Origin of the sequence: Mucilaginibacter rubeus (genome assembly GCF_003286415.2) — a bacterium.
Lineage (GTDB): Bacteria > Bacteroidota > Bacteroidia > Sphingobacteriales > Sphingobacteriaceae > Mucilaginibacter > Mucilaginibacter rubeus_A.
The window spans coordinates 7321803-7379473 of record NZ_CP043450.1 but is presented as its reverse complement, the minus strand read 5'-3'; the positions used below and the strand labels follow the sequence as shown (position 1 = coordinate 7379473).

Sequence of the window (57671 nt, the reverse complement as noted above, 5' to 3'; positions counted from 1 at the left end):
TAAGCATTGCGCTGATCGTTAATTCATGCAAGAAAGATAACTTAAGCCACATACCAGGGCTGATGGCCGGAAAGTGGCAACTCGCCTCAATAACCGTTACCAATTATGTTGGCGACTCACAAGTTTCATTAGATACGTTAAATCAAACCTGTAGCATTATTCAGTATTTCACCTTCAAGGCTGATAATTCTTGCAATTACACTAATTTTCAATGTAATGCCGATTCGGCGGTAGGCCGTTGGTCGCTAACGGCAAATAAATTATTTTTAGCTTCGGATATGGTTTGCAAGGATAGCACCAAATCATCGGGCGGTACTTCAAAGCCGTTTGCAAACGCTAAAATAGTCACGTTAGGTAACTATTCGCTGGTATTGGAAACTGGGGATGTTGAACCAAACTATTCGGCAACTAAAAAAAGACGAATTATGCGATATGGCTTTATCAGACAAAGGACAACTGCAAGCCAGTAAAAAATTTAGTTTTAAATTATAAAATGGTTTTAGTATAATAGTTTCAATACCAGTTAAACATTCAGCCCGATGAAACTATTACAGTTTCATCTTCGTTGAAAAACATATTATCGATGAAAAAAAGAATTGCCATTTTCGCTTCAGGTTCCGGTTCAAACGCTCAGAAATTAATGGAGCATTTTAAACGCAATGCCGATGCTGAAGTTGTGCTGATACTCACCAACAACCCTCAAGCATACGTTTTACAGCGCGCCGATAACTTTGAAGTACCATCGCATATTTTCAGCCGCCACGAGTTTTATGAAACAGATGGTGTTATCCGCCTGCTAAAAAACCTTCAGGTAGACCTGATTGTACTGGCCGGCTTTTTATGGCTTGTACCACAATCATTACTAAAAGCATTCCCAAATAAAATCATCAACCTGCACCCTGCCCTACTCCCCAAATACGGCGGCAAAGGCATGTATGGCGATAATGTTCACCGCAAAGTTTTGGAAGATAAAGAAGAAGAAAGTGGCATCACCATCCACTTCGTAAATGAAAACTTTGACGAAGGTGAGATCATCCATCAGTCAAAATTTAAGATAGAACCCGGCGATACACTTGAAATAGTAAAATTTAAAGGCCAGCAACTGGAGCATAACCATTTCCCCAAAGTTGTAGAAGCGCTATTGAAAAAAATGAAGAGCTGATTGTTTAGTGATTAGAGATTTGAGGTCAGAGATTAGGTTTTTATTCAGTTGATTACAAGTCTTCTTTTATACATTTAACACATAGATGGGAGCTTTTACTGATTTAGAGGTTTGGAAAAAGGCCCGTTTGCTACGAAATAATATTACAGAATTAGTTAAAGCGTTCCCTGCCGAGGAAAAATATCGTTTAACTGATCAAATTATCCGCTCATCTCGTTCTATTGGTAACAACATAGCCGAAGGCCATGGCAGATTTCATTATTTAGATGCCTCAAAATTTTTGGTAAATGCCCGTGGCTCTGCCGCCGAAACCATCGATCATTTAATCATCGCCTTTGATAATAACCTGATAGATCAGCAAACAATGGATAATCTCAGGCAAGATTGCGAGGAATGTATGCGAATGATCAATGGCTATATTTCTTATCTAAAGAAGCAAGTAGAGAATTAAGACTACTTAAATTCGCACTTTTTAAGTAGTGTATTTCCAAAACTCTAACCTCCAATAGCTTCCAAAAACATTGATTAAAAAAAACTAATCTCTAACCTCAAATCTCTAATCACTAATCACTACCTTTGCGGCTCAAAAAACAGCGTGTACATGAGCCAGTCAGTTCAAATAAAAAATGCTTTAATTTCTGTTTATTACAAAGACAATTTAGAGCCCATCATTCATGAATTAAACCGCCTTGGTGTAAATATCTATTCAACCGGTGGTACCGAAACTTTTATCCGCAATTTAGGTGTAAACGTGATCCCGGTTGAGGACCTTACTTCATATCCTTCAATCCTGGGTGGTCGTGTTAAAACCCTGCATCCTAAGGTTTTCGGTGGTATTTTAACCCGCAGAGATTTTGATGGCGATAAACAGCAAATAGCACAATACGAAATTCCTGAAATTGATTTGGTGATTGTTGATCTGTACCCGTTTGAAGAAACCGTAGCATCAGGTGCCAGCGCCGAAGATATTATCGAAAAGATCGATATCGGTGGTATTTCTTTGATCCGCGCAGCTGCAAAAAACTTTAAAGATGTAGTGATCGTAGCGTCAAAAGATGACTACGCCGGTCTGGAAAATATCCTGAAAACGCAGGATGGCGCTACCACAATTGATCAGCGCCGTTCATTTGCTCAGAAAGCATTCAACATATCGTCAAACTACGATACACATATTTTCAACTATTTTAACGAGGCTGAGCCACTTCCGGTATTTAAACAAAGTATCCAAACCAGCCAGGTTTTACGTTACGGTGAAAACCCACACCAAAAAGGCACTTTTTACGGTAACCTTGATGCCATGTTCAACAAATTGAACGGCAAGGAACTTTCATACAATAACCTTGTTGACGTTGATGCTGCCGTTGCTATCATTGACGAGTTTACCGAGCCTACTGTAGCCATCCTTAAACATACTAACGCCTGCGGCGTAGCTTCACGTTCATCTATCAAACAAGCATGGATAGATGCTTTGGCTTGCGATCCGGTATCTGCTTTTGGTGGTGTAATTATTGCCAATGCCGAGATCGACGTGGAAACCGCCACTGAGATCGACAAATTATTTTATGAGGTCCTGATCGCACCGGCTTTCTCTGACGAAGCTGTAAAGATCCTTTCAGGTAAAAAGAACCGTATCCTGTTGGTTCGCCAGCCGGTTGAGCTTCCCGTTAAACACTTCAAAACTTTATTGAATGGTGTAATTGAGCAAGATAAAGACGCGGTTATTGAAGGTCCGGCCCAAATGACAACTGTTACTGAAAAAGCCCCTACCGAAGCTGAGTTGAAAGACTTATACTTCGCTAACAAAATTGTAAAACATACCAAATCAAACACCATTGTGTTTGCTAAAAATAACCAGCTAATGGCAAGTGGCGTGGGCCAGACCTCAAGGGTTGACGCGCTTAAACAAGCCGTGATCAAAGCACAAAGCTTTGGCTTCGACCTGAACGGCGCGGTAATGGCATCTGATGCTTTCTTCCCGTTCCCGGATTGTGCCGAATTAGCTGCCGAAGCAGGTATCACTGCCATTTTACAACCAGGCGGATCAATTAATGACAAGCTTTCGGTTGCGATGTGCAATGAAAAAGGGCTGGCTATGGTTACTACCGGTGTTCGTCACTTTAAACACTAAAATTAATGGTTGATTGGGTTGATTAGGTGAGTAGTTTATTAGGTTAAAAACGTTTGATTTAAGAGTAGGGATTGATTTGGTGAAAAGGAAAAATGTTTTTAACCTGTTTTAACTTAATTTACCTGTAAATCCAGTCAACCATTTAATAAATAAGCTCTATCAACCCAACCCCAACACAATAAATGTGATTTTTTAACGCTTAAGTTTGCAAAATGCTAAACTATTTAAGCGTATTTTTATAAACTTTGCATAACATACTGAAAGAAATACCAGATGGGTTTATTTAACTTTTTTACACAAGAAATTGCTATCGATTTAGGTACAGCAAATACCCTCATTATACATAACGATAAAGTTGTTGTTGACGAACCCTCAATCGTGGCGTTCGACAGAACAACCAACAAAGTGATTGCCATAGGCAGGCAGGCCATGCAGATGGAAGGTAAAACGCACGATAATATTCGTACCGTGCGCCCACTAAAAGACGGTGTAATTGCCGACTTTAACGCTGCCGAGCACATGATACGCGGGATGATCAAAATGATTAACCAGGGCAAGGGATGGTTTTTCCCATCACTGCGTATGGTGATCTGTATCCCCTCAGGTATTACCGAGGTAGAGAAACGTGCCGTGCGCGACTCGGCCGAGATTGCCGGCGCTAAAGAGGTTTACCTTATCCACGAACCAATGGCTGCGGCTGTAGGTATTGGTATCGACGTAGAAGAGCCTATGGGTAACATGATTATTGATATTGGTGGTGGTACTACCGAGATTGCCGTTATCGCGTTATCGGGTATCGTGTGCGACCAGTCGATCCGTGTTGCAGGTGATAATTTTGATTCGGACATTGTTCAATATATCCGTCGTCAGCACAACATCATGATTGGTGACCGTACTGCCGAAAAAATTAAAATTGAGGTTGGCGCCGCCCTTCCTGAATTGAGCGAGCCGCCGGGCGACTTTGCCGTTCAGGGCCGCGACCTGATGACCGGTGTACCAAAACAAATCATGGTATCATACACCGAGATTGCACATTGTTTAGATAAATCAATCTCAAAGATTGAGGAAGCGATATTAAAAGCATTGGAGATCACTCCACCCGAGCTTTCGGCCGATATTTACCAAACCGGGATTTACTTAACCGGTGGTGGCGCGTTATTGCGTGGCCTGGATAAACGTGTGGCTGCCAAAACCAAACTTCCGGTTCACGTTGCCGAAGATCCTCTTCGCGCCGTAGTACGCGGAACCGGCACTGCCCTTAAAAACATTGGCAATTTTAAATTTTTAATGCAGTAACTGAGTTAGTGATTAGAGGTTAGGGATTAGAGATTAGTTTTTATTACAATACTTATCTCCGATTCCTAATTTCTAATTTTGCTATAGACAACTAATCTCTGATCTCCAATTAACTAATCTCCAACAATGCGTAACCTTTGGATATTTATAACTAAGTATAACGCGTTTTTTTTATTCCTGATTTTTGAGATTAGCTCGCTGCTTATTTATATCAAATACAACTCGTTTCAGAAAGCATCTTTTATTAATTCAACCAGCCAGGTAACCGGTACGCTGTACGGCCAGGTTGATGCATTAAAAGGATACCTGTCGTTAAAAGAAACCAATGATAGCCTTGCCCGCGAAAACGCAAAACTTCGCGGCCAGCTTAAAGCTTCCTTTTATGTTGATAGTGTTGATAAGCGTAAGGTTAATGACACCGTTTACAAGCAACAGTATAGCTATATTGTAGCCAAGGTTATCAACAACTCGTTCAACAAGCGGAGCAACTACATTACTATCGACAGGGGCAGTAGGGATGGGATACAAAAAGATATGGGTGTAATAACCGGCGCGGGCGTAGTGGGCCAGGTTATCCAGGTAACCGATCATTTGGCTATCGTTCAATCGGTGTTACACAAAAACACCCGGTTTAGCGCTATGCTTGCCGGCACTAAAGATATTGGCTCATTTGTTTGGGGTAACGACCTTGACCCGCACAAAGGGTTACTAATTGATATTCAAAATAACGCGCAACCTAAAGTAGGCGACTCGGTGGTTACATCAGGTTATTCGCTTTTCCCTACAGGTATACCGTTTGGTAAAATAACTAACCTGCATGCAAAAGGCGGTGGTTTACTTATTAACGTTGAGGTAGCCTTAGCTGTCGATTTTACAAAGCTTCAATACGTTTACGTGGTAAATAACAAGTTTGCCGGTGAACAAACGGGACTGGAGGCCGTACAAAACAAAAATGAGTAGGACTATCCTTATTAACCTCCTTAGGTTTATCGTATTGGTTTTTATACAGGTTTTCCTGTTAAAAAACATTACGTTCTATAATCTCGCGACTCCGTATTTCTATATACTATTCATTTTGTTGCTTCCCTTTGAAGTACCTAATGTATTGCTGTTTGTACTATCATTTGTTTTAGGCCTCACTATTGATGCCTTTTACGATACGCCGGGGCTGCACGCTTCGGCCTGTGTAGTGCTCGCTTTAGTGCGCGTGCTGTTCATCAGCATAACAGTGCAAAAGGATGGCTTTGATAACGAACCTGAACCTACATTGAGTATCATGGGCTTCAGGTGGTTCTTTACCTACGCTTTGATACTCACTTTATTCCACCACTTTTTCCTGCTTAATTTAGAGGTTTTTAGTTTTTCTGAAATACAATACACACTAAGCCGTGTTGTTTTAAGTTCATTGTTTACAGTATTTTTAATACTAATTTCGGGCCTGCTATTTTTCAGAAGGAAAGAACGTAAATGAATAAGTTTTTTGAACGCCGCTACGTTGTTACCGGTATCTTTATAGCTATTATTTTAGCCCTTTTAGGGAGACTCTATTATATCCAGATAGTTGACGACCGCTATACCATATACGCAAACAGCAATGTAAGGCGCACCACTATCCTTTATCCGGCACGCGGCCCCATACTTGACCGTAACGGCAAGATCCTGGTACAAAACGAACCTATTTACGATGTGATGGTTAACCCCAAAGAGGTTAAACCATTTGATACCCTCCTGCTTTGCAAAATGATCGGTATAGATAAGGAGGGTTTTGATAAGCGCTTTACAAAAGCGCAAAGGCAATCGCCAACCAAAGCATCGATATTCGAAAAACAATTATCTGTAGAATTATATGCAGCCCTGCAGGAAAAGCTATTTGAGTTTCCGGGCTTTTCTATTGTGCCCCGTACTATACGTACTTATCCAGATTCTGTAGCTGCCCAGTTTTTGGGCTTTATCGGCGAGGTTACCGACAGGGACATCAAACGCTCTAATGGGTACTATCGCCTCGGTGATTATATCGGAGTTACCGGTGTTGAAAAAGCTTATGAAAACGTACTTCGCGGTCAGCGTGGCGTGCAGATCCAAATGGTTGATTCGCATGGTGTATTTAAGGGTTCATTTGCCAATGGCGCACTTGATACCGTGCCCCGTTCGGGCGAGCGCCTTACCTCGTCTCTGGATATCGACCTGCAACGCCTTGGCGAAAAGCTGATGCAGAATAAGCTGGGCAGTATTGTAGCTATTGAACCTTCATCGGGCGAGATATTATGCTATGTAAGTAGCCCTACTTATGATCCCAACCTGATGGTAGGCCGTGAGCGTGGTAATAACCTTGCAAAAATGTATAACGACCCGTATAAGCCGTTTTTCATCAGGCCTATACAGGCGCAATATCCTCCTGGTTCGTCATTTAAACCATTAAGCGCACTTATCGCTTTACAGGAAGGCATCATCAGTCCGAGCGAAACTTTTTACTGTACCGGTAATTACAGGGTGGGAAACCGTATTGTACACTGTAACCACGGCGAAGCACACGGAACGGTAAATATGGCTAAAGCGGTAGCCGAGTCATGTAACGGCTATTTCACGATGGTATTTCAGCGCATTGTTGACCGGTACGGCGTAAAAAACACAACGGCCAATTTTACAGCATGGCGAAATAATGTAATGAAATTTGGCCTGGGCGCAAGGCTTGATCTGGATATGCCGGCAGAAAGCCGTGGCAACGTACCAACGCCGTTGCACTATGATAACACTTACCATAAAGGCGCCTGGCGTTCAAGCACCATTGCCGCTTTAGCTATAGGCCAGGGCGAGTTATTAGCTACCCCCTTACAGTTAGCTAACCTGGAGTGTACCATCGCTAACCGTGGTTTCTTTTATAAACCGCACCTCGTTAAGGCTATCGGCACCCAAAACGTGATCAAGAAAGAGTACATACAAAAAAACTACGTAGGCATTGATTCGGGATATTTTGAACCGGTAATTAATGGGATGGAGGCCGTAGTTGAAAGTGGTACAGCCCGCAGGTCAAAAATTCCGGATGTTATCATGTGCGGTAAAACCGGTACTGCACAAAACCCCCATGGCGAAGATCACTCGGTATTTGTTGCCTTTGCTCCGCGCGATAATCCTAAAATAGCGATAGCCGTTGTAGTCGAGAACTCGGGCGAAGGAGCGCATTGGGCTGCCCCTATTGCCAGCTTTATAGTTGAAAAATATTTAAAAGGCAAAATTACCCCACGCGAATCTGGGTTTACAGTTGACTACTTTGCTAATGCCAACCGCCTGCCCGATCTTAGTCTTTATGCGCAAGATCTGCAAAAAGAGCGCAGGCGTGACAGTATCAGGGCAGCCAGGATCGATTCGATAAAAAGGTTTAAAGCTGACTCCATTAAAAAATTTAAAGCCGATTCGATAAAAAAGGAACGACAAGAAGCAGCTTATAACAATAAGCCAACAAACTGGATTAAATCATTAACAGGTGGAAGGAGCAAGTCATGAGTACTCAGCAACGTAGTTTCTTCTTTAACGTAGATTGGCTTACAGTTTTCCTGTACCTGATATTGTGTACAATTGGCTGGTTTAATATCCACGCTGCGGTTTATGATCCCAATCACCAAAGTATTGTTGACGTTTCAACTAATTACGGGAAGCAATTCATCTTTATTTGTGTATCTGCAGTTGTAGGTATCGTTATCCTGTTGCTCGAAAGCCGGTTTATCGCGGCGCTTGCCCCCGCGTTTTACGTGGTCATAGTCTTACTGCTGATCCTTGTGCTCATTATAGGGCGAAACGTAGGTGGTAACCAGGCCTGGATAAACCTGGGCGGCGGTTTCAGGTTGCAACCCTCGGAGTTTGCCAAGTTTGCCACTTGTTTGCTGCTGGCGCGATATTTAAGCGGCACAAACATCCGCGTTACCGAACCCAAATCGTTTTTAATGGCCGCTGCCATTATCGGGTTCCCGATGTTGCTGATCATGTTACAGCCAGATACCGGCTCAACACTGGTATTTTGCTCATTGATATTCGTGTTATATCGGGAAGGGTTATCGCCTTATTTCCTGATCATAGCAGGTTTATTTATTACCCTGTTTGTTACATCCCTGTTGTACAATCCGCTTTATATTATCCTGATACTGGTTGCAATAACCGCGTTCATCATCTTTTTATTTAAACGGAACAGGCAACTGATTAAAACTATGCTTATTGGCCTGGCCATTTGCATAGCGTTTATTTTCAGCGTGAAATTTATTTATACCCACGTTTTAAAGAAACACCAAACCGAGCGTATCAACATTTTGCTGGGTATCACTACCGATTTAAGAGGCAAAGGTTACAACGTAAATCAATCGAAAATTGCAATTGGATCTGGTAAACTTTGGGGTAAAGGTTATTTGCACGGCACCCAAACGCAGTATTCATTTGTACCCGAACAAAGCACCGACTTTATATTTTGTACCGTTGGTGAAGAGTGGGGATTTGCAGGTTCGTTGACGGTGATAAGCCTGTTCATGTTCCTGATACTGCGCGTTATTCTGATAGCCGAGCGGCAACGATCACCCTTTACGCGTGTTTACGGTTACGGTGTAGCTTCAGTATTGTTTTTCCACGTAGTGATCAATATCGGTATGACTATCGGTGTAGTGCCGGTAATTGGCATTCCGCTGCCATTTATCAGCTACGGAGGTTCGTCACTAATAAGCTTTACCATGCTCCTGTTCACGCTCATTAAGCTCGACTCAAACAGGAAATCGAACGTTTAGCTTTTTGTCCGCAAGTCGGGAAAATCCGTAAGTCAGAAAGAGAGAATCCCTGCAACCAAACAATTGTGGCTATGAACTATCAACTATGTACTCAATGGCTAGGCAGTTGGGTACCTTCTTCTCAGCAAGGCATAAAACTTATCGGCTGTTGAAGCTTTACTTTCCCAGTTGTTCTTAACCACGTAGTTGGTTTTCAGGAAGCGTTCGGCCTCTTCAAAAGTGTTGAAGCGGTTTACAATCTCGATAGCTTCACTGTATGCCAGGCTGTAACCGTTAAACAAATCTTTTATATAAAGCAGCTTATCATTCAGGTTAATGGCCGATTTCAGATCTGTAACCGGTAACTCAGTTGTGGTACTTGTCGCCGCGGCGTTGGCTTTCTCGGCTTTTTGGGCCATGATCCTTTGATTAAAGGTTAACACCTGCTGACTGTTATCGGGTGCCGTAGCAGTAACAGGTTCGGCAACGGGCGTCACAGGCTCAACTACGGGCAAAGGTTTTGGTTGTTCGGCTATAGGTGCAATTTCAACAGGCTTTTCGGGAAGCTGACTGATCAACTCTTCCTGTTCAAAGCGGTCGGCTTCATCATCCCAGGTATCAGCCTCGTTTAAATTAAGTTCAAAGCTGTTTCCTTCCGGGATCTCCTGCTGAAACGAGTAACTATCGGTATTTTTTTCCGCGGTTAGATCTATCTGTGGTTCGGGAGCTTCCGTTATTTCCGGTTCCGGTGTAATCACTTCTATTTTTACCGGGTTGTTAAACGGCGCCGGGGCAACCGGTTCAACATTACTGGTAAGTTCAATTTTATCTACCGGAACAGGGATATGCTGCTGAACAACCGGCTCAAAAAAGCGCTGCTCATACAGTGCATCCTGTTTTGCAGGTGGTGTTAAAGGGGCTGGGGCCGGAGGAGCTACCGGGGTTATGGGTTTAGACTGCTCTGCTACCGGCTGAGATTTTTCTGCTGATGGTACAGGAGCTGCCGCGCGCTCGTTAATACGGCGCAAAATTTCGGCATGGTCTTTTAAAAAATGGGCGTTGGCTACAAAAAGCTCTAATTCAAGTTCGTTTAGTTCGCTGGGATCAGCAGAAAGGTAGTCGTATTGATCATTAAGCTCTTTTAAAATCCCACCTATCTTTTTAAATACATCCATTTGCTTCATGGCCTCAATGTTAGGAAAATGCTTATCAAAAGTAGGATTAAATTCTGATATTTGCCGACTATTAAAGTCATAAATGGTATATCACGAAGAGGTTTTCAGGCGTAAAAGCGAGTTAGGCGGCAGTATTGAGGTTATCTGCGGATCAATGTTTTCGGGCAAAACCGAAGAGCTGATCAGGAGGCTAAACCGTGCCCGCATAGCCAAGCTTAAGGTCGAGATCTTTAGCCCTAAAGCCGATACCCGTTACGACGAAGAGGCCATTGTTTCGCACAATGCCAGCAAAATTACCTCTACCCCGGTTGATAGCGCATCTGCTATTTTACTGCTGGCCAGCGATGCCCACGTGATAGGCGTTGATGAAGCGCAGTTTTTTGACGATGAACTTCCCGAAGTATGTACCATACTGGCCAATCGTGGTGTACGTGTGATTGTGGCCGGTCTTGATATGGATTTTAAAGGGCGCCCGTTTGGCTCAATGCCAACCATCATGGCCATTGCCGAATCGGTAACCAAGCTGCAGGCCGTTTGCGTAAGATGCGGTAATCCTGCGCAATACTCGTACCGTTTGGTGCACGATAATTCAAAAATATTATTGGGCGAAAAAGAAAGCTACGAACCGCGTTGCCGCGCTTGTTATAATACAGTTGCCGGTTAACATTTCATTAAATAATATATTTTTTATTTAATACTACAACTAAAACAAATTCAGGGTATTTGTTTGTTATATAGTTAAACAAGACTGGTTCAAACACCGGTATTTTAATTAAATAGCAATCAAAACTTATGGCCAAAAAGGTTTTAGTTATAGAGGACGATAAAGATATCCGCGATACCGTAGTATATGTATTGGAGGAAGAAGGCTACGAAGTAATACACTCTGATAATGCCCGTATCCTGCGGACCCTCGCCTCTATCAACCCCGACCTGATACTGCTTGATAACTGGCTCACCGACTGGACAAGTGATGCCAATGGCCAACAACTAAGCAAAGGAATTAAAGATGATCCTGCTACCAGCCATATTCCTGTAGTGATTATTTCGGCGGTTAGTAATATTAAGGAAATTGCCAAAGCCGGGAATGCCGATGGCTACCTTGCCAAACCCTTCGACCTTACAGCACTTTCAGAGATCGTAAAAAAACACATCACAAAGTAAGCAATCCTTATCAGTATAAATAAAACGGCCATCCATGAATTTGAAGGGCCGTTTTGTTAAGACCTCACCTAAATCCTCTCCAAAGGAGAGGACTTGAATAACTATACTAAGCCCCTCTTCTTTGGAGAGGATTTAGGTGAGGTCAAATCTTCACACCAAAACCAATATTAAATGTCCGTCCATCGGCAGGTAAAATGCCAGGGCCGGGGTACATGTTAATACGGCGGGTAAAGTACTTAGCGTTAAAAATATTGTTCACGTTAGCTGTAAGGTGATAGTTTTTCAGGAAGCTATAATTGAAAGCCCAGTCAAACAAATGGTACGACGGCACAATACCGGTAGCACCGGTAGCATTGAATGTAGTGTTATTGGCATCGCTAAAACTTTTGCCTACATAGCTGTATTGCAGGGTACTGCTTACATGGCCGCTTAAAAAGGTTAATCCGGCACGGTCATTCCAATCAGGAGTACCTTCCAGGTGATTTCCAACCAAACTTACGTTTTTACCATTTTGGTTGATAGAGCCACTGGTGTAACGACCATGGGTATACGATAGCGAGTTAAACAAACGCAGATCACTTCCTGCCGATTGATCAAACGAGCGGATCAATGAAACCTCGGTAAATGCCTCGATACCTTTGGCTACGCCGTTACCAATATTGGTCATGTAAAGATGGGTTACATTATTGGCATCGGTTTGCGTTAAGGTACCTGCCCTTTTGCCATAGTAAACATAAAACGCGTCTACGTCAAAACTAAATACAGTGCTGATATGGCCGCGATAACCCAGATCGGCATCGTAACCCTTGCTGTCCTTAATATTAGGATCGATAATGGTCAGCTGATCTGCCGGGGTAACGGCTGCATAAATATACGGGCGGTAAGCCTGCGAAATGTTACCATAAAACTGGCTTCCGTTATTCAACTGGTATTGTAGCCCCGTTCCAAACAGCGGGAAGTTACGTTTATCCTTATAGCTAACCGGTACGGTGCGGTTTACAATAACCCCTGTGTTTGTGGTATTGATCTGCTCAAACCTAACGCCCGGTGTAACTGTAAATGCTTTGGTAACCTGGAACATGTTTTCGGCAAAAGCGGCATAGTTTAACGTGTGCAGCCTTAAGTCGATACCGTAGTCCTTAACCAGGCTCAGATCAAAATCAGAACCTACCGTACCCGTTCCTTTTTGTTTACGCTTGGTGGTTTCCTCAAAATACCTCACCCCTGCAGTAAATGAACTTTTAAGATCGCCCAGTTTGTAGTTATGCAGTAAACGGGCCTCTGTAGTAAAACCCGCGTAATAGTCACGATCTACCTGGCGCGGGTTAAATGTTTTTAAGCTTGTATTAACTGTGTCCGGGATGTTGGCCGTATTAATAAACTGCACGCTGTTACGCTGCCCAAACAATACATGCGTGGTAACTTCCAGCCGGGTATCTTTATCAAACTGGTAGTTGAACAGCAATGCCGGGATATTAATTTCCGGGTTAAAAAAGTTACGGGCACGGGTTGACTGGCGATTATTGGCATCAAATTGTGCATCGGTTAAACCGCCTGCTATCTGCTGCCTGTAATCCGACCGTGAAAACTGGAAAGCGATGCTTCCTTTATCGTTAAACTGGTATTTGATGTTGGCATAGTAAGCGCGCGAATTAAAAGCGGCATCTGGCCTCCAGCCATCGCCGGTACGGGCGCTGTAAAAAGCATAATAGCTCACTTTGCCCACCTTGCCGCCAATGGCATTGTAGGAGTTGAAAAACCTATTTGAACCGGCCGATTGCTCACTTTCAAAACCAAACACTTTGGTGCTGTCGCCTTCCTTAAGTTTAAAGTTAACCATGCCGCCAAACTGACTGCCAAATTGTAAAGCGGCCGAACCACGGACGATCTGAATTTCACTCACAGCCTGAAACGGCACATTGTAATGATTTTCGGGATAGCCAAACATATCCGAGTTGGTGTTATAGCCATTTTGCCTGATATTGGTTTCTATCGACCTGTGGGTGTCAGTACCACGGGTACCTATATTGAGCTGTAAGCCTGCACCATCCATTTCCCAAACGTTAACACCCGGCACTTTCGCAAAAGTCATTCGGGCATTGTTATTGGCTAAATTGGCTTTTCCGGCATCAAGGAAAATATCGAAAGTTCTTTTTCCGGCAAAAATATTGGTGCCGGATACATTAGGTAAGTGTTTGGGCCTGCTTTCTTTAATGATAACACTATCCAGTTGCAAGGTATCTTTAACACTTTTGTTTTGTGCATGGGCAAAGCCGGCGCAACCTAAAAATAGCGCGGCTAATGAAGTTTTATAAAGAATATTCATTTATTCAAATTGAAAAATATTAGGGGTATACTGTTCAGCTGCAGCAATGATAGCCAGGCATGGGCATAGTAAATTGCATAGCATATTATGCCATTCATCATGGGTGAGCAGAACAGATTAATTATCAGCTATAAATTGAGGCAAGTGCCATTTCCGGAGGCTGACCACCAACGGATACAAAGGCATCGGGAATGCTGATATAAACAAATGTGCCGGGGGCCTGAACAGGTTCGGCAGGTTTTATAAAAGAATACGAAATTTCGGGACAATTATATTTTGCATCACTGCCAAGTTTCTTTTCTGACGATTCGTGATTGCGCTTGCTGATAGGTGTAGAATTAAGCTTTTTAGCACAGATCACGTTCTCGTTCAGCAATTTTGTTGTTTCATAGTTGGGGATGCATTGCACATAAACTGTATCACGGGTAACCCTAAGTTTTACGTAATTGTATGCAACACCATCTAACTGGAGCTGGCCGGCAATGTTTACATAATCTTCCCAATCATGTATAAAAGGCAAATTCTGTTTGATCTTAATTTCGATCAGATCGCGTTTATTGTATTTGCCTTTAGCGATTTGCCTGGCTATTATGCCGTTTGATTTATTGGCAAAATATTGATTGAGTGCCATATACCCAACTAAGTTGAGCATATGAGTAATTAGCATTACTATGGCGAAGGTCTTTTTCAATCAATAATCGTTCTAAACAATAGCAATGCTACACAAAATTTTATCGATAAAATAATTTATATGTTAAAAATATTAAACCCGGATAATTAATTTTGGATAAATTCTGGATAAACACATTATTGAGGAAACTAAACTGTGCCAATATAACATTCTCGCTCATTTTCAACACACTTTGTACACAATCGTGTATACAAACATATGTTGATGAGACATGTATGCTATAGTTTTATAACTGTCACGAAAATGACTTTCAAAAACGCATAAAAATTTACAAAAGAAGGTAACTTATATATTACAATTACAATTTTTACGTAGATGTAACAAAATCGGTACGCGTTTTGAATTGCGTATTGTAGATTTATTTAATAATGCCCTGATGATAAAATGAGATAAACAAATGGTTATTTCAGGAGTCACATTATAGAATGAATATTGTATAAACTTGTTATTTAACCATAACAAGAAATAACTTTAGCACAATTAGCATTTGCTCAAATTACCCTAAAAGCCGGATAACCGGTCAGTTATTTCCTATCAATATCCATTCCTCTGTTTTATCGGTCATACAACCCTATAAACAAAACCTGCAACGCGGCAGTGGCATTATTATTTAACTATGACTGATAGACAATTAATGAATAAAAAAACACCCCGTATGGTACCCCCTTACCCAGCACAATGGGCGTCTGATAAATTAACAGTTTTTTTTACAGAACACCTGAACAGGATTTATTGTGCCAAAGCACACCTGGCCGAACGACTTTTGGAAATTGCAGATACCGATAGCTTTAAGGATCTTGATACTCCGATAAAAGAAACCCTCGGCGAAACCGAAAAACAAATTGCGCGTATAGATGGCGTTTACGCGCAGCTTCAAAAACGTTATTCATTTGAAAATTGCAGCGGTCTCATCTCTTTGCTCGAAGATGAATTTACAGCTATACACCAGCATAACGACGATGAAGTGTTGCGCGACATGTGCATTCTTTCGTACCTGGAATATGTTTCAGGTGTCGAAAAAAACTCAATGCAGGTATTGCAATTAACAGCTATTGAAAAAAACAACGAGCCAATGATCCGGTTTTTGGATGAGCATTTAAACAACTCGAAAACCAGGCACAAGCTTTATGATTTTTTATTGGCAAAATATGATAATAACCGGCAGGCGGCAATCAGCTTGTAAAACTGTTTTGCTTTAACAATATATCGGCACGTAAACCGCTTTCGCTCATCGTTTTTAAAAACATGTAGTTAATATGTTTATAAACCCGTTCGGGCGGATGTTTGATAAGGTGTTGGTTTCTTAATAAAAAAGCAAACATATATACCCTTGACAGCTTATACTCCATTTCATTAATAATGAGGTTTGCCCATTCTTCCAGTGTATCATCGGTTAATGAAAGTTGCTTGTAATTAAAATCAACGATGATCTTAATACAATTGAATGATGTGATCATAAGCGGGGTAAAAGCCCCATCGGCATGTCTGTAAGCGTCATCCAATTCAAAATAAAGCTCCATGGCCCTGTTTGTCTGCCCAAGGGCAAGATATTCTTCAGTTTTTATTCGTTTTAAAAAAAAGCAGTATACACAAACGCTGTTGCTGACAGGACGGTAGTATTTTTCAAGCATTGCAATAAAACGTAGCGTTTTTAACGGCTTATTGCAAATTCTCAAAGTATGTGCTGCTAACAAAAGTACCAGGTCATTTGAGCCTGACTGTTCCAGGTGCAGCGGGGGTTGAAAATAAAACCTCGTGAGTTCTTTAAAAAATTCCTTATTAACAATACCATACTTAAGAAACTGATATATGGTATTGATACATTTTAAAGGATTAACCGAAAACTCATAATAACTCACAGCGCCAAAGCCGCTCATTATTTTAAGATACTCTTCCAGTTTGTTCATTTCAAGCCCTATTACACTTATTGCAGCAAGGCCGGTATACACCAGGATCTTCTTTTTGTCCGAAAGCTCAAACTTGAGCAGCGTGTGCAGCGTTTTGGCATAATCGTTATGAATAAACTCCAGGCCAAATAAATAATCAAACAGTTCATCGCTGCAATCCTGCTTAAAATATTGTACAAGCGTTTCGGTATCTTTTAAGGTACTTAATTCTTTTTCCAATAAATCTCCCAGGAAAATGATCAGATCTGATTTTTCGCTTGTGGTAAGGCGGGTTTGTGATAAAAGCTGAAAGCTTTCCTGCTGCCCGCTTTTAATAGCATAAATGATGCTCCATTTTAATATGGATAACTTACGTTCGCCCGTGAAATATTTATTAATAATATTTATCAGGTCGATATTAAAAAGGTTATCATTATTATGAAGGAGATACCTGCTTATCGAAAACTCAAAAAAATGATCGTTGCTAAACTCTATAGAAGCACGGTACTCAAAATCGCTGCTGGTATTTAGCTCACGGATAAAACCAATGCTTAACAATTCAAGATAGGCATGGTTGTATTGCTTTATAACATTGATAAGCCCAAGTTTACTGGCCTCAAATACACCATTTTCAAAATCCATCTGCTCAACTATAGCCTGGATCAGGTAAATTTTATCGGCCGAATACTGGCCCATGTAAACTTTGTTTAAAACAAAGTTTGAGATAAGTTCATAAACACTCACGTGATCAACGTCATTGAGCGAAAAGTTTTTCTTATGCTGCTTATAGTAGAACTGAAAATATAACGGGTGATTAAAATTCTCGACTACATTTATCGCTATGAAGCTTTTTATGGCCGGATTAATTTTAATACAAAGCTCTTTTATTTCCTGGATGCTAAACAGCGGTACATTTGACGGTTGATTGTGCGAACTGAAAAAACCTTCAAACCATGGGCTCTGCCCCATCTCAATCAAATGCTTATAGTTCATCCATGTTGATGAACGCATGGTTAAAACCAGCTTAAACCATTCATGCGACTGATAAAAGGAAAAAATATCAACCAACTGGTTTATAACCAATTGAAACTGATCGTTCTTAAACATGTGCTCGTCAACGCCATCAACGATCAGGAAAAACCGCCCTTCCTTACGTTGCTTTACATCAAGCAGGGCCACAATATCCTCTTCGGTTGAATAGCCAAGCAGGCCCAGCATCCAATCGTTTAAATCGCGGCCACTTAAAAAAACGTTCATTAAAGCACTGCTGCTAAAAAACAATACAATGTCGTTACCTATTTGGTGAATTTTTTCATCAACCCAATGGCAAAGCGCAACTGTTTTACCATACCCGGCAGGAGCCGCAATCACGGTTGCAGTATAATTTCCCTGCAAAAAGGCGGCAAAATGATCATCAATAAACTGGCGCCTGATAGTTTGCGGATAAGGTATCCCCGTTTTATTTTTAATTGCCTGCAGTGTAAAGGAAGTTATTTTACCCGCGTTGGCTTTTAACAGGTCCCAATCAACAGTAGTACCGCTTTGTTTTATGGATTCGGCCTCCTGTTTTCTGCAAAAATCATCCCAACCCTCATAGTCGCAGTAGCGCGATAAGGTATTGAGGGTAAACATGGAAGGATTGAATTTACTATACGCAAAACCATAGATCCGCTTCAGCGTTGTTTCGCTAACCCGTTGTTTGGTTTTTTCGAGAATTAAAGCTTCCAGCATCTTACAATCGGCCGGAGCTATATTTGATAACCCCGCAATAGCAAGAACAGAATTTTTTAAGTTCTCTGAATAATGTTTTGAAAAACTCGTCATAATTGGCGTTTCAACTCAGCAAAACTTATTATCGTTAAGGGGGTACACCAATAATACGCTGAATAATATTTATTGTTTTATATACTTTACCTATACAGGCTTGCTTATAATTAACAAAATAATTATGCTTAAATATAGTTATTGGCAGGCCAAACTACCAAGATGAATGAAATGAATAAAATATTAAGGGTTGATGTAGAATAGAAAACCCTTGCAAACGCCTGCCTTACAATTGTTTTAAATATGTTGGCATTAGGGTATGTAGTTTATAGTAAGTATGCTCATGGCAAATTGTTTTAATTAATTTGATTGAATAAGCAAGATGCTTTTTTTATTTTTATTTGGATTTATTCTAAATAAGACATTCCTTTGTTGCTGCTAATACATCACAGCAATCTGCTCATTCATGAAAAAAGCCCTTTACCTGTTAATGTTGCTAAGTACGGTTCAGATAAGCGTTAAAGCACAAGCACAATCAAAATTAGACCAGGACCGTGCTGCCATCCGCGCGCTTGGTGGCTTTTATAAAGTTACGTTTGATTATGCCGAGACCTTTTCTCCGGATACCGCATATCGCAATCATCCGCAATACCACTCATGGGGCTACGAATGGGCCGCTGTTGAAGAAGATTCTCCCAAAAAAATAGTTATACAGCATTTATTGGTGGTTGGTGATTCTACAGTAATAAAACACTGGCGTGAAGACTGGGTGTACGAGGAGCCCACCCTGCTTAACTTCGATCAAAGCAGCACCTGGAAAAAAGGCACAATAAAGCCTGCCGAAGCAAAAGGCCGCTGGGTGCAAAAGGTTTTCCAGGTTGATGATAGTCCGCGTTACGAAAGTATTGGCACCTGGGTACATGCTGATGGAAAACACTTTTGGCAAAGCGAATGCGATTCGCCTCTGCCCCGCCGCGAGTTTACCAAGCGCAGCGATTACAATGTATTGCGACGCGGTAACCGCATCTGCCTAACTCCAAACGGATGGATGTTTGAGCAGGACAATCAAAAGATAATCCGATCGGCAGGTAACGATAAACTTCTTGTGCGCGAAAAAGGCTATGAAGAATTTACCAAAACTGATGAAGCCAAATTTGCCTTTGCAAAGGGCTGGTGGCAAAAACAACAGCCTTACTGGACGGCAGTACGCCAGGTATGGGACGAGGTTTATGCACAAAACACCACTGTTAAACTAAAAGGAAAAGTAGACGGCAAACTGCTTTACGAACGCCTCTTTGACCTTGCTGATCAATCGGCAAAAGAAAAATGGGATGTGCAAAAAAGTAAAACAGAAGCCCGCAAGCTTATCAACAATTATTTGATTACGAATGCTTAAAATATAAAGTCCTGTTCTGCACTTAAGTAGTTTTCATCAAACACTTAACCGGCAGAGCAGGCACCAATTCAAATTAAATTACCGGAATTTATGTGCGATGCTAAAATACTCAGCCAAAAGGGAACATCGGTAGTAAGCCGCTGCTCCGAATGCCAATGCATATTTATATGGCACCATAACCTGATCCTTAGCTTTACACCGGAGCAATTCATCCAGTTTAAAAATTTCACTATCGATCTTGAATTCAGCGACCATTCCTTTCCTTTTCCTGATGGACAGGAGCGCGTAGTAATGCGTACGCCGGTTAATGATATACAGCTTACTTTTACCGTTGATGAATGGGAAGATTTTCATGCCTCGATGGATGAAGCCATTTATATGCAGGAAATTTACGCGATGGTAGAAGGCGGCAAGTAAGCGCTGGAATTACAGCAATCTTAAATTAAGATCATTAGCCATAACATAAATGTATCCTCTGGCTAAAGATTACGTTAACATACTTAATACAACAGCTACCCGGCAAAATGAAAGATATACCTGTACACCAGTTACATGAACGAACAAACTCGGGATTTGAGATCAAGCACTTTGAAAGTGGTGAAGAAGATTTGAAAAAGCCACCTATGGGCGCACATCGCGATGATCATTACCTGTTTTTCCTGGTTGAAAACGGCGCAGCGTCATTAATGATTGATTTTAACGAGATCCATTTTTGCGAAAACACCCTTTACTATATTTTGCCGGGGCAAGTACATCACAGGATAAATAACGAAATTGCCAGCGGCTGGTATGTAGCTATCGACACACAACACATTCCGTCCGACTTCCGTAATATTTTTGAGAACCAGCTTTTTTTGCAACAGCCTTATCAACTTAACGATAATGAATTGAAGCAATACCAGCAGATCCTTTGTCTGTTGCGCGAAAAAAATGCCGAGGATAGCGACAACGCTTTCTTTTTGCCGGTTTTACAATCGCTCATACAATCCTTTACCGGTATGGCGGCGGCTACTTTTAGCAATGTATATACGCCCGAAAAGCAACTCTCCCGTCCCGCGCAAATTTCGCATCAGTTTAAAAAGCTTTTGCTTAGAAACGTTCGTACTGTTAAAGGCCCATCGGCATATGCAGGCATGCTCAACGTGTCGGAATCATACCTTAACGAAGTATTAAAGAAAACAACCGGTTTCCCGGTAAGTTACTGGATAACCCAGGAAGTAATGCTGGAAGCAAAAAGGCTATTGTATTACAGCGGGCTCAACGTAAAGGAAATTGCGCATACGCTGGGTTATGATGATCATACTTATTTTTCGAGACTGTTTAAAAAATCGGCATGCATTACTCCGCTTGAATTTAGAGACAAACACCGCAAATAATCCAACCTTTACCCCGAAATTACTATTTCATCAGGCTAAATTTCCATGTTTCTTTGTATTATCAAAATACAACACACATGGAAACATCCACTCTACATAAATTAAAAAGAAGGGCAAGCAGCTTGTTTGAAAACCAGCTTTTACAAAGTGGTCGGGTGCTTGAAGTAAGGCACTGGGAACCATCAACCATGATTGAGATCGACCTGCATTTGCCCCTGGCCGATATGCAAAACTGGCACGAGGTTCCTTATATAAAAGTAAAAGTTGCCGACCTCACCTACCGTGATTATACCCCAGCCGGCTGGGATGCCGAAACCAATACCTGCACCCTTTATATTGATGCGGCGCACAACGGCCCGGGTAGTAAATGGGCTAAGCAATTACAAACCGGCGATACCATTCACTATTTCAAAATCCGTTCAACCAGGCATGCCCCCGCAAGTACCCCGGCCATTATTGGGCTTGGTGATGAAAGCAGCATGGGTCACCTGCTGGCCTTACAGCAAATGGTATTACCCGCAACCCGTTTTTCGGGGGCAATAGTTATGGCCGATGAAAATCACCGGGGTTTATTTGGCGAATATTTTAAATCGCCGTTAAAACCTATTGAACGCAATGATGTGTACGGGCATCACAGCCTTATTCAATGGGTAATTGAACAGCAATACAATCTTGAACATTCGGTATTTTATCTTGCCGGTAACCATACCATGGTGGGTGAACTGCGCAAGCTACTGAAACTGCAGGGCTATCCCTCAAGCCAGATCAGGGCGCAAGGATTTTGGTCATAAAAGCTTCTTTTATAGCCGCTATCCCATATTGATCATGCGTTCACCGACATTTTGTGCCGTTTCACCTAAAATATCTGTTTAATAAAAAGCCGGGGGCACATATTTGCGGCAAATAACATTATCATGAAAACATTTTACAATCCACTTATAGCTGTTATAGTCATCTTGCAGGAGCACAGCATCATGGTTATCCAGGCATTAACTAACCTGGTTAATTGATATATCAGCTACCTATGAAAACACAAAAGCCGCTTTATTAATTGTAAAGCGGCTTTTGTGTTTGGTAAACATTACCTTACGGCTGCAGCCAAACCAATTTAACTCCTTTATTTCCGTGTTGGTTCTCAAGCTTTAGTGTTACATAAACATTGTTTTTCCGATCATAGTCGGATACGGAGAATAACGCGAGATCATGATCACGCTTACCTGCGGGATTGCCAAACACGTAATCACGTTTTAAAATAGGATCGGCGCCTTTAAGCGGATAGTAAAAACCGTCGCAATTGCTAACCCCTTTAACAGTCACCAGGCTACCTTTTTCCAGGGCATCGTTATTTCTTTCGGTATCATTAAACAAAACAAAACTTTTAGGCCCTGCACTCAAAAATGCAAATGGTTTAAATTGATTTCCATCTCCCAATACCTGCAATGTCCCCTCACGCTCCCATTGATAAAAAGGATTTAGATACCAATTTGGCAACTCTTGATCCTTGCGTATAAGGTAGTCATTGATAAACTCACCCGTTTTGCTGTAATTTACTATGGCCAAATCGCCCAAAGTTGTTTTAGCATACCTGCCTTGTAACAGCGTCTTCATTTCTTCAGATACCATACTAAATGTGCCGTCATCATTTAAATACAGGTTTTGCGGCAAGCCACTGAATCCTTTTTTTGAATACTGATTGAGCCGGTCGGAAGGCGAAACGACATTAACCCTGTTTATTTTTTTTGCATAAGGGTCAACAAAAGCCATAATGGGGATATAACCGTTGTCTCTGCTTTTCTCTTTTACCAGTGTTAACAAGATTAATGATTTCATGACCGGGTTATAGCGAACAATTCCCTGGTAAACTATAAGATCTTTTGAAAAATCGAGCTCAGTAAAGCTTACAGATTTTTCTCCCTTATCTAAATTTGCCAAAATAAGCGACCTATCTTTAGCTGTAGCCCCCCGGGTATTGTAACCATAAATCAACAGGCTCACTTTCTCGGTGCCAATAACAGCCATGTCCACACAGCGCAGGTATTTATATTTTTCTTCCGGAGATGAATAAAAAGCCCGGTTAATCTCTTTGTTATCACTGCCGTAAGCAATAATCTCAATCCGTTTACTTTGTTCGGATTCAAACCGGTTAAATATTACAACAGCATAATTGTCGCTGTTGGGGTCTTTCTGTACATAAAAGTCAGGAGCCGTCAAACCACCATATATAACATCAGATTCGCCGAAAAAAACACCTCTTTTACTTACCTCTGCTATTTTTTTGTCGTCCTTTACATTGCCGGTTTTACCATCAATTACAATACGGTACAACATAGGTGTACGGGAATCAATTACATTGATCATCATAACAACATCACCGGCCAGTTCAAAAACCGCAATAACGCCTGCATTAATACTGCCGAATGATGCATCAACATGAGTTATGGCCGTTTCCTGATGTGCTGCATTATATATCCGGATGTTCATTCCTTTTTTATGATCAATAAGAATAAACATGGTATAGCCATTTTTGAGCTGAAGTATTTTGGCTCTCCCGGCCTCTGGCTCTTCGAAGGCCGGGCTTTCGGCAAGAAATTTAAATTGTGCTTTTACAATGATGCCGCACAATAGCATTAACACGACCAACAAGGCAGTCTTTTTCATTTAGTGATAATTAATTAGGTGATAATTGTGTACTTATTTAGAATAAAAGTAACAAAATCATTGATCTATAAAAATGGGCATCAGGCAAAATATTTCAACCCAATTGCCAACATTGCCCTTTTTCATTCCGGGAAGTTTTACCGACAGCAGCAATTTTTTACCGGCATTTCTCCGATGTTTTACCCCTGTTTACCGATAAGCGCGCTTGCTTCGCCTAATAAACCTAACGGCAGGGTGCCTTTTATGCGCAATTTTGGGTCACTAAACAACAACAAATAAATGCCATGAAAACTCTACTTGCAATTCAATTGATCCATTTAGTTATGAAAGCCGCGGAACATGCCGTAGCTATCGCCCACTCAATCGGTCATTTAATAAAATAATGTCCCGGCACCCCGAGGGATGGTTATTTCATCTTTGTTAAATCAATAACAAACCCTATACGTTAATCAGAAAAGGTAAAGTGTATGAAAAAGGGAGATGAAGTAACCTGGAAATGGGGAAAATCAGAGGCTGAAGGCCATATCGTCAAGAAGCACGACAAGCCGGTAAGCAAAAATATAAAAGGCGCGAAAGTTAAACGCAACGCCAGCAAAGAGGAGCCCGCTTATGAAATTGAACAGAAAAACGGCAGCAGAGTGCTGAAATCTGAAAGTGAATTAAAGGCCCCCTAATTCCCCAAAGGGGAATATTTACGGAGAGTATTTTTTAGCCTGGATGATGAGCATCCGGGCTTTTTCATTTTCTTTACCAAGGGTGCGGTCTGAATAATTAAAAATAAGTATCTCCCTATCGTCATTGCGAGGTACGAAGCAATCCCAAACTATACAGGATGAACTTAAATAGCCTCTCTGCAAGCCGAGGATTGCTTCGTTCCTCGCAATGACGTGTTGTAGAGCGTACAATTGGCTTACAGCAATGACGCCCCTTTTAAAACTCCGCCTTTCACCGTAAAAATTATGTAGTTCACCGAAAAACTCATGGTTATTTCATGAATCTGATGCATTTTTACCCTATGACAAAACAACCTATCATCACTGTAAACAACCTGGTAAAAAACTATGGCGATTTTGCAGCCGTTAAAGGCATTAGTTTTGAAGTTTATGAAGGCGAGATCTTCGGCCTGCTTGGTCCCAACGGCGCAGGTAAAACCACTACACTCGAAATTATTGAAACCCTTCGTGATAAAACATCTGGCAGTATAGTAGTTGATGGTTTCGACATCGAAACCGATGCCGATAGTATCAAAAAGCGTATAGGCGTACAGTTACAAGCCGCCGGTTATTATCCCAATCTTAATCTTTCGGAACTCATCGTACTATTTTCGGGCTTATATGGCATCGATAAAACCCCGATGGAGATGCTGGAAAAAGTAGCGCTTACCGATAAAGCCAAAGCTAAATATAAAGACCTCTCGGGCGGGCAAAAACAGCGTTTTTCTATCGCCACTACGCTGATCAATAACCCGAGGATCATATTTTTAGATGAGCCCACAACCGGCCTCGACCCGCAGGCCCGCCGCAACCTTTGGGATTTGATCCGCGAGATCCGCGACCAGGGCACAACCGTGGTGATCACCACCCACTATATGGACGAAGCCGAAGTACTGTGCGACCGTGTTGCCTTTGTTGACGGTGGTCACATCATCGGTATTGACACCCCCGACCATTTTATCGACGAGCTTGTAGCCTCCGGCTTCGAGCGCAAAAAGCAGGTAAAGCTCGCCAACCTCGAGGACGTATTTATTAACCTCACCGGGAAGGAATGGCGGGAAGGGTAATTCCAGTTGGCAGTTCTGAGTTTGCAGTTAGCAGGCCAAAATGCTCAATGACCTAATGACGCCCCAGGCAAAATGATATAGTGACGCCGACAGGCAAAAATGACTAAATGACCTAATGACGCCGGCAGGCAAAATGATATAAATTAATGAACAAACAGTACAGCAATACAAAAGCAACCCTGGCTATTGCCCGGGCAAGTTTCCGGTCGATATTACGCAGCCCTTCGGCGGTGGTGTTTACACTGGCTTTCCCGTTAATATTTATCATTGTTTTTGCCAATATTGGCGGCGGTGGCATGTCGATAGACGTAGGCTTAGCTAAAAGCAGCGATACCTCGGCCAATAACCCGGTTTATATGGCGCTGAAAAAAAATAAGATCATGCACCTCATCACCGATCAGTCGGCCGATGAGATGAGCAAAAACCTGGCAAAGGGTAATATCGATGCCATTCTTGACCTGAAACCCTTTGCCCCACCTGCAGCTATGACCGTTCATGTGCAATACAGCCAGGCATCGGGCGATAAAGGCAGTGTGTTGAAATCGGCGCTGAATAACATTTTTTACCGTATTCAATCAGAAGAATTGAAGCGGATTCAATCATACACAACAGTTAAAGTTCCCAACCTCATCGATTTAAAAGAAGAAACTATCAGCGGTCGCCCGTATAAATATATCGACTTTATTTTACCGGGGCAGTTGGGCTTTTCATTATTAAGCAGCGGCGTTTTTGGTACGGCTTTCGTGTTTTTGAGCTTACGTTTAACACTGGTTATCAAGCGTTTTTTTGCTACTCCTGTTAAGCGCTACAGCATTGTTTTGGGCGAGGCTATTGCAAGGCTTGCTTTTTCATTATTAGGCTCATTGTTTATCATATTAGTAGGGCACTATATGTTTGGTTTTACACTGATCCACGGTGTTACCACTGTACTTAATATGCTGGTGCTTTCGGCCATTGGATTGATCATTTTCATGGGATTTGGCTTTACGGTATCGGGCATTGCCAAAAATGAAAGCTCAGTCCCCCCACTTTCTAATATCATTACGCTGCCCCAGTTTTTACTTTCGGGCACGTTTTTTTCTATTACTGCTTTCCCTACCTGGCTGCAATACATTAGTAAAGTACTGCCACTTACGCATTTAAACGATGCTATGCGTAAAGTAGCTTTCGAGGGTGCGGGCTTAGGTGATGTTACCCACCAATTGCTGATATTGTTGGCATGGTTTGTTGGCATTTACGCGGTAGCCGTAAAAACATTTAAATGGGAATAGTATTTTAAAGTTATCAAGGCTAAGGATGACTTTGAAAACTTAACATTAATTTAATATTAACACTGTCAATATTAACATTGAGATAACATTTAGGAAATACTTTTGTAAAAAAGATTCCTAAATGACAGTGAGATATCCCATTTTAATAACTATTGTATTCTTTTTATTAACCATACATTCAGTTAATGTTAAGGCCCAGGACTCCAAAGTTGGCACCTGGGGAATAGCTACTGTAGTACTTCCTGGTGACAGTACGCATAAATGGGGTGGTTATACCGAGTTTCAAACACGCACAAACAATGTGTTCAGCCAGTTTCAATACTATGAGGTTAAAGCTGGCGTGAGCTATGATATTGATAAAAACTTCACTGCGCTTTTAGGCACAGGCCGCTACACTACTTTTGATTACATGGATGTCGGCAAAGGCCCCACCATTACCGAAACCCGCTTTTGGGAACAGATCACCAGTAACCAGTTCCTGTACCGTTTAAAACTGGAGCACCGCTACCGGGTAGAGCAGCGCTGGGTTAACGGCGATTACCGTAACCGTTTCCGCTACAGGCTTAACGTATTTGTACCTCTGAATAACACTAAAATTGTTGCTAAAACCTGGTTTGTATCGGTTTTTGACGAGGTATTCCTGAATAATAAAGTCCCTAATTTTGAACGCAACAGGATTTCGGCGGCCCTTGGTTACCAGTTTGATAAATCGTGGATCCTGCAAGCCGGTTGGATCAACCAGTACAATTATTCAACAACCGCTAAAAGCGATAAGGATAATATTATGCTGATACTCATGTACCGCATTCAGCGCAAAAATGCTGTGCAGCGTGAACATGTACCTACTACAAGTGATTAATTGTCTGAACTCGAATTAAACGAATTATTTGAATTTATTGAATCATTCATCAGTCAATTCGGCAAATTCAACAAATTCGAGTTCAGACAACCAATTATACGTGTTGTCGTGGGGACACGACGACTGGATAGAAAAGCACATCAATTTTAACACTACCCGATCTAAAATCCCTCAATCCAGTTCAAAACCTTGTGTTTTTATGAAAAATTCACTCATTCTATATTAAATTCGTGTTAAATCGCACCTTAACGGGGCTATAATCGTTACAAATACAAAATTTCAATTGCGTTTTCCTTATTTACACATTAACTTAGCCGCCGTTATTAATAGTATTCATTCAAACCACACTCTGACAATTCACTATGAGCATAATAATTGATGTCCATGCCCGCCAGATTTTAGATTCTCGCGGTAATCCTACTATTGAGGTAGAAGTTTTAACCGAGAATGGCGCATTCGGTCGCGCTGCTGTACCATCAGGTGCATCAACCGGCGTTCACGAAGCTGTTGAACTTCGCGACAACGACAAGTCAAAATACATGGGTAAAGGTGTATTAAAAGCAGTTGCCAATGTAAATGACATTTTAGCTCCTGAATTAAAAGGTATTGATGTGTTTGAACAAAATGCTATCGACGCTTTAATGATTGAGATTGACGGTACCGAAAACAAAGGTAAAATTGGTGCTAACGCTATATTAGGTGTTTCATTAGCTGTTGCTAAAGCTGCTGCTCAGGAAAGCCGTCAGCCTTTATACCGCTATATTGGTGGTGTAAACGCTAACACTTTGCCAATCCCGATGATGAACATCGTAAACGGTGGTTCACACTCTGACGCTCCTATCGCATTCCAGGAGTTTATGATCATGCCGGTTGGCGCTCCTTCATTCTCTGAAGCTTTACGTTGGGGTACCGAAGTATTCCACAACCTGAAAAAAATTCTTCATGACCGCGGTTTATCAACTGCAGTTGGTGACGAAGGTGGTTTTGCTCCAACTTTTGAAGGTACTGAAGATGGTGTTGAAACCATTTTGAAAGCTATTGAAAAAGCAGGTTACAAAGCAGGCGAAGATATCTTTATCGCGTTTGACTGTGCTGCTTCCGAGTTTTACAAAGACGGCAAATACGACTATACTAAATTTGAAGGCGAAAAAGGTGCTATCCGTACCAGTGCTGAGCAAGCTGATTACCTTGCCGAATTAGTTGAAAAATATCCTGTTATCTCTATCGAAGACGGTATGGCCGAGGACGATTGGGAAGGTTGGAAAATCTTAACCGACAAAATCGGTAAAAAAGTTCAGTTAGTAGGTGACGATTTATTTGTAACCAACACTAAACGTTTACAAAGAGGTGTTAGCGAAGGTATTGCTAACTCAATCCTGGTAAAAGTAAATCAAATTGGTTCATTAACCGAAACTATCAACGCGGTTACTTTAGCTCAAACCAACGGTTTCACTTCAGTAATGAGCCACCGTTCGGGCGAAACTGAAGACTCAACCATTGCTGACCTCGCTGTAGCATTAAACTGCGGTCAGATCAAAACCGGCTCGGCTTCACGTTCAGACAGGATCGCTAAATATAACCAGTTGTTACGTATCGAAGAAGAATTAGGCGCTAACGCTAAATTCATTGGTAAAGATTTCAAATACTTCAAAAAATAATCTTTTGATACTGAGAAGGCCATCTGTGTAAAGCAGATGGCCTTTTTTATTGCCCCTTGTTATGCTGAAACCAGTTCAACATGACGATATTTTATCCTCATCTCCAAGTATTTTTTTACCTTTGCGTCCGCAATCAAGGCCACATAATTAAACCGAAACAACTGCGTTATAATAACTTGTTAAAATAAACTAATGAACAGAAAAGGGATTTCGAGGATATTGGGTATAGTGCTGATATTGGTTTTAAGCATCGCGCTTGACAGGGTTACTAAAATCTACATAAGAGAACACATTCACATCAGCGATAACATTTTTGTTATCAAAAACTTTTTCACCATACTGCATGCCGAAAACACCGGCGCTTTTTTAAGCCTCGGCGATTCGTTGCAAAACCCATGGAAGTTTATCCTGCTATCGTTATTGCCTTTACTGGCCCTTGCCTTCGGCGTTTTTTACGTGATGTTAAAACCATCAATAGGTAAATTAACCACCATTGGTATTGTTTTGGTTATTGCCGGCGGCGCAGGTAACCTGTACGACAGGATGCTGTACGGCAGCGTAACCGACTTTATGCACATGAATTTCGGCATTTTCCAAACCGGCGTATTCAACGTGGCGGATGTATCCATCATGATAGGTATGGGCCTTATTTTGTTGGAGTCATGGCAAAAAGACCGTAAGGCGAAAAAGGAACAAAGCACCCCCGATGCCGAAACATTGGCAGCTTAATCCGGTGTAACTCTTGCCCTTAAAATTTTCTTAACAATAAAAAGCGTATCTTTGCAGCTAATTACCCGTTCGCTTTACGGTTTTGAGTTCCTGCATACTCTTCAGATCCGCTTATGCTTTCGCGTTAGCACACTTATATTTACAAAAGATCAAGAATGTCATTCGAAAATTTAAATTTGATTGAGCCTATCCTCAAGGCTTTAAAAACAGAGGGATATACCACACCTACTCCAATACAGGCGCAAGCCATCCCTATTATATTAAAACGCCATGATTTGCTTGGCTGTGCCCAAACCGGTACAGGCAAAACCGCGGCGTTCGCTATCCCTACCCTACAGCTATTGCACCAGGACAGGATAGCCCACAAAGAACAAAAAACCATTAAAGCTTTGGTTTTAACACCTACCCGTGAGCTCGCCCTTCAAATTGGCGAAAGCTTTACCAATTACGGCAGGCATACAGGCCTTAAAAACCTGGTCATATTTGGTGGTGTGTCGCAAAACCCACAGGTTGATGCCTTGCGTCGTGGTGTTGATATTTTAGTTGCAACCCCGGGCCGTTTGCTGGATTTAATGAACCAGCGTTTTATTAACCTGGAGCATGTTAAATTCCTGATATTGGACGAGGCCGACCGCATGCTGGATATGGGCTTTGTTAATGATGTTAAGAAGATCATTGCCAAAGTGCCCGCTAAAAGGCAAACGTTGTTCTTTTCGGCTACCATGCCAAAAGAGATCCAAAGCCTGGCAGATAGCATCCTGAATAATCCCGAAAAAGTAGAAGTTACCCCGGTTTCATCCACTGCCGATACCATACAGCAAAAGATTTATTATGTTGATAAGAGCGATAAAAAATCGCTGCTGATCCACATCCTGAAAGATAAAAATATTAAAACCGCTCTGGTATTTACGCGAACCAAACACGGGGCCGACAAAGTTGTAAAAGATTTAACCCGGGCAGGTATTACTGCCGAAGCTATCCACGGCAATAAATCACAAAATGCAAGGCAGCGCGCATTAACTAACTTTAAAAACCGCACAACGCGTGTATTGATAGCTACCGATATCGCGGCCCGTGGTATTGATATTGATGAGTTAACACACGTTATCAACTACGAATTGCCTAACATACCCGAAACTTACGTACACCGTATTGGCCGTACCGGTCGTGCCGGGGCAGATGGTATAGCGTTTTCATTTTGCGATGCCGAGGAACTGGAGTTTTTGAAAGATATCCACAAACTGATAGCCAAACAGATCCCGGTTGAGGAAGGTCACCCTTACCCGCTTAGTCCGGCGGCTATGGCAGCTAAAATAAACGAAGCACCAAAAAAAGGTGGTTCAGGCAGCGGCCAACGAGGAGGTGGCGGTGGCCGTGGAGGTAACCGCAGATCTGGTGGTAGCGGCAACAGCCGTTCAGCCGGAAATAACCGTTCTGGTGGCAATAAAAAACCAGGCGGTAACCGCTCAGAAGCATCTAAACCCGGCGGAAAAAGCGGCATGAGCGGAGCGAGAAAAGGTTAAGAATGGTTGATTAGGTGAATGGTTGATTAGGTGAATGGTTGATTAGGTGAATGGTTGTTTTAGTTATAGACAAAACCACTCACCTAATCAACTTAATCAACCAATCTCTAAAAAAATCCCCCTGTTAATAAGTTAATAAGCATATTTGTAGCGGTCGAAAAAATTAAATAGCTTTAAATGAAAATCATACAGCCGGTATCAATGAAACGCCTTATAGATCTTTTCAAGAACAAGTTTTTTCTGGTTACCCTTGCATTTGTAGTGTGGATGATATTTTTCGACAGGAATGATCTTTTCTCCCAATATCAATACCACCAGCAGGTTAAAAAACTAAGAGTTGAGCGCGATTTCTACAAAGCCCAAACAGATCAGGTAACTAAAGAGCTTAAAGAACTCACCACCAATCCGCAGCAAATGGAAAAATTTGCCCGCGAAAAATACCTCATGAAGAAAGCCAATGAGGATGTTTATGTGGTGGTACCGGAAACGAAAGAAAAGTAAGAGTTAGCAAAGGAGAAGCCTAAAAAGGGTTGGCCTGAGCGATTCCCTCCCCTGGGAGGGTGTAGGGAGGGGTTTCTACATCAATCTAACAATGTCATATCAAACCCTTCGGGTAACTCAATTGAATCATCGCCCTTCAAAATAGTTATTATCATCCCTTCGATAGCTCTCAGTACATTAGACAAATCATCTTTTACATCCGCTTCAGTAAATCTCAAAAACCGAACACCGAAGCTTTCTAATTTCGCTTGCCGGGCATCATCCCTGATCAATATATCCTCATAATTGTGATATCGACCATCTATCTCAATTGCCAGCATTAGTTCCTTGCAATAAAAATCGACTATATAATTATCCATACATCGCTGCCGATCAAAGTCGAAGCCTAATAATTTATTCTCTTTTAATTCATTCCATAAAATCACCTCGCCAAAAGTCATTTCCTTACGAAGCTTTCTGGCGATAGCTTTTAGTTTAGGATTGTATGGAATGATTTTGACCATTTTCTGTTTTGTTATAACTATTTAAAAAGTTTTCAATTCCCTCCCTTGGGAGGGGTGCGGTGGAAATGAGCAGTGGCAGGGAGGGGTTTATACGCCATTTAAGCGGATAAGCCTGTCGGTGAAACCCCTCCCTACACCCTCCCTGGGGAGGGAATCGCACAAGGCCAACACGCCTTAAACTCCTCTATTACCTTTTATAGGCTATTACTCTCCCAAGCATGTGAATTGCACTTGGCCACGCTTTTACCTGTCGTTTTTTCTTTCGATTTCTGCCCTTCTTTCCTGCCTCTTGAATCTCAATGTCCTGACTCTATTACAGCCTAAACCTCTCCTTCCCGCTTCCTCAAAAACCACTCCGTTGATAACAGCAGCAGAATCATTACAAACAGCCACTTCATATCTATCAGGTCGCTGTAGTGCTTATCCTCATAAACTACCGTTTTAATATTTTCGTTTTTGCGGATCAGATCGGCAAGCTGGTTGATTTGTGAAGGTTTGATCATTTGTCCGCCGCTTTGTTTAGCAAGGTTATTAAGCAGTGAATGATTAGCGGCGCTTTGGCGGGCTTCGAGGTTAAGGGGTTTTATGGTGAATTGCCCAGTGGCTTTAAAATCCTGTTTTCCGTTTTGGGTTGAGGCGCTATAAGTGTATTCGCCTATAGGGAGCGCTCCCGCATCCAGTTGATAGCTCTGACCGGTGCGGGTGAACAGGAAGCTGTAATTTTTCCCTGTCGCGCTTTTCAGTTCTATCTTTACATCAGGTGTGTTGATGAGTTCAAGCGCATCATTATACAATTCAGCATTGAGGATTACGTTTTCGCCCTCATCAAATACATTACGTGCCGGGTAAACACGGAAACGCTGACGGTTGGCATTAGCTGTTAAGTATTGTACGGTTTGGCTCAGCAGTTCATCAGTGGCGTTCCTGTTGCCATAGTTTTGAAATTCGGACAGTTGCCAGCGCCAGATCCCTTCACCGGTTAGCACAGCAATACGCCGTCCTGCTTCATCGCCAAAGGCAAGTAAAGGGTAAGTAGTAGCTACCGCGCCAATCTTTTGTTTCAACAATACCGAAGTGCCTGCCGCGGTTCCATAACTGCCAAACGGTGCAACCAATGGCGGGAATGCTGCAATCTTTCTCCTGGCCGAATCTGACAGTGTAAAAGCTGTAAAATCATTGGCCGGCAACGGAATTACTTCCTGGGTTTCGGCCCTGCCTGCACTTATGCGTACCGTGTTTTGTTCGCTGTTAATCGCCTGCAGGTTACTTTGCGAACCAACAATGTACCAAACGGGCGTTTTACTTTTAGCTATAAAATTCTTTATCGGGGCATATTCACCCGCCGAAAGTTGATACAGGATCACCAGGCTGTAATCGGCAGGTTTAATGGTAGCTGCATCGGCAAGGGAGCTTGCCTTTACCTCAAAGTTTTTGTTGGTTTCTATAGCCTGTTTAATCACCGTTAAATCCGGGTGCGGACCATTATACAGCAACAAAACTTTTTGCCTTGCATCCAACACTTCCACATAAATGGTTTCGGTATTATTTTGGGTCGAGAGTTCGTTTTTTATGGACGCTATGCTGATGTTATATTTCCGAAGCCCTTTCTTTGCCGCATTTAGTTTTATGGAAACAATCTTTTTAAAATCGTTTCCGGTAACTGGGATGCTTTGCGTATAAACCTGTTTGCCATCTTCAGCAACCGTAAGGTTCATGTTTTCGCCCTTGCTTTGATAAGCTGTGGCGAGCACTTCTATCACAAAATCGTTCCCTAAAAAAGCTGTTTTGTTATAGTTTACGTTGCCGATGAGCAGGTCGCGTTTGGCTGTGGTATCGCCGAGGGCTATCGTGTAGATACTGGTTTTAATATTCCTGGCTTCATATTGCGGATCGTTCCCCTGATTATATAAACCATCCGTAGCCAATACTAACGAGCCAATGTTTTGATTGGTAAACCTGTCATTAAGCTGATGCAGTGCTCCGGCGATATCGGTTTGTTTACCGTTAAAACTTTTAGAAAGACCGGGATGCAGGTCTTTATCAAAATTAAACTCCTGCACATCATACTTATCCCCAAGTTCCTGTTTAAGTTTACCCAGATCATCAACAAAGACAGACGAGCTAAAACCGGCTGGCTTAAACGTATTTACAGAGGATGAATTATCCTGGGCAACAAGTACTAAAGGTTTTTGCGGCTCGTACTTAACCGTTTTTACTAAGGGCGAAATGAGCAGCACTGTTATGAAAAATACGGTAACCGCGCGGATAGCAGCCAGTATATAGCGTAAGTTTTTACCAAGTTCAACCGGTTTGCGGTACATGAGCCAGGCATACCCTAAACCAAGCAATAAGCCGGCAGGCAACCACCATCCCGAAACAGAACCCCATGTAAGTGAAAACATTTGTAGCTATAGTATCATTGTCAAAGGCGCGGGGCATCCGGCCCGATAAACATTAACTGCAAAATGCGAAATTATTGTGAAAAGAGGGGAATAAGTTTTTATTCGTCGCTTGAGGTTGAGACGAACTTACCAGGATTTAAAAAACCATGTCATTGCGAGCGAAGCGTGGCAACCGCACGGAAGCAAAGCCGCCCTGTATAGCTACGAGATTGCTTCGTCGTTCCTCCCCGCAATGACATGTAGTAGAAATAAATATATCTTACAACATACCACCATCAACAGGGATAACCTGTCCGGTGATGTAAGCGGCCATATCTGAAGCAAGGAACACGCAGGCATTAGCTACGTCCTCAACTTCGCCGGCACGTTTAAGCGGGATACCGGCAGCCCAGCCTTCAACAACTTTAGGATCAAGCACGTCGGTCATTTCGGTACGGATAAAGCCCGGGGCAACAACGTTAGTACGGATGTTACGTGAACCCAGCTCTTTAGCTACCGATTTAGAGAAACCGATGATACCTGCTTTTGAAGCAGCATAATTAGCCTGCCCGGCATTGCCTTGTACACCAACAACCGAGCTCATATTAATGAACACACCTTTACGGTTTTTCATCATGATTTTTGAGGCAGCTTTAGTAACGTTGAATATCGATTTCAGGTTTACGTCAAGCACTTCGTCCCAGTTTTCTTCGGTCATGCGCATCAGCAAACCATCTTTAGTGATACCGGCATTGTTAACCACAATGTCAAGAGTTCCAAAATCAGCAACAATATCAGTGATCAATTTATCAGCTTCATCAAATTTGGAAGCGTCAGAGCGGTAACCTTTTATTTTAGTGCCGAAGCTTTGCAGCTCTTGCTCAAGCGCCTGACCTTTTTCAACAGACGACAAGTAGGTGAAAGCTACGTTAGCGCCATGCTCGGCAAATTTTTCGGCAATCTTACGGCCTATTCCTTTTGACGCGCCGGTAACCAACGCGGTTTTTCCTTCTAATAATTTCATAATTAAAGTATATGATTTCAGGGCGGTGAAGTTAGCAGTTTTTTGTTTTCAATCATAGCTCTATTCCGACCATAAAATGCCCTTGCAAATATCATATTATATAATGATATTACTTAATATTTGCAAAACAGATAGTTAGATCCAATTTATAAACACTCACTTTTATTTTTAAATACTAATAATTTTAGTAATTTTACTTTATGCCTGGTAAAGACCTTTTCAGAAAGCCCTTCGATGAGGGAACTTTAGTTAAATTAAAAATTTATAAAGATTATTTTAAAGAATGGCTTCCAGTTTTTCTTTCAAAGAAAGAACCTATTTGGAGAACCGTACAAATCTTTGACTTTTTTGCCGGGCAGGGCAAGGATAAGAATGATGTTCCAGGCAGTCCTTTAATTGCAATTGCGATAGTCAAGTCAATTGAGCATTTTATAAAGGACAATGGAATTAGAGTAATTTTACATTTCAACGAGTTGGATCAAGACAACTATAATTTTCTTATTGAATCATTAAAAGATATTGAAGGGGATTTTGAAATCAAGCCTTATAAAGAAGATTTTGCTTCACTATTCTCATCCCTATATGAATCAATGAAAACATCTGCCAATTTTTTGTTTTTGGATCAAAATGGGATAAAGCAAATTACTTCAGAAATTTTCAATAAAATTATTTCCTTAAAACAAACTGATTTCCTGTTCTACATATCTTCTTCATATTTTAAAAGGTTTGCAGATACACCTGAATTCAAAAAATATTTTTCTTTTGATCCGATAGAAATACAGCAGATGAATTATTATCATATTCATCGAAACGTGCTTCAACATTACAAATCATTAATCCCTAATAATAAGAAATATTACTTAGCGCCGTTCTCTATAAAAAAGGGATCTAATATTTATGGTTTAATTTTTGGTACGAATCATACACTCGGGATTGAAAAATTCTTGGCTATAGCATGGAGAAATGATAAAATGCGAGGCGAAGCAAATTATGATATAGATAGTGAAAAAATCGATTTTAATCAGCCATTCCTATTTGATCATTTTAATAAACCAAACAAAAGACAGGTTTTCGAAAAGAATTTAACTGAACTTATTTTGAATAAAAGGCTGATAGATAAACATTCTGTTTATTTATATTCATTAGATGAAGGATTTTTATTTAAAGATGCCAATACTGTACTTGAAAGGCTTAAGAAAAAGAAAGATATAGATTTCCAATTTAAGCTAATTTCCTCAGATTTACATCGAGATAACGACAACACTAAAATTAGTGTATTAAATTAAAATATTATGAGTGCTTCCGGAATAGAATGGACAGAGCTAACTTGGAATCCAGTAACCGGGTGTAATAAAATAAGTCCCGGATGTAAACATTGCTATGCTGAATCTATGTCCAAAAGACTAAAGGCAATGGGTACCGAAAAATACAAAGATGGCTTTTTATTAAGAGTTCATCCTGAAACGTTATCGATTCCGTTTACTTGGAAAAAGCCAAAAGTGGTTTTTGTAAATTCAATGAGCGATTTATTTCATGATGACGTACCGTTCGAATTTATCAAAGCGGTTTTTTCCGTTATGAATAGTACTCCTCAACATATATATCAAGTTTTAACCAAGAGATCTGAAAGACTATTAGCACTTTCAACTGAACTTAATTGGACAAATAATATTTGGATGGGCGTTTCTGTCGAAAATGATGATTATACTTATAGGGTGGAACATTTGGCAAATACGAACGCAAAAATTAAATTTTTATCGATAGAGCCTCTTATTGGACCTGTTACTTCTCTACGTCTAAAAAATATAGATTGGGTTATAGTTGGTGGGGAATCAGGGCATAAAGCACGTCCGTTACAAAAGCAATGGATTGACTTTGTAAAAAATAAATGTAGCGAAGAAAATATTCCGTTCTTCTTTAAACAATGGGGAAAAGCCAAGTTCAATATTAATCCTAACGATCCTACAATAGAAGCAAATCATCCTAAACACGCTAAAGGTGGATGTGAATTGGATGGGGAAATTTATAGAGAAATGCCAACTAATGCGGCTTAAAAACCTATTTCAAATACTCCGCCGGGATAGGATTGTCCTTACGTTCGCCGTCAAAAAACCATGCCAGGATCCAAAAGCGGGTGCCATCGTTAAACAGCTCTATACTGTTGATACCACGTTCAGTTACGGGTCCGTCGGCGGTATTGCGCGACTCGTAAGTGCTCCATACGTGGTAAATACTGCCAAACTTTTCTACCCGGCGGGCAATCTCCCGTTCATCAAAACCATTTTTTGACAGGGATGGATCGGCCAGTTTGTGGTATTCTTTAAGCGTCATATAACTAAACTGCTGCTTGCCCTGCTTATCAACATAACCCGCACCAACATGAGCGTTGGCAATATGCAGCAGACTGTCGCGCTCGTAACTCACCTTTTCACCTTTCTTAACGGTAACCACGCCATAATAGGCTTTCATGATACCATCAAGTGTACTTACGTTATCGCCATATTTGGTAATCACCTGCGAATGCGCAGGGAAAGTGATGGCAATGCTAACAATAGCGATGAGCAACGGCAGGATATTCTTTTTCATGAAGATCAAAGTTTATTAACAATCAGATTTTGATTGAATTAACAAAAAATATCCGGGATGGCATAGGGTAAAATAACCAAATATTACACGATATAGCTGGAAGAAGGGTTTAAAAAATCCCCTCTTGAGAGAGAATACATAGCCCATAAAAGACTGATACCGGAAATGACAAGCCGTATACTTGACTCACCCGGTCTGCGCTTCGCTGGACCACCCTCTCTATCCTTCGGATAAAGAGGGTAAGAAAAAATATAAATTAAAATCCCCTCTTTACGCGCAGCGTAGAGAGGGGTGACGAGCGCAGCGATGTCGGGGTGAGTAGATATGTGTGATGATTTTCAGTATTGTGTCTTTTAATAGGCCATTACTCTCAAGAGGGGAATCGCACAAACCAATGCTTTTAAAAAGTAAGCGTCCACGCTTACCCCTAAACCGGGAGCGTGGACGCTCAGAATAACTGTCATTCAAACGTGGACGTTTGAACGTGCAGATGCAATAGAAATTAAAAAGTAGTATTCAACGATACACCATAGGTACGTGGGTTACCTAAATGAGTCGCGCCAAAATCATAGGCGTAGTCAATGTATTTTTTGTTGGCGATATTGCTTTCCCAGAAAAACAGACCGAACCTTTTGGTGCTTACACCTACCCTCGCATTAAACTTGCTGTAGCCTTTTTGGTCTATCTGGTTGGCAAGGTCAAAATACTGGTCGCCAAGGTAGCGCCATTCGCCACGGGCAATCAGCTTAGTTTTCAGCGGGCCACCCAGGTCATAACCATACTGCAGTGCCAGCATGCTGGTAATGTTAGGCGTATAAATTTGCTTATTGCCTTTCAGGTTCACTTCTTCGCCGTTGTTGCCTACTACCAGTGTAGTATAACGGGCGTGGGTGTAACCGAAGTTGTAATCAAATTCAAGTCCTTTAATTGGCGTGGCGTTAATTTCGGCCTCGATACCTTTGCTGCTTAATTTACCCGCGTTTTTGGTGATGGTAATAGCATCAGGCAATATCAGTGTTGGCACCTGGGCATCGGTAACACGGGTATAAAACGCGGTTACATTTACACGCAGGCGGTTATCTAAAAAGTCGTTTTTTGAACCCACTTCAAAATTATTGCTGTATTCAGGTTTGAAAGAATAAAGCGGTGGTGATGAAGGATCAGAACCTAACTCCGTAATGCCACCGGCGCGGAAGCCACGGCTGTAAGTAGCAAACAGATTATTATGAGCCGATACATGGTAAGCCAAACTCACCTTCGGCGTAAAGGCTTTATAATGCGCAGTTGACGATGTATCTGAACGGGTAACAACCGACTCGCCGCCCTTTGGCAGAAACTCGCCCATTACATTTTCTTTTTTGTGCTCATAATCATAACGCAAACCGGCAGTAATATCAAACTGCTCGCTTACGGCATAAGTAGCCTGGCCGTAAACAGCTAAGCCATAATTACGGTCGGTATTAGTATTGATACTGGTAAAATCGGTCATTGGCGAACCAACAGCTGCGGCATCATCACCAAAGTAGGTGCCCTGCCTGTTTGGCGCGTAGTGATAAAAGCCATAAGTACCGGCAGCCCATTTCAATTTTGAACTCGAAGAAGCCGGAGAAGTAAAGCGAAACTCCTGGATGGTAGTTTTTACCTTATTCCATTTACCACCGTAGTTATTTACGATAGATACCGCATCGATAGGTGAAAAGTCGCCATCGATAGGTGTTGTATAATAACGGTTATTTACCTGGTAAGATGTTTGCGAAGTAAAGTTAAAATCGTTACCGCTGTAGTTAGCCGTTAATGATGATTGGAAAGTATTATCAACCATTTTAGTGGTAGCGTTCTGGTTAACTTCAAACGGGTGGCTCAAAGCCTCGTCAGGCGAACCGGCCAAAGTGAACGCGCCATTATTGCGGTTGTTGTAGTTTTTAACATTCAGCGTAAACGCAAGTTTTGAAGTAGCCAAAAACTTCAGGTAATAGTTACCCAAAAAATAATGCTGCTTATCAAAATGTGTATTATTAAACGTGTTGGTATAAAAACCGTTAAAACCAGAGTAAATTCCGGCTACGCCTAAATACAATTTATCTTTTACCAATGGGGCTTTAATGCCTAAAGTATAACGCTGCTGATTGTAATTGCCAACATCAACACCGGCAAAACCACTTAATGTATTTGATGGTTGTTTGGTGATCACATTGATTACACCACCTGTAGCGTTACGCCCGTACAAAGTTCCCTGCGGTCCACGCAAAACCTCTATCCTATCTACATCCAATAACTGAGGGATATAGGTGTCCAGCCCATACTGGTTTACACCATCAACATAAGTTGCCACAGCCGGATCATATGATGTGGTAACAATACCACGGATACCTGTTACTGTACGGCCATCGCCTGGAGCGCCTGAGTTTAAGTTAGGTACAATGGCAGTAAGGTCTTTCAGGTCCCAAAGCCTGTAATCCTGTATTTGTTTGGCCGATAGCGTTGAAATACTGAACGGTACACGTTGGGCCTGTTCTTCTGTTTTTTGGGCCGATACCGTAACCTCATCCAACTGGTTGCTGGCATCATTCAACTGAATTGTTATCGGGCGACTGGTGCCGATCATATTTACAGGTACATTTTTAGCCGCGTAACCAATAGCACTGATATGCAGGGTATATTTTCCGGTAGTAATATTTTTTAAAATAAACTTCCCGTTCCTGTCGGCGCTGGTTTGGTAGTTGGTATTGAGCAGGTACACCGACGCACCCGCAATGGGCTGGTTTTTGTTATCGGTAACGGTGCCTGAATAATCGCCTGTGGTTTGGCTCCGGGCCGAAAAGGCAATAATAAGTAGTAATAAAGTAAATAATTTACGCATAAAATAGGTATAGTTAAATGTGTACAGATCACACATTGTAATCGATTGTCAATAATAGCAAATGACAAACAATTAACACCTATCCCGCGTAAATATTACGTGATTTATATAAAAAATATATTCTATCATTTAAGGTTGCTCCTATACACTCCAAGACAAGGTAAAAGAAATGTTTCGTCAACATAAGCTTCGGGTGAAAGTGGGCAGAACAATGGTGGCCTGTGCCTAAAAAAGGGAGTAGCAAGCTTTTGCAGAAGCGTTGGAAACATGCGAGAGGTGTCTTTTGAGCAACATCATTAAATATGGGCGTTGCCTGCGGCCCGTGCTATACGCTCATACTGCACAGGCCTTAACCACAAGGCCGGTATCCGCTCCTATCACTAACGCAGCCCCACACACCATCTAAATTTTTTTTCATTACCGCAATTTTCCCGGGACTCTCTGGTACTTATTCAGCAATAGCGGGAAGCAAATGAGATATAGCAACAAGTAATAAAGTCTATTCATTCAACATAAACTTATCCACTCCATCGGCAGGCTGCCACTTATCAGCAGGCTCAAAATAATGCCATAGCAGGGCCGATACTTTTTTGATCAGCAGGCCTGCTTCGTTGTTAGGCGTCCAGCTGGTATCCTTGTTATGATTGGTAATGATCGAAAATACATAATCGTCATGTGGAGCATTAACCAATACCGTTTCTGAGCGGGATTCGTCAACCGCGCCCTGTTTGGATATGGTGTGCACATAAGGTGGTATCTGCGAAAGCGCATGCTCATCCCAATAAATACGGCCCATGTTGCGGTACATCCGTTCGCTGGCGGCTGGGCTAACCGCTTTTCCTTCCCGAATCAGCGTGAACAGCCTACACATTTCGCGCGGAGTACTTACGCCCCAACCGTATATTTTACGCATAGCTTCGCGGCCCGGAGCTCTTGAATTTACACGCATTACCTTAAAACCATTTTGATCGAGCCAGTTGTTGATATATTCACTCCCCACCAGTTTTTGCAGCCAGAGGCTCGCCGTGTTATCGCTCATGGTGATCATCAGCATAGCCACTTTGCTTAACTGCACGGTGTCTTTATCTTTAAACGAACCCAGCAGGTCTTCACCGGCGTAAAGCAACGAATCGCGGTAAACCAGTTTTTGGTTATATTTCAGTTCGCCCTTTTCTATCTTATCCATCACCCCGCATTGAATACTCACTTTGATCATGCTTGCCGTAGGGAACAGAGTATCGGCATTGATCTCGGCAGTTTTGCCGGTTTTAAGGTTATGCACATAAATGCCAACCTGGCCGTGAAAATCTTTTACGGCATCATTAAGTTTGGCAGTGAGTTTACCATCGGTTTGAGCAAAGGCAGATGCTGCAAACAACAGCAACAACAGGGTGAATTTATATTTCATGAGATGTGCGATCTTAAAAAATGAAAATACAAATTTTAATACAACGGGCAACCATTCCTTTCAAGCGGAGGTACTACTCAAAAACTATGTTTTCTATCTTTACAAAAACTTCCGTAGCACATGAATCAGTTTGTTGATATCACCAACCGCAAAGTATTGTACCGTTTATTGCTTAACCTGGATGCGCAGGCCAAGCCACTTTGGGGTAAGATGACGCCCCAGCAAATGATTGAACACCTGATAACACAGGTTCAATACACCAACGGCGTTAGAATACCAACCTGGGATGGGCCTCATGAAAACACCGCCACACGTAAACAGAATGGCATTTATACCAATAATGAAATGCCACGCAATATTATTTTGGAAGAACTGCCCGAAGCGTTAACCTACCCCGATCTGGAAACGGCCATTAATCAATTAATGAAAGAGCTGGATACCTTCGACAGGCATTTCAACACACTCAATCTTAAAGTAATCCACGGCGGTTTCGGTCCACTGGATTATAATGAATGGATCATATGGCATGGCAAACATTTTACGCATCATTTAAAGCAGTTTGGGGTGATAGATTGATACTACCGGGATACGGTCCTGCTCACCCGTTCAACACTAATATCAAACTCTCCCTTTGGGTTTACCTTAACTGTACAGTTGTAATCTGTTGCTGCGGGCCGCCCGTTTATTAACCCTGGTTTCCACCTGTAAGATGTTTTGATAAGCTGGACTAATTGCTTATCTACTTTGGCATTTCCGCTTGTTACAAGACTCGCGTTAACCGGAGTGCCATCCCTTTCTATCGTAAACTTAACAACGGTAGTGGCAGCTTCTTTGACCGACACCTTTTGCAAATTTGATCGGAGACGATCATAAAACCGGGTTATCCCCCCAGGGTATTCGGGTTGGGCAGAAACCAGAAATATCCCCAGGGTAATCTGGCTACCTGAAGAATCGGCTGTTGCCTTTTGTTTAGAAGCGGTAGTATCGACGCCCGAAGCAGGGACTTTCTGCTGAGCAAAAACGCGGTTATTTAAAGTATTTAATCCTAATGCAATTAATGCGGCCGAAAACCAGCGGTACCATTTGGGTTGAGGTGTATAGGCTATCCTTTGGGCATCAAAAATGCCACAGTGTATTTTATCGCCATTGTTCAGCGACTCGAGGATCCGGGATTCCTCCATTCCCCTAAAGTCCATAATTATCCTGTTACAGCCTGCACAATACCAGTCGCTGTTGCACGGTGAAAGATCATTTAGTGTTTTAGGACATTTGAAAGTAAGTTGAATATTTTGAAGCGGTTCCATAAGGTAAAGGTTATTTCGCTTTAAACGGATTAATACACTTTTCATTATACCTCTCCGAAAAAACTACAGTTCTACAATTAAACAGTAACTTCTATAAATCAGCTTCAAATAGTAACTTTGTTGTTCTTCAGAAATAAACAAAGAAGAACGTCATTGCGAGCAACGAAACAATGACGGGCTGAGAAATACCACATATGAAATTCCTGCGCTGGCTTTTAATTCCGTTTTCGCTTATTTATGGCCTTGTTGTGGGTATCCGTAACTGGTGCTATAACCGGGGCATTTTTAAAAGCACCGGGTTTGATATGCCGGTAATTGTGGTAGGCAACCTTGACGTTGGCGGGGCAGGCAAAAGCCCGATGACAGAATACCTGGTTAGGTTATTAAAGGCCAATTATAAAATAGCCACGCTTAGTCGCGGCTACGGCCGTGCTACCAAAGGCTTTTTGATGGCTACTGCCGAAAGCAAAGCTTCAGACATTGGCGATGAGCCGGCACAGTTCAAACATAAATTCCATGATATTGATGTAGCCGTTTGCGAAAAACGAGTGGATGGTGTAGAGCAGCTGAAAGACAACCATGATGTTATTATTTTAGATGATGCTTACCAGCACCGCGCGCTTGAACCGGGCATGAGCATTTTGCTTTTTGATTACAGTCGGGTTAACGAACCTCACTTCCTGCTTCCGGCTGGCAACCTGCGCGAATCATTTGGCGGCCGTAAAAGAGCCGATGTTATCATCATCAGTAAATGCCCTGCTTCACTAACCGATCTGGATCAGGGTCGTGTAATTAAACGCATCAAATCGTATCCGCACCAGTCGCTATTTTTTACTACTATAAACTACCTGCCGGCGCAAACTTTGGATGGCACAACCGTCGCCAATACCATCGACAGCCAAACCACCGTTTTTCTGCTCACAGGTATAGCTAATCCCAAACCTTTATTGGCACATCTCAAAAAGCAAACACAGCTGGTTATACATCATAATTATCCCGACCATCACCGTTTTAGCTTAAAAAATATCAGTAAACTTGCCGATGATTTTTCGGCCTGCTCCTCACAAAAAAAAGTGATCATCACAACAGAAAAGGATGCGCAACGTTTAGGGGAACAGGACCTGCTTCCGATGGTTAAAAAACTGCCCGTTTGGGTGCTGCCCATAGGCATTAGTTTTTTAAATAACGGGCAACAACAATTTGACGAATTAATACAAACATATGTTAGACAATATTGAAGGCACCGCCCGGTATATCAAAAACAAGATAGGCGACTTTGAACCTGAAGTAGGTATAATTTTGGGCACCGGCCTTGGCGGCCTGGTAAAGGAAATTGAAGTTGAAAAACAACTGATGTATTCAAACATTCCTGATTTTCCTATCTCAACATTAGAGTTCCATTCAGGCAAGCTAATTTTTGGTACGCTTGCAGGCGTTAAGGTTGTTGCTATGCAGGGCCGTCTACATTATTACGAAGGCTACAACATGCAACAGATCACCTTCCCGGTTAGGGTAATGAAATACCTGGGCATTAAAACCCTGTACGTATCAAACGCCAGCGGTTCGCTTAATCCCGATTTCAAAAAAGGCGACCTGATGATCATTGAAGATCACATTAATCTGCAGCCTCAAAACCCGCTGGTTGGCCGCAATTATGAAGAGCTTGGCCCGCGTTTCCCGGATATGAGCGAACCTTACCGTCATGACATGATTGAAAAAGGTTTGGCCATCGCCAAAAAAAATAAGATAACCTGCCATAAAGGCGTTTACGTAGCGGTAACGGGTCCTAACCTGGAAACCCGTGCCGAATATAAATATCTGCGCATTATAGGTGGCGATGCCGTTGGTATGAGCACCGTACCCGAAGTTATTGTTGCCAATCACATGGGCATCCCAACCTTTGCTATTTCAGTGTTGACTGATGAAGGTTTCCCTGAAGTGCTTAAGCCAATAACCCTTGAGGAAATCATTGCTATTGCGCAGGAAGCCGAACCCAAAATGACCCTGATACTTAAAGAACTGATAGCCGGTAATTAATGCGCCAAAAGCTCAAATATATTTTTTTATTACTGATGTGCCTGTCGGTGCAGGCTGCTTTTGCGCAGTATGGTACCCGTACCAATCCGCGCAACCTGCCTACCCGTGATACGGCACGCCGTCAGGAAAAACAGATGACCGACGATCAGCTACTGGACAGCTTGAGGCGTAAGGAAGAAAACAAAAAGGATTCAGTAGTTTTCAGTTCCAAATTTATCCGCGTTACCAATGAGCGTTTGCTAAACGACAGTACACAACTATTTAAGATTGATACCGGTATTACCAACTTTGAGATCTACAGTCCGCTGATTGATCCACGGAGTCCGCGCATTCATTTGGGTAATATTGGTTTGTCGCAACGGCCTTTGCTTTTTGAACCCAGCCGCACCATAGGCTTCGACCTCGGTTTGCACGCGCTTGATATTTACGCGCTTAAACCGCAGGACATCAACTACTATAATACGCGGGTGCCCTTTACCAGGCTTACCTTGTATAATGCTTTCGGAGGTTCGGCCATTCAGTTGTTTAATATTCTCCATACACAAAATATCAAACCCAACTGGAATTTCGGTTTTAACCTGAATTTCAACGGATCGAAAGGGTTTTACAATTACAACAACGTATTGGGCCAAAACGTGAGCGACCTTAACGCCTCCATTTTTACCTGGTACGAATCAAAAAGCAAGCGTTATAACTTGCTGGCCAACCTGTTGTTCAACAACCTTAAAGCACCCGAAACGGGCAGTATCCTTAACGATTCGGTATTTACGAGTACTAACGTAAACAATGCCTTTTCAAAAGACAGGGCTGCAGTACGCCTGCCTTACAGCTATGAAAACTGGAATGATAAAGGGCTTTACATTAAGCAATTTTATTATTTAGGCCGGATAGACAGCCTGAACAAGGGTAAGGATAATTCAAAGATCCTCCCTACGCAGCGCGTATCACATACGCTCCATGTATCAAACAGCAGGTACCTGTACAAGCAAAGCGGTGTTGATACCTATAACGTATTCCCCGATTATTACTACAGTAATAACCGGTCGCGCGATTCGACAGTGCTGACGCATATCCAGAATGAGTTTTCATACAGTTTTTACCTCCGGAGTAAATCGGTAAAGTTTGTAAAGAATGAGCTTAAGCTTGACCTTGGGCTGGTACACGATTTTTACTCGTACAACCAATATGTTAGCGATACCACGCTTAACGAGTACGGGGTAAAATACATACACCAGGACAAGGTGCAGCACAATACTTTCCAGGATATTACGCTAAAAGCTAAACTGGGCTATCGTTTCAGCGATCGCATTGCCCTTGATGCCGATTTCAGGCAAATAGCACAGGGCCGCGATTTTGGCAATTACCTTTATGATGCCAAACTCACCCTGGCAGGCGGTAATAAAACCGGAAAGATCATTTTAGAGGCTTACTCGCAAAACAGTTCGCCGCCGTTGGTATATAATAACTGGATCTCCAACCATTATATTTTCCATAACGATTTCAGCAATCAAAAAACTACCAGCGCGTCGTTCAACTACATTAACGATGCCTTGCAGATTGATTTAAAGGCCGAATACTTTTTAATTAGCAATTACCTGTATTTCACGGCACCAAATGGTGGTAGTGACGTGCGCCCGGCACAGCTTAACAGCTCCATTAACCTACTAAAAATAAGTCTGGGTAAAAACTTCAGTTACCGGAGCCTGCATTTTGATAACTATGTGGTATACCAAAAAACCGATTATCAAAACACGCTTCGCACACCCGAAGTTTACGCCTACAGCAACCTGTACATTAACAAGGTTTTACTTAACGTACTTCATGCCAGCTTTGGCTTAAACGGCAGGTATAATACAGAATACGTTGCACCTTCATATGCACCCGGCTTAGGCCAGTTTTATAACGGAGCTAACGTAACCTTCTCGTCGTATCCTATATTTGGTGTTTACTTTAAGGCTACCCTACAGCGTACCAACCTCTTTCTTGCTTATGATTATATTAATCAGCGCGCCTGGAGCAAGGGTTATTACACGGTTAACCGCTATCCTCAACAGGACGCTATCCTGAAGTTTGGCGTATCGTGGACATTTTATAATTAATCAAAACCCCTCAATATCATAAAGGCCCGAAATAAACTAAACTTATTCCGGGCCTTTACTTTTGGTGGCCTTTATCTTATCCCTTTAATTCCTCGCTAAATGTTAACCTGTTACCAAACGGATCATGAACTGTCATCATGATTGCCTTATCGTTCCATTCGGGTACTTCCAAACCGGGGCGATTGTATTTGTATTTTTTGGCGATGAGGTGCGCGTGGTAATCCCTTAGCTCGGTAAAATCATCGATGGCTACGTGGCTTCCCGGACTTGCATCGCCATGATGTTCGGACAGGTAAAGTACCACATCACGCAGGGAAATCTGGATGTATACCGGCACACCTTCGGGCTTGTGCTCCCAATCGGTTTTAAAGCCAAGCCAGGTAATATAAAACTCAATGGCCTTATCGTAATCAAAAATCCGGAGAATAGGTTTTGTTATTGACATAGGTAATTAATTGATGAACAAATTTAACGGAAAATGTGGCTGCTTTTATACTGCAAACGTGCTTGTTTTCAACCAACTGGCTTCAAATGTTAATAGATGTTAAATATGCCTTAAAGCATGCCCAAAATTAGGTTCCCACGCAACAGATACTGTACTTTCGTCGGCACATTTTGCCTCCTCGTCTATTACATTGAATGTGGGTTTAAAATGGGGCTACCTTAGCATCATATGTTTAAAAGGATAAAACCGGCGTTGATCATCGAAATTTGTATCCATCTGCTGTTTTGGGCGCTGATTATTTTTACGCCCATCATTTCCAGACCAGATATGCGTGGTTTTCCACAGCCGGCGTTTTCTCTGGGCCATATCATCAGCTTTAATTTTGTACTTGCCGCTGAGTTTTATCTTAATGCGTTTGTTCTCATCCCAAAAATCTTAAAAAGCAATATCTGGCTATATTTCTTCGCGCTGATAGCTTCATTTGTAGTGTTTAATGTGATACTGATGGAAGTACGACATTTTTTCCCAGTGCCGCATTTTCCGTGGATGGGCCAGCATCACCGGCCGCAGGGCCCCTACCTGGTCATTTTTCCGCTATTGTCCATCACTGCCGGCAGCTTCGCATACCACTACCTGGCCGATCAGTTTAAGGCCATCAACAAGAAAAAGGATATCGATAATGCTTCGCTGATATCTGAACTGGCCTTTTTACGGTCACAGATCAGTCCGCATTTTATTTTTAATGTGATCAACAGCGCGGTGGCCCTTTCAAGGTTAAACCCATCGGCAGTTGAGCCTACGCTTATTCAGCTTTCCAAGTTACTTCGCTATATGCTCTATGTAACCGATGCTGAAAAGGTTACGCTGTGCCAGAAGGAAGACTATCTCCGCAGTTATATCGAACTACAGCAACTCCGTTTTCGCGATCAGGTGAAAGTCAGCTTCAGCTCAGATATCAAAGCCCCTGAAAAATCCATTGAACCTATGCTGCTGATCCCATTTGTGGAAAACGCCTTTAAGCATGGCACAGGGGATATTGAAAAGCCTGCTATCGCCATCACACTGTTTAGCGATGAAAAAAACCTGCGCTTCAGCGTGCAGAATGTATACAATGCCACCGAAACCAATAAGGATAATGCCTCAGGTATTGGCCTGGCCAATGTTAAACGCAGACTGGAACTGCTGTATCCTGGTAAACATAACTTATATATAAATAAAAACGAGCAGGCATATATAGTTATGCTGCAATTGGAACTTAAATGATGCGATGTTTAATAATTGATGATGAGCCGCTGGCGCTCGACTTGCTAGAAGATAACCTGAAGCACGTTAACACCATACAGATAGTAGCACGGTGCCGTAACGCAGGCGAGGCAATCATAGCTATGCAAAAAGAACAAATAGACCTTATTTTCAGCGACATATATATGCCCGGCATTAACGGGTTACAACTTATCCGGAGCCTTACGCATAAGCCTATGGTGATTTTTGTGACCGCTTATGAGAAATTCGCGGTAGAGGGCTTTGAGCTTGACGTGGTTGATTACCTGGTAAAACCAGTGCCTTTAGACCGCTTTTTGAAAGCCTGCCATAAAGCGCTTGACCTGTACGAACTTCGCCGCAGTTATGTGCCGCAGCAACCCACAAGTAAAAACTACTTTTTTCTGCATGCCGATTACAACCTCGTAAAAATCAATTTTGACCAGGTTGAATACATTGAAGGCCTTAAAGATTATATCAAAGTACACCTCATCAATCAGCAAAAGCCCGTGCTGTCGCGCATCAGCCTTAAGGCTATTGAGCTGCAACTACCTCCCGATCAGTTTTTCCGTGTACATAAATCATATCTTGTAAATCTGGACCACGTATCTCAAATGCGCCGCGCACGTATTAAGCTTATTAATACTGAGATACCATTAAGCGATGGTTATCGTGATGTGATTAACCGGATGATAGGGAAGGTGTAAAACCATAACAAAAACCATGTGGTGCTGTTTGAGGTCTGCGACCTCGAACTTGTATGCCTGTAGTTTGCAACTACAGGTTTATTAAGATCATAATCTTTTCACCTTAATAGCCTGTAGTCACAGACTACAGGCATAATTATCCGAAGTCAGAGACTTCGGACAGCGACGATGATAGGGAAGGTGTAAAACCATACCAAAAACCAAGTCATTGCGAGCGAAGCGTGGCAATCGCACGGAAGCAAAGCCGCTCTGTATAGCATGCGATTGCTTCGTCGTTCCTCCTCGCAATGACATTTTTTTTTCCTATCTCTTACCCTTCTACAATAATCCACCCGGTAGCACACGAAAACCTGCCACTGCTACTAAACACTGCAACTACTCAAAAACCCCTGCCACACATCCGGCCAATTTGTCGACACAAAGCCTCTCATGGTCGATTTTATTTGAGGTGCTTCAAAACATGGTGCATTTTCGGCATCGAAAGAAAATATACCCCTACATGAAGAAATTTTTCCTATTGTTAATAACCTCGTTCGTGTTTTGCGGTATGGTGGCCCATGGTCAGCAAACGCAGCAAAAACTAAAAAAAATTGTAGTCAATCATTTTTTTTCATGCCCGCTTGATCAGCTCTTTGATACACTGGCTATGGATTATAAGGTCCGTATCGTATTTGAACGGGAGCCTTTGCATGAGATGGACGTAGTAGAACACTTTTTTGAAGAACCACTGAAAGAAGTAATAGCCAAGGTTTGCGATGAAAACAACCTCCATTACTGGATAGAATCAAGCGGAACCATCTACATCCTCCAAAACACCGACGACCTGGCCAGATTGCAGAAACTCAACAAGCTTTCCCTCCAGGCTTCTAACGCGGTAAAAGCCAAAGAAATTGAAGCGCCTAAAGTTAAACCCAAACATTTCCTGGTCAGTATTAACGGGCGGGTCATCGACCAGCAAACGGGCGAATCCCTCCCGTCGGCCACGGTCAAGATTCGGGGCACCGATCTCAACGTTATGACCAATGCCGATGGTTATTTCACCATGTTCAGGGTACCTTCGGATACATCGGTAGTGGAGGTATCGTACACTGGTTACCAGACAGATTATTTCAGGCTGAGCAGTGAAAAGCTGAATTCGCCGCTGATCTGTGGTTTGTATTCGTCGCTTAACAGCTTAAATGAGGTTACTATTACCGGTAAAAAAAGCGGTGTTATGAATACCGATAGCAGGCAGGTTGGTGTGTTACAGCTTTCGCCGGCCAACCTGGATAAGCTGCCGACTATGGGCGATAAGGACGTGTTACGTGCCTTTCAACTGATGCCCGGCGTAGCAGGTACCAACGAGTCATCATCCGGCGCTTATGTGCGTGGCGGTACCCCCGATCAGAATTTGGTGGTACTGGATGGCTTTACCATTTACCAGGTCGATCACCTTTATGGTTTCTTCAGCGCTTTTAACGCCAGCGCCATTAAAGATGTGCAATTATACAAAGGAGGCTTTACGGCCAAATATGGCGGCAGACTTTCAAGCGTTACCGAACTTAACGGCAAGGAAGGCAACAAGAACGAAACCAACATAGGTACCGATTTGAGTTTGCTCAGCGCCAGCGGTTACCTCGAAACCCCGCTGTCAGATAAGTCAACCTTGCTGTTAGCCGTTAGACGTTCATACCAGGGGCCGTTTTATAACAAGATTTTTAACCAGTTTAATCAAACATCAACTACCCAGGGTGGCGGTCCCGGTGGTGGTGGCGGCCGGGGTGGTTTCGGCGGTGGAGGTTTCGCCAACCAGATCACTCCAAGCTCTTACTTTTATGATTTTGACGCTAAATACACCTACAGTATCAGTCAAAAAGATAAGGTATCATGGAGCTTGTACACCGGTACCGATAAAACGGATAATAGCAGGCAGTTGGGTCTGCCATCTTTCCTGTCATCGGGCGGCAGTGGCATTAACATTACCGATTATACCAAGTACGGCAACCTGGGCAGTAGCATCAAATGGTTCAGGCAGTGGAGTAAAAAACTATACTCCAACAACTACATTACCTACTCATCTTATTTTAACGACAGGAACCGCAGCACTTCGGGCTTTGCTCAGATCGACACCAACGGCATCTCGCACACCCTAAGCAACGGTACCCTGGAAACCAACAACCTGAAGGATGTGGGCTATAAATCTGAATGGGAATGGACAGCCAGCAACAAATACAAACTGCTTTTCGGTGGTTTTGTGTCTTACAAAAAGATAGATTACGAGTATACACAAAACGATACCAGCAAACTCATTAACCAGCATAATAACGCGGTGCTGGCCGGTTTTTATACCGAGTTGGCTATCGATCCAAACAGTAAATTCCATATTCAGCCGGGCTTGCGTACTTCCTATTTCGGCCCTACATCCAAGCCTTATTTTGAACCACGGTTGTCGGCAAGTTATAGTGTTAACGACCGCCTTACCATCAAAGGTGCAACCGGGCAGTTTTACCAGTTTGAAAACCAGGTGATCCGTGAGGATATTTTGGCCGGGAACCGCAATTTCTGGGTATTATCCAACAACAGCAATATTCCGGTTGGTATGTCAAGGCATTTTATATTGGGCACCAGTTATGAAACTGATGAGCTTTTATTTAGCGTTGAGGGGTATTACAAAACACTTAGCGGCCTTACCCAGTACACCGTAAGGCAAACGCAACCTACAGGCGGCGGCTTCAGGATGGAGGCTAACCAAAATCAAACACAAACCGTTACCGAAAACTTTTATGAAGGAACCGGCCGGGCTAAAGGCGTTGAGTTTCTGGTGCAGAAAAAGATGGGGCGCTATACCGGCTGGATCAGCTATACCCTTGCCCAGGCCCAGAACAAATTCTCGGCTTTTGGCAATTATTACTATGATGCAGATCAGGATGTTCGTCACGAGTTTAAATCTATCAACATGTACCACTACGAACGCTGGAACTTTGCGGCAACATTCCTGTTCAGTACCGGTCACCCTTATACAGCTCCCCTATCCAGCTATAGCATTAAAACAGTTGATGGCAACAGCATTACTTACCTCAACATCAGCGATAAAAATGCCGAACGCTTGCCGGCCTATCACCGCCTGGATATGTCGGTATCGTATGATCTGCTGAAAATAGACGGGCATAAAATCGGTTCGATTGGTTTGTCGCTCTTCAACGTTTACAACCACGTAAACACCTGGTACCGCGAATACCAGATGCAAAACAACCAGGTTATTACCACCGATGTTAACTACCTCGGCTTCACCCCTAACGTTACATTAAGCTTAAGATGGAAATAAAAACATACATTCGATATACATATCTTGCATTAGTAGCCGCCTGCCTCATGATGGCATCGGCCTGCAAAAAAAATTCATCTGACGTAAACGCGGTGAACAAGCCGGTTGTTGAAGCCTACCTTGTTGCCGGTCAGCCGTTATCATTAAAAGTGTATCAGCAAAAGGACCTTACCGATACAGCTACTTACGGGGCTGCCATTACCGGCTTAACCATAAACGTGAGTAATGGTGCGCAAACCGTTAAACTTACCGAGGGCGCCAATGGTACTTACACTTACAGCGATACTACTTTTATAGCCGCTAACAAAATATATACTATGCAGTTTACCTACAACAACATTAGTGTAAGCGCGTCGACAATTATGCCGGGCAAGCCCGCCGGTTTTAAACTAACCGACAGTGTATTCCACGAACCTAACGCGCTTGATCAGGCTTATAATGATAAAGTGCGGGCAACTGTTACCTGGACAAACCCCGATTCGTTACAGCATATGCTGCTTTTCAAGAATATTGATAGCAATCCCTTCGAGATCATAGCCGTAAGGAGTAACAGAACGCCGAGCTTTGAGATTAACACCGAACGTGCTTCGATTTACAATATCACGCAAACCACCTTCAAATACTACGGCCATTATAAAGTGATATTGCTGAGGGTAAATGATGAATACATTAATGTGCTAACCAGTAACACCCGTGGCAGCTCGCAAAACCTGGTAAACACCCCAACAAATGTTGTTAACGGTCTGGGCATTTTTACCGCCATGCAGGCCGATACTTTAAACTTGAGGGTAACTACGGAATAACTCTATGTTATCCCCCGTCATTGCGAGGAACGAAGCAATCCCCGAGCAGCAGGTCCGCCCTGTAGAGTTCGCGATTGCTTCGTGCCTCGCAATGACGTTTTTTGATATTTCCTTCTTATATCCTCAATGACATCGTTAATTCTCCCTCCATTCCCCCCCCCTTTTGTCAGCCGATTGTAAACACCAGTTTAAACGCTCATTGTAAAATCTACGGTTTATATCATGTTAGTGTAACTTATACATTACAAATGCACTATTTGTAAAAAAATAAAAATTCAGCGTGTAACATTTAAGGTATTTTCGCCTCCAATTACCAAAATAACACTAAATGAAACGTTTTTACATACTTATTGCATTATTCTGCTTTGCGTTATCGGCCCAGGCTCAGTTTGGAGTTGGAGGTGGAGGCCCTTCGGTAACGGGCAGGATATCTGGTACGGTGATTGACTCACTTACCAAAAAACCATTGGATTATGCCACGGTGGGCTTATACCGTGTGGGCGGGAAATCGCCGATAACCGGTGTTTTAACTGATGAAAAAGGAAACTTTAAACTGGATAATGTAAAGGCAGGCACCTACAAACTGGCAGTTTCATTTATTGGTTATCCAACTAAATTTATTGAGCCGGTTACTACTACCGCCTCAAAACCAGATAATAAACTGGGCCAGATATTTATTTCGCCGGGAGCTCACGCGCTGAAAGAAGTTGCGGTAGTTGGTCAGGCTGCCCTGATTGAAAATAAGATTGACAAAATAGTTTACAACGCCGAAAAAGACCTTACAGCAGCCGGCGGTAACGCTACCGACGTGTTACAGAAAGTGCCGTTGGTAAACGTTGACATTAACGGTAACGTATCTATCCGCGGAGACCAGAACATTAAAGTATTAATAAACGGTAAGCCTTCCGGCGCTACATCGGCAAGCTTATCTGATGTGTTGAAAACTATTCCAGCCGATCAGATCAAAAGCATCGAGGTTGTAACTTCTCCGTCTGCAAAATACGATGCTGAAGGTTCGGGCGGTATCATCAATATCATCACCAAACAAAAAAATGTATCCGGCTTTAGCGGTTCGGTAAGCGGTGGTGTAGGTACCCGTCAAAATAACGGCAACGTTAATGTTAACTACAACAAAAACCGTTTCAGCTTAGGTATCAACGCCGGTGGTAACTTAACGTGGCCGCAAACCTCGTTGACCACTTTCGACCAGGTGATCAGCACACCTGCAAGCGGCAGCGATCCGGCTGTTGAGCTGCATAACCACAATAGTACATCAAGCAAAATTAAAAGGCATGGCGCTATAGGTTCGGTTACTGCGGGTTACGAGTTTAACGCGTTTAACAGCATCAACAGTACTTTCAGGTTAAACGATGGTGGTTTTAACACCAATGGAGGTGGCGATTACAACCGTACACTGAATGGCAGTTCATTAGATTATATCGGCAGAACTACCTCACATAACCATTTTGGTGGCTTTGACTGGAATATCGATTATACCCACAAATTCAAGAAAGAAGGCCATGAATTGGTAGTTTCTGGTCAGTGGAGCCATAGCGATATCACAACCGATTATACCAGCTTGTTTACCGCGGTAAACCCAAGCCAGGTTGGTGATAACAATGGTAAAAACAATGAGTACACCGGTCAGGCAGATTATACCTTACCGGTAAATAAAGTGTTAAAAATTGAAGCCGGTGCTAAAACTATCCAACGCCGCATCAATAGTAACTACGATATATTTAATACCGATGCAGATGGCAATAACCCGGTTAGGGACGCACTAAACTCAAACCTGTACGATTACAACCAGAACGTATACGCGGGCTACTCTGTGTTAACATTTACTTTGCCTAAAAGCTATTCCATTTTAGTTGGTGGCCGTATTGAAAACACCAGGATCAAAGGCGACCCGCAAAATCCTTTCCAGGAAGAAGGTAGCTCTGGTTTCCAGACACTGCAGCCATTTACTGCAAGCTATACAACTTATATCCCAAGCTTAACATTGCAGAAACAGTTTGGCTCAAACACCATTAAGTTGTCATACAGCAAACGTATTCAGCGTCCAAGCTTACAGTTTTTGAACCCCTTCATTAACCGTAGCAACGTACAAAACCAAACTGTAGGTAACCCTAACCTGCAACCTGAGATTTCACAAACTGTTGAATTGAACTACAATACATTCGTCAAATCATCGGTGCTTAACTTCTCGGTTTATTACAAACATACCAGCGGCCTTATTGAAGGTATAGCACAACCAATTACCGATACCATTAACGGTAAACCGGTTATTGCAACACGTACCACGTATTCAAACATTGGTATAAACAATTCAATTGGCGCAAGCTTCTTTGGTTCAATAAACCCTGTTAAACCGTTAACTATCCGCGCAAGCATTAACGCGTTTACTTACAGCCCAAGTCCGCAAGGCGTGTTTATTTCAAACTCATCGGCAACTGGCACATACCTGCAATATTCTGCTTTCGGCAGTGCATCGTACCAGTTCCCGCATAACTTCCTTGCCGAGTTGTTTGGTTTCACCAACTCATCACGCAGGACCATTCAGGGTACCAACCCATCGTTTGGCATCTATGCATTCGGTGTCAAAAAACAGTTTTTGGATAAAAAACTGGCTATCGGCTTCAACACCGTACAGCCATTTGCAAGGGATAAACACTTTGATCAAAATATCAACAGCCCTGGCTTTACACAAACCAGCTCAACAGCATTCCCATTCCGTTCATTCGGTATCACGTTTAGCTATAGCTTTGGTAAGTTAAGCTTCAGCAATCCTAATCAGCAGAAAAAAGGCGTTAACAACGACGACCAAAAACAAGGCGATCAGGCCGGTGGTCAGGGTGGCCCGGG

The 57671-nt window shown here is 42.3% G+C and carries 48 protein-coding genes (2 of these 48 cut by a window edge); 35 read left to right on the top strand and 13 right to left on the bottom strand.

All coding sequences use genetic code 11. The features are described 5' to 3' along the window. The 9 genes from DEO27_RS30390 to rodA form a co-directional block, all read left to right on the top strand. A protein-coding gene (locus tag DEO27_RS30390; protein WP_112575851.1) for a lipocalin family protein crosses the window boundary here: on the top strand, positions 1-470 show its 3' portion. It extends 37 nt beyond the left edge of the window; 470 of the gene's 507 nt are visible here — the last part of the coding sequence; its start codon lies beyond the left edge, outside the window; it ends in the stop codon at positions 468-470. Positions 471-583: 113 nt separating this feature from the next. After that, positions 584-1162 (top strand): phosphoribosylglycinamide formyltransferase, encoded by a 579-nt coding sequence (gene purN / locus DEO27_RS30385; protein WP_112575850.1) that lies wholly within the window; start codon positions 584-586, stop codon positions 1160-1162. An 85-nt stretch (positions 1163-1247) separates the two neighbouring features. Continuing rightward, positions 1248-1613, top strand: a complete 366-nt coding sequence (locus DEO27_RS30380; protein WP_112575849.1) for a four helix bundle protein — start codon at positions 1248-1250, stop codon at positions 1611-1613. A 150-nt stretch (positions 1614-1763) separates the two neighbouring features. Beyond that, the gene (gene purH / locus DEO27_RS30375; RefSeq protein WP_112575848.1) at positions 1764-3290 is read left to right on the top strand and encodes a bifunctional phosphoribosylaminoimidazolecarboxamide formyltransferase/IMP cyclohydrolase; all 1527 of its coding nucleotides are present in this window, start codon (positions 1764-1766) and stop codon (positions 3288-3290) included. Between the two features lie 273 nt (positions 3291-3563). Then, positions 3564-4586, top strand: a complete 1023-nt coding sequence (locus DEO27_RS30370) for a rod shape-determining protein (protein WP_090528947.1) — start codon at positions 3564-3566, stop codon at positions 4584-4586. 126 nt (positions 4587-4712) lie between these two features. Beyond that, positions 4713-5546 (top strand): rod shape-determining protein MreC, encoded by an 834-nt coding sequence (gene mreC, locus DEO27_RS30365; RefSeq protein ID WP_112575847.1) that lies wholly within the window; start codon positions 4713-4715, stop codon positions 5544-5546. After that, positions 5539-6057, top strand: coding sequence for a rod shape-determining protein MreD (locus DEO27_RS30360; RefSeq protein WP_112575846.1), 519 nt, complete (start codon positions 5539-5541; stop codon positions 6055-6057). The genes mreC and DEO27_RS30360 overlap by 8 nt, the downstream gene beginning before the upstream one ends. Beyond that, the gene (gene mrdA / locus DEO27_RS30355; RefSeq protein ID WP_112575845.1) at positions 6054-8087 is read left to right on the top strand and encodes a penicillin-binding protein 2; all 2034 of its coding nucleotides are present in this window, start codon (positions 6054-6056) and stop codon (positions 8085-8087) included. The genes DEO27_RS30360 and mrdA overlap by 4 nt, the downstream gene beginning before the upstream one ends. Then, positions 8084-9349, top strand: coding sequence for a rod shape-determining protein RodA (gene rodA / locus DEO27_RS30350; RefSeq protein ID WP_112575844.1), 1266 nt, complete (start codon positions 8084-8086; stop codon positions 9347-9349). The genes mrdA and rodA overlap by 4 nt, the downstream gene beginning before the upstream one ends. 98 nt (positions 9350-9447) lie before the next feature. On the opposite strand, the gene DEO27_RS30345 is transcribed toward rodA, so the two are convergent. Then, positions 9448-10512, bottom strand: coding sequence for a hypothetical protein (locus tag DEO27_RS30345; protein WP_112575843.1), 1065 nt, complete (start codon positions 10510-10512; stop codon positions 9448-9450). 73 nt (positions 10513-10585) lie between these two features. On the opposite strand from DEO27_RS30345, the gene DEO27_RS30340 reads away from it, so the two are divergent. Both DEO27_RS30340 and DEO27_RS30335 read left to right on the top strand, forming a co-directional pair. Continuing rightward, positions 10586-11167 (top strand): thymidine kinase, encoded by a 582-nt coding sequence (locus DEO27_RS30340; RefSeq protein ID WP_112575842.1) that lies wholly within the window; start codon positions 10586-10588, stop codon positions 11165-11167. A 128-nt stretch (positions 11168-11295) separates the two neighbouring features. After that, the gene (locus DEO27_RS30335; RefSeq protein WP_112575841.1) at positions 11296-11667 is read left to right on the top strand and encodes a response regulator; all 372 of its coding nucleotides are present in this window, start codon (positions 11296-11298) and stop codon (positions 11665-11667) included. A gap of 142 nt (positions 11668-11809) precedes the next feature. Here DEO27_RS30335 and DEO27_RS30330 read toward each other — a convergent pair whose 3' ends face one another. Together DEO27_RS30330 and DEO27_RS30325 are read right to left on the bottom strand one after the other, a co-directional pair. Further along, positions 11810-13993: a TonB-dependent receptor family protein gene (locus DEO27_RS30330; RefSeq protein ID WP_112575840.1), complete on the bottom strand. Its 2184-nt coding sequence runs from the start codon at positions 13991-13993 to the stop codon at positions 11810-11812. A gap of 124 nt (positions 13994-14117) precedes the next feature. After that, complete coding sequence (locus tag DEO27_RS30325) at positions 14118-14624, bottom strand: hypothetical protein (protein ID WP_112575839.1); 507 nt, start codon at positions 14622-14624, stop codon at positions 14118-14120. 715 nt (positions 14625-15339) lie between these two features. Between DEO27_RS30325 and DEO27_RS30320 the strand changes: the two genes are divergently transcribed. Continuing rightward, the gene (locus tag DEO27_RS30320) at positions 15340-15867 is read left to right on the top strand and encodes a DUF892 family protein (RefSeq protein ID WP_190295280.1); all 528 of its coding nucleotides are present in this window, start codon (positions 15340-15342) and stop codon (positions 15865-15867) included. Here DEO27_RS30320 and DEO27_RS30315 read toward each other — a convergent pair. Further along, positions 15857-18394 (bottom strand): hypothetical protein, encoded by a 2538-nt coding sequence (locus tag DEO27_RS30315; RefSeq protein WP_112575837.1) that lies wholly within the window; start codon positions 18392-18394, stop codon positions 15857-15859. The genes DEO27_RS30320 and DEO27_RS30315 overlap by 11 nt on opposite strands. A 406-nt stretch (positions 18395-18800) precedes the next feature. Between DEO27_RS30315 and DEO27_RS30310 the strand changes: the two genes are divergently transcribed. From DEO27_RS30310 to DEO27_RS30295, 4 genes are all read left to right on the top strand, one after another. Continuing rightward, on the top strand, positions 18801-19730 hold the full coding sequence (locus DEO27_RS30310) for a DUF6607 family protein (RefSeq protein WP_112575836.1): 930 nt from the start codon (positions 18801-18803) through the stop codon (positions 19728-19730). Positions 19731-19820: 90 nt separating this feature from the next. Continuing rightward, on the top strand, positions 19821-20147 hold the full coding sequence (locus DEO27_RS30305; RefSeq protein WP_112575835.1) for a DUF6686 family protein: 327 nt from the start codon (positions 19821-19823) through the stop codon (positions 20145-20147). A 107-nt stretch (positions 20148-20254) separates the two neighbouring features. Then, the gene (locus DEO27_RS30300; RefSeq protein ID WP_112575834.1) at positions 20255-21106 is read left to right on the top strand and encodes a helix-turn-helix domain-containing protein; all 852 of its coding nucleotides are present in this window, start codon (positions 20255-20257) and stop codon (positions 21104-21106) included. Positions 21107-21183: 77 nt separating this feature from the next. Then, complete coding sequence (locus DEO27_RS30295) at positions 21184-21897, top strand: siderophore-interacting protein (RefSeq protein ID WP_112575833.1); 714 nt, start codon at positions 21184-21186, stop codon at positions 21895-21897. 295 nt (positions 21898-22192) lie between these two features. Here the strand turns inward: DEO27_RS30295 and DEO27_RS30290 are convergent, their stop codons facing one another. Next, on the bottom strand, positions 22193-23764 hold the full coding sequence (locus DEO27_RS30290; protein ID WP_112575832.1) for a hypothetical protein: 1572 nt from the start codon (positions 23762-23764) through the stop codon (positions 22193-22195). A 467-nt stretch (positions 23765-24231) separates the two neighbouring features. On the opposite strand from DEO27_RS30290, the gene DEO27_RS30285 reads away from it, so the two are divergent. From DEO27_RS30285 to DEO27_RS30250, 8 genes are all read left to right on the top strand, one after another. Next, positions 24232-24438 (top strand): DUF2945 domain-containing protein, encoded by a 207-nt coding sequence (locus tag DEO27_RS30285; RefSeq protein ID WP_112575830.1) that lies wholly within the window; start codon positions 24232-24234, stop codon positions 24436-24438. 341 nt (positions 24439-24779) lie between these two features. After that, on the top strand, positions 24780-25544 hold the full coding sequence (locus DEO27_RS30280) for an ABC transporter ATP-binding protein (protein WP_112575829.1): 765 nt from the start codon (positions 24780-24782) through the stop codon (positions 25542-25544). 146 nt (positions 25545-25690) lie between these two features. Further along, a complete protein-coding gene (locus tag DEO27_RS30275; RefSeq protein ID WP_112575828.1) occupies positions 25691-26815 on the top strand; it encodes an ABC transporter permease in 1125 nt (374 codons plus the stop codon). A gap of 121 nt (positions 26816-26936) precedes the next feature. Beyond that, the gene (locus DEO27_RS30270; protein ID WP_112575827.1) at positions 26937-27674 is read left to right on the top strand and encodes a DUF2490 domain-containing protein; all 738 of its coding nucleotides are present in this window, start codon (positions 26937-26939) and stop codon (positions 27672-27674) included. Between the two features lie 362 nt (positions 27675-28036). After that, positions 28037-29332 (top strand): phosphopyruvate hydratase, encoded by a 1296-nt coding sequence (gene eno / locus DEO27_RS30265; protein WP_112575826.1) that lies wholly within the window; start codon positions 28037-28039, stop codon positions 29330-29332. A 192-nt stretch (positions 29333-29524) separates the two neighbouring features. Next, the gene (gene lspA / locus DEO27_RS30260; RefSeq protein ID WP_112575825.1) at positions 29525-30061 is read left to right on the top strand and encodes a signal peptidase II; all 537 of its coding nucleotides are present in this window, start codon (positions 29525-29527) and stop codon (positions 30059-30061) included. A 155-nt stretch (positions 30062-30216) separates the two neighbouring features. Next, positions 30217-31584, top strand: a complete 1368-nt coding sequence (locus DEO27_RS30255; protein WP_112575824.1) for a DEAD/DEAH box helicase — start codon at positions 30217-30219, stop codon at positions 31582-31584. 177 nt (positions 31585-31761) lie between these two features. Then, entirely contained in the window at positions 31762-32085 is a 324-nt protein-coding gene (locus tag DEO27_RS30250) for an FtsB family cell division protein (RefSeq protein ID WP_223818086.1), read from the top strand. A gap of 80 nt (positions 32086-32165) precedes the next feature. On the opposite strand, the gene DEO27_RS30245 is transcribed toward DEO27_RS30250, so the two are convergent. From DEO27_RS30245 to fabG, 3 genes are all read right to left on the bottom strand, one after another. After that, a complete protein-coding gene (locus tag DEO27_RS30245; RefSeq protein WP_112575823.1) occupies positions 32166-32588 on the bottom strand; it encodes an endonuclease domain-containing protein in 423 nt (140 codons plus the stop codon). A 320-nt stretch (positions 32589-32908) separates the two neighbouring features. Continuing rightward, on the bottom strand, positions 32909-34990 hold the full coding sequence (locus DEO27_RS30240; protein ID WP_112575822.1) for a hypothetical protein: 2082 nt from the start codon (positions 34988-34990) through the stop codon (positions 32909-32911). Positions 34991-35249: 259 nt separating this feature from the next. Then, the gene (gene fabG, locus DEO27_RS30235) at positions 35250-35993 is read right to left on the bottom strand and encodes a 3-oxoacyl-[acyl-carrier-protein] reductase (RefSeq protein WP_112575821.1); all 744 of its coding nucleotides are present in this window, start codon (positions 35991-35993) and stop codon (positions 35250-35252) included. A gap of 200 nt (positions 35994-36193) precedes the next feature. Between fabG and tcmP the strand changes: the two genes are divergently transcribed. Together tcmP and DEO27_RS30225 are read left to right on the top strand one after the other, a co-directional pair. Then, complete coding sequence (tcmP, locus tag DEO27_RS30230) at positions 36194-37279, top strand: three-Cys-motif partner protein TcmP (RefSeq protein WP_112575820.1); 1086 nt, start codon at positions 36194-36196, stop codon at positions 37277-37279. A gap of 6 nt (positions 37280-37285) precedes the next feature. Further along, positions 37286-38047, top strand: coding sequence for a DUF5131 family protein (locus DEO27_RS30225; protein WP_112575819.1), 762 nt, complete (start codon positions 37286-37288; stop codon positions 38045-38047). A gap of 4 nt (positions 38048-38051) precedes the next feature. Here the strand turns inward: DEO27_RS30225 and DEO27_RS30220 are convergent, their stop codons facing one another. The 3 genes from DEO27_RS30220 to DEO27_RS30210 all read right to left on the bottom strand — a co-directional run bounded on the left by DEO27_RS30220 (position 38052) and on the right by DEO27_RS30210 (position 42847). Beyond that, entirely contained in the window at positions 38052-38579 is a 528-nt protein-coding gene (locus DEO27_RS30220) for a hypothetical protein (protein WP_112575818.1), read from the bottom strand. Between the two features lie 502 nt (positions 38580-39081). Next, positions 39082-41439, bottom strand: a complete 2358-nt coding sequence (locus DEO27_RS30215; RefSeq protein ID WP_190295279.1) for a TonB-dependent receptor — start codon at positions 41437-41439, stop codon at positions 39082-39084. Between the two features lie 499 nt (positions 41440-41938). After that, positions 41939-42847: a serine hydrolase gene (locus tag DEO27_RS30210; protein ID WP_112575816.1), complete on the bottom strand. Its 909-nt coding sequence runs from the start codon at positions 42845-42847 to the stop codon at positions 41939-41941. A 120-nt stretch (positions 42848-42967) separates the two neighbouring features. On the opposite strand from DEO27_RS30210, the gene DEO27_RS30205 reads away from it, so the two are divergent. Further along, positions 42968-43423: a hypothetical protein gene (locus tag DEO27_RS30205; protein ID WP_112575815.1), complete on the top strand. Its 456-nt coding sequence runs from the start codon at positions 42968-42970 to the stop codon at positions 43421-43423. A gap of 2 nt (positions 43424-43425) precedes the next feature. Here DEO27_RS30205 and DEO27_RS30200 read toward each other — a convergent pair whose 3' ends face one another. Continuing rightward, positions 43426-44151, bottom strand: a complete 726-nt coding sequence (locus tag DEO27_RS30200; protein ID WP_190295278.1) for an energy transducer TonB — start codon at positions 44149-44151, stop codon at positions 43426-43428. Between the two features lie 194 nt (positions 44152-44345). On the opposite strand from DEO27_RS30200, the gene lpxK reads away from it, so the two are divergent. Genes lpxK through DEO27_RS30185 form a run of 3 tightly spaced genes read left to right on the top strand, consistent with a single transcriptional unit; the run spans position 44346 to position 48287 of the window. After that, positions 44346-45389 carry a tetraacyldisaccharide 4'-kinase gene (gene lpxK / locus DEO27_RS30195; protein WP_112575813.1) on the top strand — a complete coding sequence of 348 codons (1044 nt, stop codon included), beginning with the start codon at positions 44346-44348 and terminating at the stop codon, positions 45387-45389. After that, on the top strand, positions 45373-46188 hold the full coding sequence (locus DEO27_RS30190) for a purine-nucleoside phosphorylase (protein ID WP_112575812.1): 816 nt from the start codon (positions 45373-45375) through the stop codon (positions 46186-46188). Before lpxK ends, DEO27_RS30190 begins: the two co-directional genes overlap by 17 nt. Further along, the gene (locus DEO27_RS30185) at positions 46188-48287 is read left to right on the top strand and encodes a putative porin (RefSeq protein WP_223818085.1); all 2100 of its coding nucleotides are present in this window, start codon (positions 46188-46190) and stop codon (positions 48285-48287) included. Before DEO27_RS30190 ends, DEO27_RS30185 begins: the two co-directional genes overlap by 1 nt. Before the next feature lie 76 nt (positions 48288-48363). On the opposite strand, the gene DEO27_RS30180 is transcribed toward DEO27_RS30185, so the two are convergent. Beyond that, positions 48364-48732: a glyoxalase superfamily protein gene (locus DEO27_RS30180; protein ID WP_112575811.1), complete on the bottom strand. Its 369-nt coding sequence runs from the start codon at positions 48730-48732 to the stop codon at positions 48364-48366. 228 nt (positions 48733-48960) lie between these two features. On the opposite strand from DEO27_RS30180, the gene DEO27_RS30175 reads away from it, so the two are divergent. The 5 genes from DEO27_RS30175 to DEO27_RS30155 form a co-directional block, all read left to right on the top strand. Further along, a complete protein-coding gene (locus DEO27_RS30175; RefSeq protein ID WP_112575810.1) occupies positions 48961-49995 on the top strand; it encodes a sensor histidine kinase in 1035 nt (344 codons plus the stop codon). Then, positions 49992-50699: a LytR/AlgR family response regulator transcription factor gene (locus DEO27_RS30170; protein ID WP_167443310.1), complete on the top strand. Its 708-nt coding sequence runs from the start codon at positions 49992-49994 to the stop codon at positions 50697-50699. The genes DEO27_RS30175 and DEO27_RS30170 overlap by 4 nt, the downstream gene beginning before the upstream one ends. Before the next feature lie 499 nt (positions 50700-51198). Further along, the gene (locus DEO27_RS30165) at positions 51199-54003 is read left to right on the top strand and encodes a TonB-dependent receptor (RefSeq protein WP_112575808.1); all 2805 of its coding nucleotides are present in this window, start codon (positions 51199-51201) and stop codon (positions 54001-54003) included. Beyond that, the gene (locus DEO27_RS30160; RefSeq protein WP_112575807.1) at positions 53994-54806 is read left to right on the top strand and encodes a DUF4249 family protein; all 813 of its coding nucleotides are present in this window, start codon (positions 53994-53996) and stop codon (positions 54804-54806) included. The genes DEO27_RS30165 and DEO27_RS30160 overlap by 10 nt, the downstream gene beginning before the upstream one ends. A 328-nt stretch (positions 54807-55134) precedes the next feature. Next, positions 55135-57671, top strand: partial view of an outer membrane beta-barrel family protein gene (locus DEO27_RS30155; RefSeq protein ID WP_112575806.1) — the 5' portion only. Its footprint extends 10 nt past the window's final position; only the first 2537 of its 2547 coding nucleotides appear in the window; the start codon lies at positions 55135-55137; its stop codon lies beyond the right edge, outside the window.

Excerpts from the sequence above, each read along its gene's own strand:
- purN (WP_112575850.1), top strand. The coding sequence starts at position 584 with ATGAAAAAAAGAATTGCCATTTTCGCTTCAGGTTCCGGTTCAAACGCT.
- DEO27_RS30380 (WP_112575849.1), top strand. The coding sequence starts at position 1,248 with ATGGGAGCTTTTACTGATTTAGAGGTTTGGAAAAAGGCCCGTTTGCTA.
- purH (WP_112575848.1), top strand. The coding sequence starts at position 1,764 with ATGAGCCAGTCAGTTCAAATAAAAAATGCTTTAATTTCTGTTTATTAC.
- DEO27_RS30370 (WP_090528947.1), top strand. The coding sequence starts at position 3,564 with ATGGGTTTATTTAACTTTTTTACACAAGAAATTGCTATCGATTTAGGT.
- mreC (WP_112575847.1), top strand. The coding sequence starts at position 4,713 with ATGCGTAACCTTTGGATATTTATAACTAAGTATAACGCGTTTTTTTTA.
- DEO27_RS30360 (WP_112575846.1), top strand. The coding sequence starts at position 5,539 with ATGAGTAGGACTATCCTTATTAACCTCCTTAGGTTTATCGTATTGGTT.
- mrdA (WP_112575845.1), top strand. The coding sequence starts at position 6,054 with ATGAATAAGTTTTTTGAACGCCGCTACGTTGTTACCGGTATCTTTATA.
- rodA (WP_112575844.1), top strand. The coding sequence starts at position 8,084 with ATGAGTACTCAGCAACGTAGTTTCTTCTTTAACGTAGATTGGCTTACA.
- DEO27_RS30345 (WP_112575843.1), bottom strand. The coding sequence starts at position 10,512 with ATGAAGCAAATGGATGTATTTAAAAAGATAGGTGGGATTTTAAAAGAG.
- DEO27_RS30340 (WP_112575842.1), top strand. The coding sequence starts at position 10,586 with ATGGTATATCACGAAGAGGTTTTCAGGCGTAAAAGCGAGTTAGGCGGC.
- DEO27_RS30335 (WP_112575841.1), top strand. The coding sequence starts at position 11,296 with ATGGCCAAAAAGGTTTTAGTTATAGAGGACGATAAAGATATCCGCGAT.
- DEO27_RS30330 (WP_112575840.1), bottom strand. The coding sequence starts at position 13,993 with ATGAATATTCTTTATAAAACTTCATTAGCCGCGCTATTTTTAGGTTGC.
- DEO27_RS30325 (WP_112575839.1), bottom strand. The coding sequence starts at position 14,624 with ATGGCACTCAATCAATATTTTGCCAATAAATCAAACGGCATAATAGCC.
- DEO27_RS30320 (WP_190295280.1), top strand. The coding sequence starts at position 15,340 with ATGGTACCCCCTTACCCAGCACAATGGGCGTCTGATAAATTAACAGTT.
- DEO27_RS30315 (WP_112575837.1), bottom strand. The coding sequence starts at position 18,394 with ATGACGAGTTTTTCAAAACATTATTCAGAGAACTTAAAAAATTCTGTT.
- DEO27_RS30310 (WP_112575836.1), top strand. The coding sequence starts at position 18,801 with ATGAAAAAAGCCCTTTACCTGTTAATGTTGCTAAGTACGGTTCAGATA.
- DEO27_RS30305 (WP_112575835.1), top strand. The coding sequence starts at position 19,821 with ATGTGCGATGCTAAAATACTCAGCCAAAAGGGAACATCGGTAGTAAGC.
- DEO27_RS30300 (WP_112575834.1), top strand. The coding sequence starts at position 20,255 with ATGAAAGATATACCTGTACACCAGTTACATGAACGAACAAACTCGGGA.
- DEO27_RS30295 (WP_112575833.1), top strand. The coding sequence starts at position 21,184 with ATGGAAACATCCACTCTACATAAATTAAAAAGAAGGGCAAGCAGCTTG.
- DEO27_RS30290 (WP_112575832.1), bottom strand. The coding sequence starts at position 23,764 with ATGAAAAAGACTGCCTTGTTGGTCGTGTTAATGCTATTGTGCGGCATC.
- DEO27_RS30285 (WP_112575830.1), top strand. The coding sequence starts at position 24,232 with ATGAAAAAGGGAGATGAAGTAACCTGGAAATGGGGAAAATCAGAGGCT.
- DEO27_RS30280 (WP_112575829.1), top strand. The coding sequence starts at position 24,780 with ATGACAAAACAACCTATCATCACTGTAAACAACCTGGTAAAAAACTAT.
- DEO27_RS30275 (WP_112575828.1), top strand. The coding sequence starts at position 25,691 with ATGAACAAACAGTACAGCAATACAAAAGCAACCCTGGCTATTGCCCGG.
- DEO27_RS30270 (WP_112575827.1), top strand. The coding sequence starts at position 26,937 with ATGACAGTGAGATATCCCATTTTAATAACTATTGTATTCTTTTTATTA.
- eno (WP_112575826.1), top strand. The coding sequence starts at position 28,037 with ATGAGCATAATAATTGATGTCCATGCCCGCCAGATTTTAGATTCTCGC.
- lspA (WP_112575825.1), top strand. The coding sequence starts at position 29,525 with ATGAACAGAAAAGGGATTTCGAGGATATTGGGTATAGTGCTGATATTG.
- DEO27_RS30255 (WP_112575824.1), top strand. The coding sequence starts at position 30,217 with ATGTCATTCGAAAATTTAAATTTGATTGAGCCTATCCTCAAGGCTTTA.
- DEO27_RS30250 (WP_223818086.1), top strand. The coding sequence starts at position 31,762 with ATGAAAATCATACAGCCGGTATCAATGAAACGCCTTATAGATCTTTTC.
- DEO27_RS30245 (WP_112575823.1), bottom strand. The coding sequence starts at position 32,588 with ATGGTCAAAATCATTCCATACAATCCTAAACTAAAAGCTATCGCCAGA.
- DEO27_RS30240 (WP_112575822.1), bottom strand. The coding sequence starts at position 34,990 with ATGTTTTCACTTACATGGGGTTCTGTTTCGGGATGGTGGTTGCCTGCC.
- fabG (WP_112575821.1), bottom strand. The coding sequence starts at position 35,993 with ATGAAATTATTAGAAGGAAAAACCGCGTTGGTTACCGGCGCGTCAAAA.
- tcmP (WP_112575820.1), top strand. The coding sequence starts at position 36,194 with ATGCCTGGTAAAGACCTTTTCAGAAAGCCCTTCGATGAGGGAACTTTA.
- DEO27_RS30225 (WP_112575819.1), top strand. The coding sequence starts at position 37,286 with ATGAGTGCTTCCGGAATAGAATGGACAGAGCTAACTTGGAATCCAGTA.
- DEO27_RS30220 (WP_112575818.1), bottom strand. The coding sequence starts at position 38,579 with ATGAAAAAGAATATCCTGCCGTTGCTCATCGCTATTGTTAGCATTGCC.
- DEO27_RS30215 (WP_190295279.1), bottom strand. The coding sequence starts at position 41,439 with ATGCGTAAATTATTTACTTTATTACTACTTATTATTGCCTTTTCGGCC.
- DEO27_RS30210 (WP_112575816.1), bottom strand. The coding sequence starts at position 42,847 with ATGAAATATAAATTCACCCTGTTGTTGCTGTTGTTTGCAGCATCTGCC.
- DEO27_RS30205 (WP_112575815.1), top strand. The coding sequence starts at position 42,968 with ATGAATCAGTTTGTTGATATCACCAACCGCAAAGTATTGTACCGTTTA.
- DEO27_RS30200 (WP_190295278.1), bottom strand. The coding sequence starts at position 44,151 with ATGGAACCGCTTCAAAATATTCAACTTACTTTCAAATGTCCTAAAACA.
- lpxK (WP_112575813.1), top strand. The coding sequence starts at position 44,346 with ATGAAATTCCTGCGCTGGCTTTTAATTCCGTTTTCGCTTATTTATGGC.
- DEO27_RS30190 (WP_112575812.1), top strand. The coding sequence starts at position 45,373 with ATGTTAGACAATATTGAAGGCACCGCCCGGTATATCAAAAACAAGATA.
- DEO27_RS30185 (WP_223818085.1), top strand. The coding sequence starts at position 46,188 with ATGCGCCAAAAGCTCAAATATATTTTTTTATTACTGATGTGCCTGTCG.
- DEO27_RS30180 (WP_112575811.1), bottom strand. The coding sequence starts at position 48,732 with ATGTCAATAACAAAACCTATTCTCCGGATTTTTGATTACGATAAGGCC.
- DEO27_RS30175 (WP_112575810.1), top strand. The coding sequence starts at position 48,961 with ATGTTTAAAAGGATAAAACCGGCGTTGATCATCGAAATTTGTATCCAT.
- DEO27_RS30170 (WP_167443310.1), top strand. The coding sequence starts at position 49,992 with ATGATGCGATGTTTAATAATTGATGATGAGCCGCTGGCGCTCGACTTG.
- DEO27_RS30165 (WP_112575808.1), top strand. The coding sequence starts at position 51,199 with ATGAAGAAATTTTTCCTATTGTTAATAACCTCGTTCGTGTTTTGCGGT.
- DEO27_RS30160 (WP_112575807.1), top strand. The coding sequence starts at position 53,994 with ATGGAAATAAAAACATACATTCGATATACATATCTTGCATTAGTAGCC.